This is a genomic window from Eubacterium barkeri (genome assembly GCF_900107125.1).
GTDB lineage: Bacteria > Bacillota > Clostridia > Eubacteriales > Eubacteriaceae > Eubacterium_O > Eubacterium_O barkeri.
In genome coordinates this window covers 1-53864 of record NZ_FNOU01000021.1, presented here as the reverse complement: position 1 = coordinate 53864, position 53864 = coordinate 1, and the positions used below count along the sequence as shown (strand labels likewise).

Here is a 53864-nt window from a genome sequence, read left to right as displayed (position 1 = left end):
AGCAAGCTCTTCACCACGGTCATTTTGGCCGTTTAAAACATAGGGCGCAGCCCGAAATGAGCGTAGCCAAAGGCGGAGCGAATGTGCACTGCGACTTATGTTAAGTTATTATTTTGGAGGAAAAATGAGCGAATACATCTTAAATAAACAGTACTTTGTGGACGTGATCAAGGATTTGATTCCCTGGTCCGAAGAACGAAAGGATTATTTTACTGATTTGGACTCTGCCATTGGTGATGGTGACCATGGCATGAACCTGTCCATTGGCTTCCGGGAAGTCGCCAGCCATATCGATGAATGGCAATCGGAAAGTGTTTTCAATCTTTATAAAAAAGTAGGAACCGCCCTTTTAGATAAGGTTGGCGGATCGGCTGGCCCCCTGTACGGCAGCTTTTTCATGAAATTTGGCCTGCCGGTCAAGACTAAGGGCGAGGATGAAGGGGTCACCTTCGACGAATTCATCGACTGCATGGATAAGGGCATTGCCATCATCCAGAAACGTGGGAAATCCACCATCGGTGAAAAAACCATGAATGATACCCTCATGCCAGCCTTAGACGCCCTTAAAGCGGCTAATGCAGCGGGGGATACCCCCAAAGCCGCCATGGCTAAGGCTGTGGAAGCCGGAAAGGTCGGCTTGGAATCCACCCGAAATATTGTAGCTACCAAGGGCCGGGCCATGCGCCTGGGCGAACGGGCCATCGGTCACTTGGACCCCGGTGCTGCTTCTACGGCTGAAATGCTGGAGATTTTTTATAAGAATATGCCCGAATAAGAGAATTATTAAAAAGATACAGTCGAACAGGACAGCCCCTCGATAGAGATGCTGTCCTGTTTTACAATGTCCTGTTATTCATAAAAAGGAGTAGAAATTGAAGCCAATCATTGTAATTCCCATGGGGGATGCAGCGGGGATCGGTCCGGAGATTACGGTAAAAGCTCTGGCTGATCCAATGATTCAGAAAATTGCCCGCTGTGTCGTTGTCGGTGACCGGGAGGTGCTAGAAGATGCCCTTCGTTTCAGCAATGTGGATTTAAGAATCAAATGTATCGAGACCCCTGATACCGGTGATTATAAACCCGGTATCCTCAATTTAATGGACCTTAAAAATATTGATATGAGTACATTAAAAATCGGTGAGATACAGGCGATGACCGGTGGAGCCGCTTATGAATATATCATAAGGGCTACGGCGTTATGTCTTCAGGGTAAAGCAGATGTGCTGACCACCACCGCAATCAATAAAGAGTCTTTGAAACTGGCAAAGGTGCCCTATATTGGGCATACCGAAATTGTTGGAGCATTGACAGGAACCCATAATCCCCTTACGATGTTCCAGGTGAGAAACCTCCGGGTGTTCTTCCTCACCCGACACGTTTCCCTTCGCCGGGCCTGTGATTTGGTCACAAAAGATGCCCTGGCAACCTTCATTGATGCTTGTGTGGAGGCTCTGGGTGTCCTGGGGGTAGATGCCCCGAAACTAGCGGTGGCTGGACTGAATCCCCATAGTGGGGAGCATGGACTCTTTGGAACTGAAGAGGTGGATCAGGTTATACCCGCGGTGGAAGCGGCCCGGGCCAAGGGCATCGATATCGTCGGCCCCATCGGAGCCGATTCTGTATTTTACCAGGGATTAAAGGGGCAGTACGATGCCGTTCTGTCCTTATACCATGATCAGGGCCATATTGCCACGAAGATGGTGGATTTCGAACGGACCATTTCCATTACCTGCGGGATGCCCATCCTGAGGACCTCGGTGGATCATGGCACGGCCCTGGATATTGCCGGAAAGGGGATTGCCAGCCCGGTTAGTTTGATTGAAGCCATTCGTTTAGCGGTGGTATATGCGCCGAAGTTTAAGGGTGGAGGCAATGTTAACAATACAACCATTTAAGTTTTAAATCAGAGGCCTTTACTACACGAGCGCATTCGAGACTGCCACAATCGACTGTGGTAAGAAATTTGTTTACCATTTTGATCTGCGCCATACTCACGTTCCAGTTATGGATACGAATATCTACCGAAATCAACAAGTTGCTGTTTAAAAGTGTATAAAGTTATTGGTTCTTACCCACGCTAAACATCTCTTTTTCTTTTTCCTATGTTATTATAGGCTATTCAACTTTTCGTGTCTACACGTATGTACTAACACTAGCTTAGTCTTTCACTGAAGGATTTACCGAATGAAATTAGTGGAAACAGCGGGCTCTTGCTCCGGATAGGTCAGGCCGACAGCTTTTCCTATTTCAATGCACAGCAGCAGCCAGGCCATGTTGTTACCCAGTGTGCGCATGGTTTGCATGCCTTCAGCATCTTGTACAACCTCTTTCGGCGTTGTGCCGTGGACTTGATTCCAATACTGAGAGCTGACAACCGGCATCCCAGTGATGGTGAAATATTTATTGATCTGATCGAAAGCGGACGAGGCACCGCCTCTCCGACAGCTGACCACTGCAGCTCCAGGTTTGCCGGCAAAGGGGGAATTATTTCCAAATGGGATGAAGAATGCCCGATCCATGAAAGCGGAGAGGGCGCTGGAGGCACCGGCAAAATGAACGGGAGAACCAAAGATGAAACCATCGTATTGGGCGGCTTCTTTAACGAAAACATTGACCGGATCGTCGATGAAGCATTTACCGGTCTTCCGGCACGCACCACAGCCCAGGCAGCCACTGATAGGCTCCTTGCCCAACCAGAAAGAATGGCTCTCAATCCCACGGGATTTCAGAGATTTGGCCACCTCGGTCAATGCGGTGGCAGTACAGCCCTGAGGATGGGGGCTTCCATTAACAAGTAAGACTTTCATGTGAATTCTCCTTCAATTAATTTTTTGCCCATGGAAGGGGATTTTTTCTTAACGGCTGGTTTGCTGTTTACGGTAGTTGATGGGGGATAGGTGATGATACCCTTTAAAGGCCCGGGAGAAAGAGCTGCTTTCCCGGTACCCGCAGTGCAGGGCGATTTCCTCCACCGTCTGGTTGGTATTGGACAACAGTTGGCAGGCCTTTTCCAGTCGGAGTTGGAGGATATAGTCTTTATAATTGACCTTTTCAATTTTATTGAACATCCGGCTCAGGTATGAAGTGGAGATATGCATCTCCTGAGCGATGGATTCCAGAGAGAAGTCGATTTCGGCATCCACATAGTGGCTTATTTTTGTTTTTAGATCAGAAATACGCTCCTCATCAAGGGAAACATAACTGGGATGGAAGGCGTTATAACAACAATGTAGAAACCGCTCCATCAATCGAATTAAAGCTTTGGTTCGGCAGATTGATTTTATACTATGGAGAAAATCATTATAGTTTTGGGATAAGCGGATGACCAGGTCGGCATCTAAATCCCGGGTGAGGGTATAGATGAAATAAGATACGAATTTTTTACAATTCGATAAAGCATCGTCACAATCTATTTCTCCATCTGGAAGAATCATTTCAAGGGTGGTGTCGATCCAGAGATCAATTTCTTTATTGGTACAGCTGATGAAGGTATTAATAAGAGAAAGGTATTGGCTGCTGTTTTTTTTTGTGCCTAAACCCAGACTGGGAACTGGGGTTTGGACCTCGGTGATACTGCTGAGAAGGCAGTCCCAACGCAGAGGCTTCATCATGATTTGTGCATTGGCATTGGTTTGGACCAGTTGTGTTAGTTGGTCGAAATAGGTGTTGGCTGTGAAAAAAATCTGACAATCACTCGTTCTGGGATAGTGGCGTAGGAAAGAAACACAATTGCGATAATTATCCGAACTGATATTGATTAGCACGATGTCATGGGGATAAGTGGTATTCCAAAGGCCCGAGGCGATCCGATAATTGCCAAGATAATTAAGGTCTCCCTCTGAATGGAAGTAACGAGAAAAAACCTGGGATTCAATGTGGTTGAATTCCAATGCGATGATGTTTTTAAGTGTGGCCATACCATCCTCCTTATGATTTTAGAACCGATGGGAATTCAAAATAAAAACAATTTGATTCTGTGTACATCTTAAAACCTGTGGGGTAAAAATCACTGAGATGATCCGCCACAAGTTTTAAAGTGAAAAAGCTGGCTTTGGAAAAGAAAAGCTCTTGTTGGAATAAAGCCTCCTCAGATTTAAAATTGATATCTGGAAATTGAACATAAGAGCAGAAAATCCGTGCCTTTAGTAAGTCTTGTTCCTTGATTATACCCATATTCAGTTGAATTGGGGTATTTGATTGGGATAAACAAGATAAAAAAACATTTGAAACGATAGGCTGGAAACCAGTAATAGGGACCAACTCATGGTCCAGTTTTCTAGGGATATCTAAAAGCAGTTCTACCTGCTGGTCAAAGGTAGTATTAAATAAATCCACCAGTCCAAGGATATCCTCTATCTCTTGGGCCATGGAGATATAATGGGTATCCATGGAGATATTGCGCTTAAACATGGTTGAGAAGGAAAACAAAAGCTCTGCTGTGTTGACCGCATTTTCCAGGATAGCCTGATTATAGATGGTATTAAAGGCTTCGGTGAGGAAGAGTGCGTTATATTGATTCACCATGAGTTTCGACTTCAGCTTGACGTTTTTGCTTTCCAATAATTTTTTTTCCTGCTCCTGCAGCCGCTTCTGTAGAATTTTTTCATAGCTGATTTTAGCAATGTAGTTGGCGATTTCGATGATGAAGGTGGAATAGGATCGAATTTGTTCATAAGACATTCGGGGCGCTGTTTCCAAATGGCGGGTATAAATAGGACCCAGGATGGGATCGGCCAGAATATCGGTCCGTTCTTCACAGAGATAGTCAATTTTTGCGGAATCCTCTGCCTGAAGAAGCATTTGTCCGGTAAAGAGATTGGCGACAGGTTGATCATCAATAATGATGGGGGCGCAAACCTCCACCAAACCAGCGTGGCATTTATAAATACAGGGTTCACCCTTGATGGAGGCTTCCAACCCCCCAAGGGCATCACATTTTATGCAGCGCTGCCGTCGCTTTGGATCTTCTCGAATAGCCAGGCAGATGGGATGGAAGTATCGCTCGGTACTGATAGGGTTTCCACGATAATCAGTAATTAAAGAGCTCATTTTCGTAGCTTTGGTATAGGCGTTCAATATTTTTTCTAATTCATCAATATTGACGATCTCTGCTAAGTTCATGATAAAGTGCGGCATCCCTTTTTCTCCTTTGCCCATATCGTATCAGTCTTGACGACTAATTGTTATCGGTTGGTAGCAAAATAATTCTACTACCTTCTTAAATTAAATGCAAGAAGGTTTACAGTTCCTTAAGTGGATTCAAAATGACAAGAAAACATCATTTCGAGGACAAAAGAGTATCAAGTTTAAACTATTTCAAAACAAAAAAATATCTATCTTAAATTTATTTTAAGCTAAATTGATTTTTCTTGTCATATTGATAATTTTTAACTCACAGTACGGAATAACTCCTGTATTCGATGTCAAAAAATGCAAAGTTTCCCACAATTGTTGCAATGGTTAAAAAAACATGAAGCCAGTACAATTAAATCAATCACTTCTTGCGAGGAGGGGAGTTATGGATGATAAGTTTCAACTCGGGCTGGTCCTGAATATCCAACGGTTTACTGTACACGATGGACCAGGGATCCGCACGGAGATCTTTTTAAAGGGATGTCCCATGCGGTGTACCTGGTGCAGCAATCCAGAATCACAGATTATTCATCCGGAGGTCGGGGTACATGCGGATAAATGTATCGGATGTGGTGCGTGTCTGGCGGCATGCCAGCGGGGGGCCCATATCGTAAAGGATGGTCTGGTGACCGGTATTGATTACAGCCTGTGTGCCTATTGCATGGACTGTGTGAAGGAATGCCCGACGGGGACCCTGAAGGGCTATGGTGAATGGAAATCGGTCAAATCGTTGATGAAGGTCATCGAAGCGGACCGTTCCTATTATAAGAATTCCGGCGGCGGCGTGACCATCTCCGGGGGCGACCCGCTGGTCCAGTGGGAATTTGTCCGGGAGCTGCTTCGCCAATGCAAAAAGAAACGCATCAACACCTGTGTGGAAAGCGAGCTGTATTGTCGCCAACACGTCTTAGATGAAATCCTGCCCTATGCGGATCTCATCATCTCGGATATCAAGCACATCGACCCGGAGGTCCATAAGGGCTTTGCAGGTGTGAGTAATGCGCTGGTCCTCGAAAACATCAAGCATGTGGTGGATTGCAAGGTACCGCTCATCCTGCGGATTCCCATCGTTCCGGGCTACAATGACGATGAGGCCAATATCCGGGGGACGGCGGCATTCATCCAGAAGGAGCTGGGCAATCGCATTGTGCAGCTGCAGCTCCTGCCCTTCCGGCCCATGGGCGAGGATAAATACCTTTCCCTGGGACGGGAATACCCCATGGAGGGCCAGAAGCAGATTGATGCCAAGGTGTACATGCCGGCCAACCGGCACATCGCTGAGATTTTCAGGGAATACGGCGTACCGGTGGAAAATGGTGCCGATAATCTGAATGCAGAGATGGTTGCCGGCGGTAAGCGCTAAAGACAGAGTGGCACCTGGTGCCAAAAGAAAGGGGATGAGGGAATTGGCAGGAGAAGGTCGGCGGATTTTTACATCGGAATCCGTCACAGAAGGCCATCCCGATAAGGTGTGTGATATCCTGTCGGACTCCGTATTGGATGCCCTGCTCCGGGAGGATCCGGAAGCCCGGGTGGCCTGTGAAGTGACTGCGTCCACTGGACTTATCCACGTCATGGGCGAAATTACCACCACGGCGCACATTGATTACGACGCCGTTGTCCGGGAGGCCCTGGTGGGCATCGGATACGATGGTGAGGAAAGCGGCCTTGATGGCCGGCATTGTGGCGTGATGGTCAGCCTCCACGCGCAGTCACCGGATATCGCCCGGGGCGTGGATTTGGCCCAGGATTCCAAAAGCCTGGGGGCCGGGGACCAGGGCATGATGTTCGGCTATGCCTGTGATGAGACCGAGGCCTTCATGCCTCTGCCCATCCACTATGCCAATGCTTTGACCAAGCGGTTGGCGGCGGTGCGCAAGCAGGGAATCTTAGATTATCTGAAGCCGGATGGGAAGGCCCAGGTTTCGGTGCGCTATGGCGACCATGGTCCCATAGCCGTGGAGACCATCGTGGTGGCGGCCCAACATCGGCCGGAAATCAGCCCCTCCCGCATCCGTCGTGAGATGATCGCGGCGGTGATTGAGCCGGTGGTGCCGGATATCCTGCTGGGCGAGGATGTCCGCATCCTGGTCAATGCCACGGGGCGCTTCGTCCTGGGGGGACCGGGTGCGGATACGGGATTGACCGGCCGGAAGATCATCGTGGATACCTACGGCGGCTATGCCCGCCACGGCGGCGGCGCCTTCTCCGGGAAGGATCCCACCAAGGTGGACCGCACCGGCAGCTATGTCGCCCGGTACCTGGCCAAGAATATCGTTGCGGCGGGCCTGGCTCGAAAATGTGAAATCCAGCTGGCCTATGCCATCGGCGTGGCCAAGCCCGTATCCCTTTATGTGGATACCTTCGGGACGGCACAGGGACACAGTGATGCCGCCATCGCCGGACGCATTGCCCAGGGCTTTGATTTAAGGCCCCAGGCCATCATTGAACGCTTAGGACTGCGGCGCCCCATTTATGCCCAGACCGCCAGCTATGGCCACTTCGGCCGGCTGGATCTGGACTTGCCCTGGGAAGCCGTGGATTTAGGGGATTTATTTTAAACGGGTCGTAAGACCCTGGTTGAAACGTTAAAAAACTGCAGTTGCAGATAATTTTTAAAAACTAATGGAGGTTTTATTATGAGTTGGAACATGAATGATCAGGATGTCAGCAAAATCGTGTCTCGTATCTTGGGGGAGATGCAGGGATCAAAACCAGCGGCTGTCAAGGATGAAAGCCGTCCCGATTTCTACAAGAATTTCGTTCCCAATGAAGTCTTAGGCGAAGGTGGGTGTGAACCCTTCGATACCGACTACGGCCTGATGGACTCCTCAGTCTTATCGACCTTGGGACCCAGCCCCTATCCGAGAGTGAATCGGATTCTCAAACGGGTACACGAAATCGAAGAAACCGTAGATGAAGAACGGGCCATGCTTTTCACCGAAGCCCATAAAAAACTGGGTGCCGGCGGCTCTGTGATTCTGAAGAATGCTAAGATCTTAAACCACATCCTCCAGAACATGACCATCAACATCTATCCGGACGAACTCATCGTTGGTGAAATGGGCGCACCGGCGCGTTTCTCACCCATCTACCCGGAATTCTCCTATGACTGGATCGTGGATGAGCTCCAGAACTCACCCTGGGCAGACCGTCAGTCTGACCGTTTCGCCTGCTCCGAAGAAACCAAGAAGAACCTGCTCTCCATCGCCGACTATTGGGAAGGCCAGAACTTAAAGGATCAGCTGGAACAGTTCTTAAGCGAAGAAGTTTTAATCGGTTCTTCCTTAGGCAATACCGCTCCCGTCCACTTCCCGAATCTGTACATGTACGGCGGCATCGGCCACTATACCATGGACTTTGACGGCGTGCTCAAATGCGGCCTCAAGGGCGTGAAATGCCACGTTGCCCGCTGCCTGACCAGCTTAGGTGAAGACAGCATCGATACCCAGGAAGGTCTGGAAAAACGGGAATTCTATACCGCCACCTTAATCGCACTGGAAGCCGGCTCCATGTGGATCCGCCGCTACGCCGCTCTGGCCAAGGAAATGGCCGATCAGGAAGCCGATGTCGAACGGAAGAAAGAACTCCTGAACATCGCCGAAAACTGTGAATGGATCTCCGAAAACCCGGCCCGCAACCTGTGGGAAGCTATGCAGCTCATGAACTTCATGGTGGAACTGGTCCTCATCGAATCCAATGGCCACTCCATCTCCTACGGCCGTTTCGACATGATCTTAAATTCCTACTACGAAGCCGATATGAAGGCTGGTCTCATCAAAAAGTCCTTCGCATCTCAGCTCATCGAGTGCTTCTATGTGAAGATCTTCGAACTGCGTAAATTAAGGGACGAACAGACCGCGACCCTCAACTCCGAAGTAGGCATCGGCGGCTCCTGCCTCCTCTGCGGCGGCGTCAATGAAAAGGGTGAAGATGCCACCAATGATATGACCTATCTGTGTATCGAAGCCTATAACCATACCCGTCTCACTGACCCCTGGTTCGCAGCCCGTTGGTTCGAGGATGCACCCTGGGAATACAAGGTGAAATTAGTGGAATCCATTAAGATCGGGACGGGCCAGCCGAAGCTCTTCAACGATGGCGGCGTTATCCCCACATTGATTGCCAATGGCCTCACCGTTGAAGAAGCCCGTGACTACACCGTCGTCGGCTGCGTCGAAGTGGAAGTCGCCGGGAAGACCTACGGTGCCCACGATGCCGATTACTTCAACATGGCCCGTGTTCTGGAATTCGCCATCAATAATGGGAAGACCGTCGAAGGCGAGCAGGTATCCATCGACACCGGCAGTATCGCCACCTTCAAGAATATGGACGAAGTCATGGCTTCCTTCGAAACTCAGATGAAATATTGGGTCAACCGCATGGCCGCCTTCATGAATGCCACCGAAATCATGCATGCCCGGATTAAACCTCTGCCCTTCGCATCCTGCATGATCGACGATTGTATCGATAAGGCGAAAGACCTGACCCAGGGCGGGGCCAAGTACAACTTCGCTGGTCCTCAGGGTGTTGGGATCGCATCCGTCGCCGATGGTCTGTCCACCATTGAACAGATTATTTTCGATGAAAAACGCGCCACCGGTGCCGAACTCCTGGATGCCCTGAGCAAGAACTGGGCAGGCTATGAAGAATTATACCGCTATATCAACAGCGAACAGGTCCATCACTATGGTAACGATGATGACTACGCGGATAAATATGCGACCTATGCAGCAGACGTATACTGTGATGAAGTCAGCAGCCACAATTGTACCCGTGGTGGCAAAATGATCCCCGGGATCTATTCCGTCTCCGGTAATGTCGGCATCGGCCTGACCCAGGGAGCCTCCATTGATGGCCGTATGGCCCAGGAAGCCCTGTCCAACAGCTTAGGGCCAGTGCATACCAAGATTGGATGCCATGATGTCACCGGACCCACCGCCATGGGGAATTCCGCCAATAAGATCGACCATCAGAAGGCCGGAAATGGCACCCTGATGAACGTCCGCTTCAGCCCTGCCTGCGTGGCCGGTGCCAACGGAACCGAAAACTTTATCAATTACATCGATGGCTATTTCCATAAGGGTGCCCAGCACTGCCAGTTCAACATCGCCAACACGGAAATGCTGAAGGATGCTCAGAAGCATCCGGAAAACTACCCGGGCCTCTTAGTTCGTGTTGCCGGATATTCCGCTTACTTCGTACGGATGACCAAGGCCCTCCAGGACGACCTCATCGGCCGGAACTCCTACGATAATTTCAACTAGGATACCGTTTATCGATCAATACACACACCTCGTGATGGGGCATTCCGCTATCCGGAATGCTCCATCCTGAATAAAGAGATAGGAGATTATAATGCAGAATGAAGCTTTAGGCATGATTGAAACCAAAGGGATGGTGGGCTGTATCGAAGCCGCCGATGCCATGGTGAAATCCGCCAATGTCGAGCTGACGGGCTATGAGATGATCGGCTCCGGTCTGATTACTGTTATGGTCCGAGGTGATGTCGGTGCGGTAAAAGCCGCCGTCGATGCTGGTGCCGCCGCTGCGGACAAGGTTGGACAGGTGGTTTCGGTCCACGTCATCCCCCGTCCCCATCCCGATGTAGAAAAAATGCTACCGAAGTTTGAATCGGTTTAATGTGAGAGGAAGAAGCCATGAAAGAAGAATTAATGAGCCAATTAATGGAAGAAGTGATGAAGAAGATTGATACGGCAGAAGCAGCCGACTGCTGTCCGAAGCCCGTTGCCAATTGCGGCCTGACTGAATTTGTTGGAACTGCCATGGGCGATACCATCGGATTCGTCATCGCCAATGTAGATGCCAGCCTCCACGAAGCCATGAAGCTGGATGCCAAATACCGTTCCATCGGGATTTTATCCGCCCGGACCGGTGCCGGCCCCCATATCTTTGCGGCGGACGAAGCCGTTAAAGCCACCAATACCGAAATGGTCATCTGTGAAATGGCCCGTGATACCAAGGGCGGTGCCGGACACGGCTCCCTCATCATCTTTGGGGCAGAGGATGTATCCGATGCCAAGCGCGCCGTCGAGGTGGCCCTGGCCGACTTAAACCGCACCTTCGGAGATGTCTACGGCAACGATGCCGGTCATCTGGAATTCCAATACACCGCCCGTGCCTCCTTCGCCTGCAACATGGCCCTGGGCGCACCCATCGGCAAGGCCTTCGCCATCATCGTCGGCGCACCCGCCGGGATTGGTGTTCTTATGGCAGATGCCGCTTTAAAGGCAGCCAATGTGGAGCTCATCGGCTTTGCATCACCGGATAACGGTGGGACCAAGTACTCCAACGAAGGCATGATCTTCATTTCCGGGGATGCCGGCGCTGTCCGTCAAGCCGTCTACGCCGCCCGTGAAATCGGACTGCCTTGCCTGAACGCCCTGGCCGGTCCCGCAGCCAGTATGACGACCCCTTATATCTAAGCACCGCAAAATGGAGGCGTGAAATGGAATTAAATATTAAAGACATCGAGAAACTGGTGAAACAGGTGGTTGATCAACTCGGGGATACAGAAGCGCCCCAAGGGGAAGCAGCGGAACCAAAATGGGGCATCTTCGAAACTATGGAAGAAGCCATCGAAGCGGCATGGGCGGCCCAGCGCGAATATATGCGGTGCAGCCTGGCCACCCGCCGCAAGGTCATCCAGGCCATCCGGGATACCATGATGCAAAAGGATCACATGGAAACCATCTGCGGCATGGCCGTAGAGGAAACCGGCATGGGCAATTATCAGGATAAGCTGGTCAAGCATGAACTGGCATCTCTTTATACGCCGGGTGTCGAGGACCTGAAAGCAGAATGCATGACCGGCGATGACGGCCTCACCCTGCTGGAACTCTCTCCCTTCGGGGTCATCGGAGCCATCACGCCGACGACCAACCCCAGCGAAAGCCTGATCAATAACGGGATTTCAATGCTGGCGGGGGGGAACACTGTCGTGTTCTCACCCCATCCCAAAGCCGTGCAGACCTGCCACTATACCCTGAAGCTCATCAATCAGGCCATTTATGAAGCCAGTGGCCTGTGCAACCTGATGGTGACTACCGCCAAACCCACCATCGAAAGCGCAGATGCCATGATGGTCCATCCCAAGATCAACATGCTCTGCGCCACCGGCGGCCCTGGAGTGGTCAAGGCCGTGCTCCAATCCGGTAAGAAGGCCATCGGTGCCGGTGCGGGGAATCCCCCGGCCCTGGTGGATGAAACCGCCGATATTGAAAAAGCCGCCAAGGACATCGTCGATGGCTGCTGCTTTGATAATAATATGCCCTGTATTGCAGAAAAAGAAGTCGTCGTGGTGGATGAGGTGGCGGATTACCTCATCTTCAACATGAAGAAGCATGGCGCCTTCGAGCTGAAGGACCGGAAGGTCATTGATGCCCTGGCTGAAATGGTATTCCCCGGCGGCCGTTTAAGCCGGGAATTCGTGGGCAAGGATGTCCACTATATCGGTGCTGCCGCGGGGATCGAGGTTCCCAGGGAAGCCCGCTGCCTCATCATGGAGGTCCCCAGGGATCACCTGCTGGCCGTGGAAGAGCTGATGATGCCCATCCTGCCCGTCATCCGGGTCAAGGATGTGGATGACGGCATTGATGTGGCCTGCGACTTAGAACATGGCAACCGCCACACGGCCACCATGCACTCTAAAAATATCGATAAGCTTTCTGAAATGTCCAAGCGGATCCAGACCACGATTTTCGTGAAGAACGGTCCCTCCTTTGCTGGCCTGGGTGTCGGCGGGGAAGGCTTTCCGACCTTCACCATCGCCGGACCTACCGGCGAAGGCCTGACATCAGCTAAATCCTTTGTCCGTCGCCGGCGCTGCATTTTAAGCGGCGGATTCGAAATCAAATAATATTTTTCAATTACTTTCCCAACAAAAGAAAGCCAAAACCAACACTTTGGCTTTCTTTTTAGCCAGTAGGGAATGGAGGAAACGATGCGATACATTCGAGAATATGCAAACAAGCTTTCCACTGCGGAAGATGCGGTCAAGGTCGTGAAATCCGGGGATTGGGTGGATTATGGATGGACCACCGGAACGGCCCGGTTCACGGATGCCGCTCTGGCCAAACGAATCGAGTCAGAGAACCTCACGGATCTTAAATTCCATGGGGGGATTTTGATGTGGGAGCCAGAGATCTTCAAGCTGGAGGATCCCGGAGCCCACCTGGTCTGGAATTCCTGGCATTTAAGCGGCATCGAACGCCGGGCGGTGCAGAAGGGCTTTGCCTATTACTGCCCCCTGCGTTATTCGGAGCTGCCCCGGTATTACCGGGAGAATATCGACCCCGTGGATGTGGCCTTCTTCCAGGTAGCGCCCATGGATGCCCACGGGTATTTCAATTTTGGACCCAACGCGTCCCATATGATGGCCCTTTGCGAAACCGCCAAGGTCATCGTTGTCGAAGTCAATAAGAATATGCCCCGCTGCCTGGGCGGGGTGGAAGAAGCCATCCATATCTCCCAGGTGGACTACATCGTTGAGGGGGACAACCCGCCCATGGCCGAAATGGGGGCGGGCAAGGCCGGCGAGGTGGACCGAAGGGTCGCCGAGCTCATTGTGCCGGAAATCCCCAATGGGGCCTGCCTCCAGCTGGGTATCGGGGGGATGCCCAACGCCGTGGGAGCCCTCATCGCCGAGTCGGACCTCAAGGACCTGGGTGTCCATACGGAGATGTTCGTGGATGCCTTTGTGGATATCACCGAGGCGGGGAAGATCAATGGCTCAAAAAAAGCCATCGACCGCTTCCGCCAGACCTATGCCTTTGGGGCGGGCACCCAAAAGCTCTATGACTTTTTGGATGAAAATCCCCAGTGTATGGGGATGCCCGTGGACTATACCAACGATGTTCGGGTCATCTCGCAAATCGACAACTTCATGTCCATCAACAATGCGGTGGACATCGACCTCTTCGGCCAGGTGAACGCAGAATCTTCGGGCTATCATCAGATTTCAGGGGCCGGCGGCCAGCTGGACTTTGTCCTGGGGGCCTATCTGTCTAAGGGGGGTAAAAGCTTCATCTGCTGCTCCTCCACCTTTAAAACCCGGTCCGGCGAACTGAAATCACGGATCCTGCCCATCTTAAAGCCTGGGTCCACGGTGACGGATACCCGACCCAACACCCACTATGTGGTCACAGAATATGGGAAGGTGTGCCTTAAAGGCATGTCCACCTGGCAGCGGGCGGAAGCCCTGATCTCCATCGCCCATCCCCAATTCCAGGAGGAACTCATCCGGGAGGCCGGGAAGATGAAGATTTGGCGGCGAAGCAACAAATAAGTCCCAACCTGAAGGATTCAGGGGATATTCGATTGTAAGGAGAGAAGGATATGGGAGTAACACAGTGTGAAATGTGTCGGAATGCGGATGGCTGCCTGGAGCAGTTTTTAGGGGAATCCGGCCGCCGGGTCTCCCACCATCGCATGGTGGACCAGGAGGTGAAGTGCGGCTTCGGCCTGGCAGGGGTTTGCTGTAAGCTCTGCTCCAACGGTCCCTGCCGCATCTCTAAAAACCGTCCCTATGGAGTCTGTGGCGCGGATGCGGATACCATCGTCATGCGCAATTTCCTGCGCTCGGTGGCGGCGGGATCCGGCTGCTACATCCACGTGGTGGAAAATGCCGCAAAGCGGCTGAAGGAAGCAGTCCAGGCTGGTCGGACGCTAAAGGGACCGGAAACCCTCCACCGCCTTTGCGGGCAACTGGGAATTTCTGCCGCCGAAGATGGGGATGCCGCTTTGATTCTGGCTGAAACTATTCTGACGGATTTGCGCCGGCCCTACGATGAGCAGATGGTGGTCCTGGAGAAGCTGGCCACGCCCCTGCGCCTGACAAAATGGCGGGAGCTGGGCATCCTGCCCGGTGGCGGAAAGGATGAAATCTTCAACGCCCTGGTTAAAACCTCCACCAACCTGAATTCTGATCCTGTGGACATGGCCATGCAATGCCTGCGCCTGGGTATTTCCACGGGCCTTTACGGCCTGGTCCTCACCAATCTGCTCAATGATATCATCCTGGGTGAACCAGAGCTGGGCTTCGAGGCCACCGGCCTGGGGATCATAGATCCCGATTGCGTCAATATCATGATCACCGGCCATCAGCAGGCCATGTTCGGCGATTTAATCCAGCAGCTGGAACAGCCAGAGATCCAGGCCAAGGCCGCCATGGTGGGGGCCAAAGCCATTAAGATCGTGGGCTGTACCTGCGTGGGGCAGGACCTGCAGCTGCGGCACAACCACTGTGGAACGGCCTTTTCCGGCCATGCGGGCAACAACTACACCAGCGAAGCCGTCCTGTTGACGGGCTGCGTGGATGTGGTGGTATCAGAATTCAATTGTACCCTGCCGGGGATCGAGCCCATCTGTACCGATTTGGACATCCCCATGCTCTGCCTGGATGATGTGGCCAAGAAGGCCGGTGCACGGGGCCTACATTATAGCGAGGCCAGCCGGGAAGCCATCACCATGGAAATCCTGTCCACCGCCATCGTGGCCTATGCCAAGCGGGTGGGGGATCAGAAGCGCATCAATCCCATGGCCGGCCATGGGGCTCAGGACGTCATCACCGGCGTTACGGACCTTACCCTGAAGAAAGCCCTGGGGGGAAGCTGGCAGCCAGTCCTGGATGCCATCGTTGCCGGGCAGATCAAGGGGGTAGCCGCTGTGGTGGGCTGCTCCAACCTGCGGGCTGGTGGCCATGATGTCTTTACCATCGAATTAACCAAGCGCCTCATCGCTTCAGATATCCTGGTGCTGTCGGCGGGCTGTACCTCCGGCGGCCTGGCCAATAGTGGGCTGATGAGCCCGGCGGCCAGCACCCAGGCTGGCCCCGGCCTTAAAGCCGTCTGCGAAGCCCTGGGCGTCCCACCAGTGCTGAACTTCGGTCCCTGTCTGGCCATCGGCCGCATCGAAATGGTGGCAGGGGAGCTGGCAGCGGCCCTTGGGGTGGATCTGCCCCAGCTGCCTGTTGTCGTCTCCGCACCCCAATGGCTGGAGGAACAGGCCCTGGCCGATGGTGCCTTCGCCCTGACCCTGGGCTTCCCGCTGCACCTAGGGCTGGCCCCCTTCGTTACCGGGAGTGACACGGCGGTCACCCTGTTCACCGAAACCATGAAGGACCTCACAGGAGGCTACCTCTTCATCGATGAGGATGTGGATTCCACCGCGGCGGCCTTTGAAGCCATCATCGCGGAAAAACGGAAGGGGTTGGGATTGGATGGCTGAAAGAACCTTGAGGTGTATCCCGGTCGATCCTGGACATCCTACCATCGTCAAGGATGAGGATAAATGCGTGGGCTGTGGCAATTGTCTGGATATGTGCATGGAAAATGTGGGCGTGGTCACCCGCTACCTCCGGGAGGGGGCCGTCGGGCCCTATCCCTGCGTGGGGTGCGGGCAATGCACCACCGTGTGTCCGGAAGGGGCGCTGACCGTACGGTCCCATGTGGATGCCGTGAAGCAGGCCATTGCCGATCCCGATGCCATCGTGGTATTCTCCACCTCTCCCGCCGTTCGGGTGGGGCTGGGGGATGCCTTCGGACAGAAGCCCGGGGCCTTCGTGGAAGGCCAGCTGGTCGATGCCTTAAGGCAGCTGGGTGGGGATTATGTCCTGGATGTAACCTTTGCGGCGGACCTCACCGTCATGGAGGAGGGGACCGAGTTCCTCAAGCGGGTGGTGGAAGGGGAGAACCTTCCCCAATTCACCAGCTGCTGTCCGGCCTGGGTCCGCCATGCAGAGAACCACTACCCTGGGATCCTGCCCCTGATTTCTACGGCAAAAAGTCCCATCAGTATGCAGGGTGCGACCATTAAAACCTATTTTGCCGAGCAGATGGATATAAGCGCCGAACGTATCGTCAGTGTGGCCGTCGCCCCCTGCGCCGCGAAAAAGGCGGAAATCAACCGTCCAGAGCTTCGGGATGCGGGCGAATACCTGGGGGACGGCATCCTCCGGGACAATGACTATGTCATCACCACCCAGGAACTGGCCCAATGGATGAAGGCGGAAGAAATCACCTTTGCCGCCCTGAATCCCTACGTCACCTACGACCGACTTCTGGGACGGGGCAGCGGCGGTGCCGTGATCTTTGGCAATACCGGGGGGGTCATGGAAGCTGCCCTGCGCATGGCCTACACCGCCCTTACTGGGGAGCGGGCCCCCGAGGAGCTGTTGGACTACGCCCCGGTGCGGGGCCTCAGCCAGGTCAAAGGGGCTGAGGTAGCGATTGCCGGGACCGTCATTCGCGTCGCCGTTGTCCATGGTTTGGACGCTGCAGACCGTATGATTGAGGGCGGCTATTACAAGGCCTTCCATTTCATTGAAGTCATGACCTGTCCAGGGGGCTGTATCAGCGGCGCCGGACAGCCCAATGCTATGGTCATCCCCGTACCGGAGTCCCTGAGGAAAGCCCGAATCGCATCCTTGTATCAAAACGATGGGGATGTGGCCATGCGTTATGCCATGGATAATCCGGAAATCACCAAGATCTACAATGCCTTTTACGGCAAGCCCCTCAGTGCGATGGCGAAACAGCTGCTGCACACCCGCTACGGTGGATGTGTGTATGGAGAAAGCCCGGGAGGAGTAGAGGAATAAATGAAAGCACTATTAGAATATGCCCTGGCCCTGGATGGCCAGGATGCCCAGGCCATCGCCGATCTGTTCGCCGATCCCTGCTATTTCAGCGACGGTGCCCTGCGCCGTACCGGCGCACCGGATATGGAAGCCCGGACACCGGGCGAGGTCGCCCGGGTGTTCACCGGTATCTTCAATCAGTATGATGCCAGCGTCACTATCAAGCAGATGCTGCCGCACGCCATGACCTACACCGTCACCCTGAGCGGGGAGGATTATCCCTGTGTCGGGTGCGCGACGTTGGATCCCATGGGTCTGATTGAGGAATATATCATACGCCCCCTTTGAAATGATGGTGTTTTATTAAATCATTATTTTATACCCCCTCTGGATGCCGCATTATTGCTGATGGGCATTCAGGGGGGATTTCTGTTTGGCGTTTTGTCACCAGGACGCTTTTTCACAAAAAGGTGGTTTACAGCCTTGCATTGGAGGCAATATCCTTCTTTGTTAAAAGGTGCCAGTAAAGTACGCCAAAACAAGGCACCATGCAGCGGTACTAGGCTCTTGTAAGCTTGCGATGAATGACCCGAGGCTTAGCCAGTTCTTTTCCTAAACGGGCGATGCGGTCTTTTTGGTAAGACTCAAAGTTTCCTTCGAACCAGTGCCAGTTCCCAGGATTTTCGTCGGTGCCTTCCCAGGCAAGGATATGGGTGGCGATACGGTCTAAGAAGAAACGGTCATGGCTGATGACCACAGAACAGCCCGGAAAGCTGAGTAAAGCGGATTCTAAGCTGGATAAGGTGGCCACATCCAGGTCATTGGTGGGCTCATCCAGGAGGATGAGGTTGCCGCCTTCCTTTAGAGTTAGCGCCAGATTCAGACGATTTTTTTCACCGCCGGATAAAACTCCGGCTTTTTTTTGTTGGTCTGAACCCTTGAAGCCAAAGCTTGAAAGATAGGCCCGGCTGGGTACCTCGGTATTGCCAACCTTCAAATAATCATTCCCATCGGACACGACCTCCCAGATGCTTTTGTCGGGGTCGATACCCCCACGATTTTGATCCACATAGGAAATTTTGACGGTTTCGCCGATATCCAGGGTGCCGTCGCTTAAGGGTTCTAAACCAACGATGGCTTTAAAGAGGGTGGTCTTTCCCACGCCATTGGGACCAATCACCCCCACGATGCCCCCCTGGGGCAGTTGGAAGGAAAGGTGATTGATGAGCACCCGGTCACCAAAGGATTTTGAAATATCATCGGCAATGATGACCTTGGTGCCCAGCCTTTGACCGAGGGGGATTTTAATATCGCTGAAGTCGGTAGTGCTGGTTGATGCGGCAGCCGCTTCCATTTCTGCAAAACGATTCAGGCGGGCCTTGCTTTTAGCCTGCTTGGCCTTGGGAGAACTGCGCACCCACGCCAGTTCGGCTTCGATACGCTTAACCAGCTTGGCGTGCTGCTGTCCCTGAGCGGCAAGACGCGCAGCCTTGGTTTCCAGATAGGTGGAGTAGTTTCCTTCGTAGGGATACAGCTGCCCACGATCCACCTCGCAAATCCATTCGGCAACATTATCCAGGAAATACCGGTCATGGGTGACCGCAAGCACCGCACCGGGGTAGGTGCTTAAAAATTGCTCCAGCCATAAAACCGATTCGGCGTCCAAATGGTTCGTGGGCTCGTCCAGCAATAGAAGATCGGGACCTTCGAGCAGGAGCTTGCATAAAGCGACCCGGCGGCGTTCCCCGCCAGAGAGGATATGGACCGGGGTATCCGGGTCTGGGCATTGCAGCGCATCCATGGCCTGGGATAATTTACTGTCGATATCCCAGCCATCTGCTGCGTCGATTTCGGCTTGAAGGTCGCCCATTTCTGTCATTAAACGATCAAAGTCGGCATCGGCTTCGGCCATGGCTTCACCGATCTGATTAAAACGTTCTACCTTTTTGAGTAGGGGCCCGAAGGCCTTTCGAATATTTTCAATAACGGTTTTATCTTCATCCAGGGGCGGTTCTTGCTGGAGCATCCCCACTGTGTATCCAGGGGAAAGCGTGGCTTCCCCGGCGGATACGGTCTCCATGCCGGCCATAACCTTGAGCAGGGTAGATTTCCCCATGCCATTGGGTCCAACGACTCCGATCTTTGCGCCGAAATAAAAGGATAGGGAAACATTGTCAAGGATGACCTTATCCCCGTGGGCTTTTCTTGCTTGATACATGTGATATATAAATTCTGACATACGATTCTCCTCATAAGTTTATTGCACTCAAATCATAACATACTTTATGTGTGAAAAAGCAAAATAGCTTTAAAATTTATACGATTATAGTGGAAAGTCCCCCATAATCCGTTTTCTAGCCTGAATGGTCGTCCTTTGATGGGATTAAGAGCGGTGGGATTCCTTTAAAATCCGCAGGGACAATTCCAAATACAGCCGCTCATCTAAATCCTCTAAATCCAGAGAAATCAACTCTCGAATGCGGTCCATGCGTCCGATAAAGGAGTTACGATGGATATACAAAGCCTTAGCGGCGGCCGAGGCATTGTAGCGGTGGCGGATAAAGTGGGCCAGGGTGGTGAAAAAGGCTGTGCCTTGCTTTTCATCGTGCTGAATGAGGGCCAGAAGGCCAGGATGACACACCAGCTCTGGGGGAAAGGTGTGGATGCCAAGATCTAACAGACAGTTCAGGGCATCTTCATCAAAGGTGTGAACCCAGCGGGAGGGGGCCGCTTCCTGACCCCGGGTGAGGATGTAGTGGGCCTGTTTCCAGGCCGAGAGAAATTGCAGGGGCTGGACAAAAGGGCGGCTGAGACCTGCCCGGAGGAGGTTTTCCCGCAGAAAATAGGAGAGTTCACTTCGAAAATCCCGCTTGGGACAGCAGCGTTTAAAATCGGAATCATTGAGGAGTAAAAGAAGGGAATCCTCAAAGCTCAGGCAACAGGCGCCGGGCCACTGGCGTTCCATTTGTCCCTGAAGATAGGCGAGGTTATAGGCTACCCGGTCGGTGGCATTTAGGGTAAAGACGATGCCCTGGAGGGTATCCCCTGGGGCATAGCCATTGTCTCCAAGGGCATTCAGCAGGCCGGCGGGGTCCACGGATTTTCCACCATGGTAGTCCTCCAGAAGTTGCCGAAGGTGAAGCCGGCTGGGTGGGGTGATATCGAATCCCCGGGATTGGGTGTAAATTTCCTCGACAAAGGGGCCAAGGATATTGAAAATTGCTTTTTTATAGGCCACCTCCACAGCATCATCATCCAGGATGATGACGTTCAGGCGGCCCACGCACTGGTCATCGCAGAAAATATTTCGGGTGACGACGGTATTATCGGCGGAAAAAATATAGGATTCCCTTCGGTTTTGGCTTTCGCCAAAGCCCGGTGCTGTGGTTAGGGAGGTGATGTTTTCCATGGGGAGGTAATTGGCCTCATCGATGTAGCTGGTGAGGATCAGAACGGAGTCGGCGGTGTAGGCCACGTATTTAAATTCCTGATCGCTTAGGCTGAGTGGGGCCGGCAGAACCTGTTGGGTCGTTTCAAGAAGGGCGTGAAAGTCCATGGAGCTGTGTAGGATTTGAAAAAGACTTTGATGCCATTTTTCAAAAAGCTGGAAAATGGTCGCCAAAATATTAAAGATGATCTGATGGGAGATGGGATCACTTAATACAATGAGGTCATTATCACCGATTTCCAGGGAATCCCCAGGCGGATCCAGGCAGATGATGACACAGTGGTGGATGATGGGAATGGCTTCTGAGAGGTTTCCCCCGGAAAAAATGATGGCACAGCCCTTCATGGGGAAAAAGGCGTTGTAGTACAGGGCATGGCTAACGGGGTAATGGTTTGAGCATCGGGCCTCGGCCACATCAAAATACTGGGACAGCTGGTATAAAAGAATATCACCATTGATCTGCATAGTATCCTCCACTGTGCATGTTGCACATTATTTCTATAAAGATTCTAACAGATTCACGGATTTACAGCAAGATGAAAAGGGTTTATGATGGGGGCATAAGAGAGTGACAGGGCAAAATGCCGGCATGCTGCTGTTCGGATACCGTCTTTTGTAATGCGGTAGTGTTGTTTTGTTGAGGAGGGTATGTATGAGTAGGACAAAAAAACGCAATGCGGCGATGGTCGTCATCACCTTAGTGTTCCTGGGGATTTTCTTCGGAAGTTATTCCCAGTATCAAGTGGCGGCGGTGCCATCCATGGTTTATTCGGCTTATGGGCTAACGGATGCCCAGTTTTCCAGTATCATGACGGCACCCCTGATTCCCGCGTTGTTTTTAAGCATCGTCCTTGGGGTCTTGGTGGATAAGTATGGGGTGAAGCAAATTGTTTCGGTGTGTATGGTGATTTCAGCCATTGGATTATTCATCCGGGTTTTCGCCACGAATTACACCATGGTCTTTTTGGGAATGGCCCTGGCGGGCTTTTCCATTGCAGTGCTCAATGCGAATCTTGCTAAGATTACGGCGACGCTGTTTCCCATGGAGAAGGTTGGGAGCGTGATCGGCATTATCATGGGTGGATCCACAGGCGCCATGGCCGTTGCCTACGGGACGACGGCTCTTTTCCCAAGCCTGGAGCTGCTGTTTTGGGTAACGGCCATTATTTGCACGGTTATTACCGTATTGTGGCTGGTACTGGTCCGAAAGTCGGATTTTCAAGGCGAATCCAGCGGGGTGGTGGAAAGTGTTCCCATTAAAGAGGCCCTGGGGGTTTCTTTGAAAAGTAAAAATGTGTGGCTCTTAGGACTGACGATGCTCACCATGCTGGGGGGAGCTATGGTTATTGCTAATTTTCAGGTGGCCTATCTAACTGCCTACAAGGGCTATACCGAAATTTCCGCAGGGTCCTTTGGAACCGTATTGATGATTGGCTCCATCATCGGGTCGGTCACCTTTCCGATGATTATTGCTAAATCCAGGCGTCCCGCCCTCATCCTGCTTATTGCCGGACTCATTGCCGGTGGTGCGGCGGTGGCCATGGTGGAAGGGGCGGCCTGGAGCATTTATCTGGCATCCTTTTTAAACGGCGCCCTGCGCAGCGGGATGATTTCCATTATGGTATCCCTGACAGTGATGTTCCCGGAAATCGGGCCGAAGTATGCTGGGACAGCCAGCGGCATTGCATCCACCATGATGAATCTGGGATCCATCATCATCCCCACCTATATCGTCATTCCCCTGGCAGGCGGCAATATGATGATGTATTTTTACCTGGCGGGGGTGTCCATCGCCATTTCAGCAGTACTGCTCTTTGTCCTTACCCGGAAGATGAATCTGGGTACCAATGTGTGATTGTAGTTTAAATTATGGAGGAAAAATCATGTTAACAAAACGTCAAAATCTGCTTGAAACCATTCGCGGCGGCCATCCTGACCGTCTGGTCAATCAGTACGAAGCCTTTGAATGCACAGATGCCGTGTATAAGATGCTCATGGGAGACCCCATCTCCGCCCAGGGGGAAATGGTCTTTCCCGGCAGCGGGCCGAAAAAGAATGCCTGGGGCATTACCTTTGATTGGCCAGAGGGTGTGCCCGGGATGTTTCCTGTCCATGACGATGCCCATAAGGTTTTAAAGGACATTTTAGATTGGCGGGAGGTGGTTGTGGCACCTAAAACCGATTTTACCGCAGAGGATTGGGCACCTTTTATGCCCGCCGTCTCCGCCATCGACCGAAATGAAGTCTTTGCCACCTGCTTTGTGGCACCCGGTGTCTTTGAGCAGTGCCATCACCTCATGGGGATGGAGGACTGCATGATCAATCTCTACGAGGAGCCCGAAGAAATGGCGGCCCTCATTGAGTATATTACTGACTACGAGCTGCGCTACGCCGAGCAACTCTGCACCTATTATAAGCCAGACTGTATCTTCCATCACGATGACTGGGGCAGTGCCAAATCCTCCTTTATGTCACCGGCCATGTTCGAAGAATTCATCGTTCCGGCCTATAAGAAGATTTATGGCTATTACAAATCCCACGGGGTCGAGCTCATCGTCCACCACAGTGACTCCTACGCCGCCAACCTGGTCCCGGCCATGATTGAAGTGGGGATCGATATCTGGCAGGGCTGTATTGACGCCAATGATATCCCCACCCTGATCAAGGAATACGGGGGACAGATTTCCTTTATGGGGGGCATCGATAATTCCAAAATCGATAAAGAGGATTGGACCCCGGAAGGTGTGGCCAAGGAAGTGGACGCCGTGGTGGAAGCCTGTGGCAGCCAGTACTTTATTCCCTGTATCACCCAGGGTGGCCCGGGCAGCGTGTACCCCGGAGTGTACGAGGCCATTACGGAGGAGATTGAGAGGCTGAACGGAAAATAAGAAGGGAAGAATGGATTAAAGGGAATGCACAGTGTTATGGCTGTGCGTTCCCTTTTGATATCATTTCAACGCCACATAAATGGCAATTTCTCCATTCACCGGATCCGGGCTTAAATACTCTTCAAAATCCCCGGTGAAGCTGCGGTCTAAATCCATTTCCCAGATGGCACCCCAGGCGGCCGTTACGGCCTGAACCATATCACCCCGGATTAAGAAACGGGCATAGCGCCCGGCGGGGATTATTTTGCGGGCAAGCTCCGGGTTATCAGCTGTGGATACGGCGGTGCCCACGGTGACGCAGTAGGTTTCACCGGTGTAGTCAGAGTACAGACCGATGGCGTGGTCATCCACCTTGTTGTTAATCTGGGGATACACCCCGCCTTCGTACAACTTCTTCCAAAGATTTCCGATAATTTCCCCCATTTGGGGATCATTATTTCCTGTGGTGGCAGAGAGCCCCACGACAATCTTTTCCTCAAGGGATACCATTTCATAATTCATAAAAAAACCTCCTGTTTTTTCGTTGATGGTCCCAGTGTACCAAATGAAATATGACAACAGGATGTCTTATTTAGAATAAACTTTTAAATTTTCTTCCAGGCGGCGGCGCATTTCCTCCCGGAGGGAGGGTGGGGAAAGGATTTCGCAGTGGGCACCAAAGGTGGCCAGATACTGATAGAGCCAATCCCCAGGTGGCACTTCCAGGGTAACTTCAAAGCGGCCATCCGGGAGCGTGGTATAGGTGCTAAATTCATCCCGGACCCGATATGCCACACTGGGGGAAAGCCGCAGTTTCGCGCAAAGAGTGGGTGTATCGATGGCAGGATCATCGGTAAAAACCCGGGCGGGTGCCACTCGGCCAAAGATTTCTGGAAGGGGTGTGAGGTCTTGAATTCGGCGCAGCTTAAAAAATCGGGGTTCATCCCGAAGGGTGCAATGGGCGTAGAGGTACCAGCTTTGTCCTTTAAAGCAGAGCTTTAAAGGCTCCACCACCCGCTGGGCAGAGTGGGTGGCGCCATGGTAATAGAAGGAGACGCGATGCTTCCTAAGGATGGCTTCCTTTAAGGCGATAAAAATCATTGCCTCCTCCTGGCCATTTCCCCAATCCGAAAAATCCACTTCCAGCCAATCATCCTGGGGTGTGCCAAAAAGGGCGGCGAGCTTGGTCAGGGCGGTATCGGAAGGCTCAGGGCTCAGGACATCCACCGCCTGTATAGCTGCGAGGATGCTGAGCTGCTCTCCTTCGCTTAGGATGGTCCGGTCCAGGACGTATCCAGGCAGCAAGGCGATGCCGCCGCCCTTGCCCTGGGATGTATAAATGGGAATGCCCGCCTGGGAGAGCTGGTCTACATCCCGATAGATGGTCCGGGTGGAAACCTCAAAATGCTCGGCCAGTTGCTTGGCCGTTAGGGTTCCCCGGGCCAGGAGCAGGTTAAGGATTTCGAAGAGTCGGCTACTGGCCATGGGTGATTGCCTCAATTCGTTGGATTAATTCAGCCAGTAGGTTTTTAAACCGTCCGTTGGTCTGCAGCATGGCAAAGGCGGGATGGTCCCGAAGGGCGGCCACTAAACTTTTGGCGATGCTCCCATCGCTTCGGGGCGCAACGGGTCCTAAATCAAAATCTGAAAGCCAGGGATTGATTTGGTTAAAAAAGTCATCGCCGTGGAGGGTGAAGGGAAAGAGGCTGGGGGTGACCATGGCCACGTAATGCCCCAGCATGTCCAGGGCCGCTTCTTCCCTGCCCTGGGCTAAATAGCCAGAGGCTGCTGTCAGATAGAATTGGAACATGGTATTGGGGTGGAGGGCTTCCAGAGAAAAGGCATCCCTTAGGGCAAGAAACCGGGTAATGATGGTATCAAAACGCTTGGGTTGGTCAGGGATTAAATTTAAATCCGTAATCAGCAGGGATGAAAAATTCAAAAGAGCATTGTAGGTTCCTACCTGGATGGTTTCCTGGGCGGCTCCGGCATCTCCCTTGGCCTGGTGGGCCATGGCCAGGAGTGCGTGGTCATCGCCACAGTCCGTGGTGCTGGTACAATCCTCCAGGAGGAAGATCGTGGTGTCATAATTTCCCAGGTTATATTGGCAGAGGGCTTCCATGGCATTGGCCTGTTTGAAGATCCCCAGCTCCGGGGCACCTTTTTTGCAGCGTGTCATCAGAACGAGGATTTCCTGGAGCAAGGCGGGATGGCGTGCCGCCGGAAACCGGTCCAGATGGTTCATTAGGAGGAGGCCCATTTGGAAGAGCAGAGGCATGCAGGCATAATAATCGTGGATTAAAGCCCGACATTGGCTAAGGACAGATTCTGCAGGCTCTGTAGTAAAGGCCCGGGCCAGGCGATGGTAGGTTTCCCGGATCTCCTCCCGGGTAAGTTGGGGTTCGTAACCCATGAGGGTATCAATGGTCACCCCAAAATAATCGGCCAGCTGGGGCAGTAGGGTGATATCGGGAAAGCTTTGGCCCGTTTCCCATTTAGATACCGCAGCCTTGGAGACTCCCAGGAATTTGGCCAGGGCCTCCTGGGTGATTTTTCGGTCCTTGCGCAGGGACGTTATTTTTTGAGAGAGATGGATGTTTTTCATGGTGGAACCTACCTTTTGGAGATAATTCCATTATAGCGGATTTCCTGTAAAAAAACACGCCTAACGAAAAATTAAAGGGGGCAAAAAGGAAAAACGTTTGGCGATGAAACGGGCGATAAAGCCAACTAAAAGAGCGGCAATCAGGGTACCTTCCCGGACGCCGGCAAGGGTACCTGAAAAAAAGAAGGAAGCAGCCACGGCCATTACGCTCATAGAGACATCGAAGGCGATTTTTGTTAGACCAAATTCAGTATTCCAGCGGGAAACAATGGCTCGGACAAAGGATTCCCCAGGAAGCATGACCACATCTGCCAGGACCTCAACATATACGCCAAGGCCTAAAATAAGACAGCCGAGGAGAAGATATAGACATTGAAGAAAATAGGTCGATGGCTGCAGAGCCGCTAAAATGACCATGCAAAAGTCAATGAAATAGCCAAAGAGAATGGAAACAGGGATTTGGAGCAGATACTCTGAGGTAAAATTTTTTCCGAGAATTAACCATTGGAGACCGATTAGGACAAGGCTGAAGAAAATGGTAAACATCCCAAGGGATGCAGGGAAGTTTAGGCTTAGAACATAGGGAATGGAAGAAATAGGGGAGGTTCCCAAGTCTGCTTTGGTGATTAGGCTGACCCCAAAGGAATTCACAAAAAGGCCGAGGGCGAAAATAGCATAACGTTGTAATTTTTCCACTAAAATATAAGTCCTTTCATGGCAGAATAGATCAATCTACCAGACATATATACAACAGGTTGTATATATGTCGAAAAATTTATTGTACATTGGCAATCATCTTTTTTAGGAGACTTAGAATCTGCTGCCGCTCCTTGGCATTAATCTGTTTTAGAAGACGCTGCCCATCGCTCAGACCAAGCTGCTTCAGCTCATCACAGGCAGCTTGGCCGGATGGAGTTAAATAAATTTGTTTTGCGCGGGCATCCTCTGAAGAGGTTTTTCGGTGGAGGTATTCTTTTTTGCACAGGCGGTCAACGATGCTGCGGGCGGCCTGATGGGAAATATTCAGATGCTCTTTAAGGTCTATCGCCCGGGCACCCTTGATTTTATCGAAAAAAAACAAGGCCTCCGCCTGGACAAAGGTCAGGGAAAATTTATCAAATTCATCCTGTTGGCTGTTGATGAGCAGGTTGCCAAGGTGCAGGACCCGGCGGGTAATGATAAATTCGTCATCTCGGGTTGTCATGGCGGCTCCTTTACACTCCCAAAAGGAGAGGGTTAATGTACAACATACTGTATAGTTTAGTGGAAACTGAATTGAATGTCAAGGGATTATCGAACGTCCCAATACCGTGCCGCTTCGCTTTTGAAGGGAATTTGCCCTTCAAGGGCGGCATCCAGCGTGGCGAGCAGCTTGGGAATATCGGCATTCAAGGTTCCGGCAAGATTGACATAATTGGAGATATGGTTGGCCCGGAGGACGCTGCCGGGGCTATCCATATGGGATAGGAGCAGACGGGTTTCAGCGGCGACCTGGATGGGAGTGAGCATGGTGAAATCTCCCTTGGAGACCTCCTCCACCATGGGGGCTTGTCCCTCTAAGCGCAGGGTGAGCAGGCCGATATAATCGGGATTCATGGCGGAGAGGGCTCCAGCGGTATGGATAGCGTGGTCCTGCCAGTGGGCCGTGCCCCCCAAACCGGAAATCGCTGTGACCGACAGGGCGATACCAGCCTTTCGGATACGCTGGCCCCCGGTAATCATCTCCCCGGCACTCGCGCCCTTATTCACGTGGGTCAGTACACCATCGTCCCCGGATTCCAGGCCCATATAAGCCATGGTCAGGCCCAGGGAATGGAGCTCAGCCAGCTGGTTGTCGTCCTTGGTGCCAAGGCTTTTAGGAGAGGCATAGCAGGCCACCCGCTCACATTCTGGAAAAAGCTGGGAAATGGTTTTTAAGATGGCGATTAAATGGGCCTGGCGCATCACCAGGGCATCACCATCGGCTAAAAAGATGCGATGGATACGGGGATAGAATGAACGGGCTTCCCGCAGGTCCTCCAGAATAGCCTCTAAGGGCCGGATGTGGAATCGCTTTTCCTTATACATATCGCAGAATCGGCAAGCATTGTGGCTGCAGCCGACAGTGGCCTGTATAATGAGACTGTAGGCTTCACTTGGGGGGCGAAATACCCGTCCTTCATAGTTCATTGATGTCCTTCCTCCTGTTCATTTATGCTGGCATTATAACATAGGTTTAATGTAAAAAGCCATTGGGATGGACAACATTATCCGTGAGGGGATCCAGCACCCGCATGGCACTATCTCCGAGGGTGATGGCCCGCCGTACGGCCTGGTTACCGTAGCGTGTGCGCAGATCGTCGATGGTTCGGTCCAGCCGGGCGGTGCGCTCTCTGTCCGCCTGATCGGTAAAAAAATCAATTTGGGTCCCCCACACGGGGTCCACCAGATCACAGGCCTGAATAGACATGGATCGAATGGGGGAGTGGAAGAAGTAATTGGCATCAAAAATGGCCATGGCCGTGGCGATGAACTCCTCGGTAATATCCGAGGGGGCCGCAAACTTTTTCTGTCTCGTGATGGAGTGGAGCTGTTTGTCCCTTAAGTGAAGGGATAGTGTTTGGGCGAGGAGGCCTGCCGTTCGAAGCCGGGCCGCCACACTTTCGGAAAGGATGGTGGTCATCATTTTGACATCCTCCCGGGTTTCCAGGTCCCGGGGGGCGGTGTAGCCATTCCCAATGGATTTTACCAGACGCCTTGTATCTCCCAGTGCTTCATCGAAGGGGCGAACCGGGGAGATATCCTGCCCCAGGGCAAAGGCCTTGAGCATCAGGCCGATTTTCCCCATGCGTCCTTTCAGGAAGCCATCATCCAAACGGGCCAGCTGTCCAATGGATTTTACCCCTACGGCATTTAACTTCCGGGTGGTGGCCCGGCCGCAATACAGCAGATTTTCAATGGGGCTATTCCATACGAGGTCCTTGTAATTTCTGCGGTTGATTTCAGTGATGGCATCCGGCTTTTTATAATCGCTTCCGAATTTGGCAAAGACCTTATTCCAGCTGACGCCGATGGATACGGTCAGGCCAAGCTCTTCCTTAATGGTACGGCTAATGGACCGGGCGATATCCATCCCATTACCAAACAAACGTTGGGAGCCAGTGACATCCATCCAGGCCTCATCCAGCCCAAAGCCCTCCAGCTGATCGGTGTATCGGTTATAAATTTTTCGGGCCAATTGGCTATAGTGGATATATTTAGAATAATGTGGGGGAAGGAGAATCAGATCTGGACATTTTTCCCGGGCCTGCCAAATGGCCTCTGCAGTTTTCACCCCCCTTTCTTTGGCTGCCTGGGATTTGGCGAGGATAATACCGTGGCGGTTTTGGGGGTCACCGGCTACGGCTACGGGTCGACCTTTAAGCTCTGGTCGGGAAAGGAGCTCCACGGAAGCGTAAAAACAATTCATATCAGAATGTAATATAATGCGATCCACTGAATACGAACCTCCATAAAAGGAATTTTTCTTTTATACTACACCTGTTGATGGCATATGTAAAGACTAAAATGCATTATAAGAAATAAAATAAAGGAGAGGATTTTATTATGGGAAAATGTGTGCTATAATAAAAAAATGGAGGATGAAAAAATGAAAATGAATACCCTAATCGCTGATAACTTGAAGAAGTTAAAAAAAGCACGGAATTTAACCAATAAGCAGTTGGCTGAGACATCCGGAGTTCCCATCAACACCCTTTCAAAAATTATCTGTGGTATTACCACCAACCCAACGGTGAATACCTTGGCGGCTTTGGCCCAGGCTCTGCATTGCCAGATGTGGGAGCTCTTTGATGATGATAGGGGTTCCCGGAAGCACCTGAGTAAAAATGAATCCATTATCCTGGAGCATTATCGGAATCTATCCAAAGAGGGGCGGCAAATGGTGCGCAGCCAGATTCAGGAATTTTGGGAGTATGAACAGGCCATGATTCGTGAAGAGGAATCGCTTCCCTATGTGGAAATTCCATTGTATTGTCTGCCGACATCGGCCGGAACCGGCCAATTTTTGGACGCTGATGATTATGAAATAACTGCATTTCCTGCTGAAGAGGTTCCGGGCCGGGCGAATTTTGCCGTCCGTATTTCTGGAGACTCCATGGAGCCTAAATTTCACGACAGTGATATTGCCTTCGTTCAGCAGACCCAGGATCTGAAGCCTGGAGAAGTGGGTATCTTTATTTTAAATGGAGAGGGCTATATTAAGGAGCTGCGTCAGCAGGAGGAAGGGGAAGGCATCTATCTGCATTCCCTCAATGAACGCTACGCCCCCATCATCATAAGGGCATCGGACGACCTGCGGGTGGTCGGCCGGGTACAAACTCTTTAAGAAACAGACCGAAAAGCCGGATTTTTACCGGCTTTCAGAGTGAAGATAAAGTGGAATATTACGGTCAGGGGGAGGATAAAAAAGATTCCCTTCGGACTCCAGGCGCTGACGAATAAAGGGACAGCCCTCAACCGTCAAGGCACAAAACCTTTGGTTTTGATCAGGTTTATAGCGGGTTGACTCACTTGATTTGCAGGTCATTTAGAGCTCTTGCCCGCAGAGGTTCCTCTGTCCACGTATTTTTACCCTCCCCCTAACCTTCGTTTGTCGACATCCTGAAAGCCGGATTTTTACCGGCTTTTTTTATTGCACTGGGGAGGGAAATAGCGTATAATGAAATCAATTAATTGGTCAGACCACAGACCAAAATAAAATTCAATTTGGAGGAAGAATATGCATTTTTCAATTCCCTATGGCAGCACACGGCTGAGTTTGGACTTAGCCGATGAACATATTGCCGGAGTACTGGAATCCAATATTACCGATTTGAAAGCAGAAGGCTCAGAGGACGATATTGTCGTTGCCGCCATGACTGCTCCCTTTGGTGGGAAGACCCTGAAGGAGATGGCCCAGGGTAAGAAGGATGCTACCATCATCATCAGCGATCACACCCGGCCCGTGCCCAGCAAGCATATCATCCCCTTTATGCTAAAGGAACTGCGGGAAGGAAACCCTGATATTGACATCACCCTTCTGGTGGCCACTGGCTTTCATCGACTGACCGTCAAGGAAGAATTGGTGGATAAGCTGGGTGAAAAAATTGTGGCAGAAGAAAAAATCATCGTCCATGATTCCGCCAATGCCGATGCCAATGTTAAAATCGGGGTACTCCCTTCGGGGGCAGACCTTATCATCAACAAGGTGGCTGCTGAAGCCGATCTGCTGGTGTCCGAAGGCTTTATCGAGCCCCATTTCTTTGCCGGATTCTCCGGTGGGAGAAAGAGTGTCCTCCCCGGCGTATCTGATCGGGTGACGGTGCTGGGCAACCATTGTGGGGCCTTTATTGCCAGTGACCATGCCCGGACGGGGATTTTAGAGGGAAACCCCATTCACAAGGATATGAAATCTGCGGCCGAGCAGGCCAACCTGGCTTATATCGTCAACACCGTTATCGATGAGGATAAAAAGGTGGTGGCCGCCTTTGCCGGGGATCCCTTCACCGCCCATGAGGCAGGCTGCGAATTCCTCCGGGGCTACTGCAAGGTGGATGCCGTACCGGCGGATATCGTCATCACCAGCAACGGCGGTGCCCCCCTGGACCAGAATATGTACCAATGTGTGAAGAGCATGACCGCTGCTGAAGCCAGCGCCGGGGAGGATGGGGTTATCATTCTGTGTGCTGAATGTGCTGACGGGACGGGTGGAGAAGGTTTCTACCGTGCCTTAAAAGATTGCGAAAGTCCGGAAGCTCTGATGGAAGAAATCCTCCAGGTTCCCCAGGATCAAACGAAGCCTGATCAATGGGAATACCAAATCCAGGCCCGGATTCTGATGAAGCATCCCGTTATCTACGTCAGCCGCCCGGAAATGCAGCAGACCATCGAGGAAATGAAGATGATCTACGCCCCGGATCTTCCAACCGCCATGGACAAAGCCAGGGAAATCAAAGGGAATGACGCTAAATTCACAGTGATTCCCAATGGGATTGCGGTTATGGTGGAGAAAAAATGAAAAAAGCATCGCCATCAAATGGTGGCGATATCAGAGCGTCGACAAACCGGCTAACTGAAGCAAAGAAATCGGTTAGCTGGCTTTCTTTTTGTCCAGAAATTGAAAAACGAAAAAAATATTGAGGGTGGTACAAATTATGCTTCAGGATAGGCAGGTTTTTAAATTCAGGTAGGTCAATGTTAGCCTCTGGCCTGTATGGTAACCCGGGCTTTCCCGACGCTTTGAGTATAACGCATTCCATGATGTTCTTTGACGATGGCAAAGATCCGTTCGATGGTTTCATTCCGATTTTGGCGTTACGCTCTCAAGGGGATAGCGGAGCTGCCTTTTCTTTAATGGCGGCTAAAGTCGTGTTGCTTTGGGAGTTTGATGATCTCGACAAGATCGATTTGATTATCCCGCATTTTTTTCACACGGAGGATTACGCTTTCAAAAACGACAATCGCACCGGTTACGATTTTCTGATTCCTTTGGTCAAGGTTATTCGTCATTACGGCGGCCAGGTCTTCACCATTGCTCCCGGGGATATTCGTCCGCAGGAGACGATTAATCAGAGATGTGTTCCGTATACCTTTGAAGACGACAGGTTCTGGGGTATCGGTACGGCACAAAAGATATTTACGTACGGAAAAAAGAGCGAAGATGCATGCAATCCCCACCAGCGTTTCGTAAATCGAGTTGTGGGATATAATGATTTGCCGCGCCGTCGAAAATAAGATGACATCAACGATGGTGGCAGCGGTTGGGTGCATAAGCATTCGCAAAAATTCAAACCCAATCAGAATAAAAAGCGTCGTATTTAAAAAGATATTCAATGCGCCTTCCTGAGTCAGGAATTCAATGGTCATCATATTTTTCAACATGAGAAATGACAAAATGATCAATATGATGATACAAATTACGGAAAAAACTATTTCCAACAGTGTTGCTATGACGTTTATACGGTGTTGAACTATTTTTTTCACAAATAATTCTCCTGTTTACTGGCTATGCACAACCCATTGATTTTGCATTAAAGTTTTAGTGGATGGAGGTTGCTAATGCGTAGATAATAAGAAGGAAGGGGCCGCTGTCAGGACAGCCCGCTTCCTTTTGGAAGGTAGTAAGCGTCTATTGTTTAGTCGTTGATGAGCGCGACACGGATACAGCTGGGATCCGTGCGGCTAATAAAGAATTCGATGGCTTTGTCGGCTTTGCTCATGGGAAATTCATTGGTAATCATTTTTTCCAATGGATAAATTTGTTTATTTATGGTCTTTACTGCGTAGGAAACGTCATCCGGTTGTCCAATGGACCCTTTAATCTGTAACTCCTGGGTAACAATCTGATCGATTGAAAGGGGGATTTCTTTACCGCCGGTCATCCCCAACAGAACGATGGTTCCGAGTTTCTTTATGCAGGAAAAAGCGGTTTTATAGGCGGGGGCGGCACCGGAGCATTCAAATACAACATCGGCCATCTTACCCTCAGTTATTGCGCTAACTCGTTTGACAATGTCTTCCTTATCCAGTCGAATGGTATAATCGGCACCTAATTCCTTGCCAAGGGCCAGGCGTTTTTCATCGTTGTCTCCAACTCCTGCAATAATGATGGGGTTGGCACCAGCTTCTTTTGCTGCAACGACGGTACACAGGCCAAGGGCACCCGGTCCAAGGATAAGCGCAGCTTCATTAGGCTTCATTTGGGCTTTATCCATAACCAGGTGGTAGCCATTGCCGATGACAGAGGATAAGGCACCTGCTTTAAAGGAGACATCATCCTTTAGCTTAAAGACTCTGGAGTTGGGGCGGACTACGACGTATTCGCCGTAGGCACCGTTGAGGTGCTTCCCATCGGTTGCCGGAATGGACCAGCCGTAGCATTGGCCTTCCACACATAATTGATAGGAGCCTTCACGGCAATAGTCGCAATGACCACATGCGATATAGGGTTCTACGGTTACGCGGTCGCCGACGGTCACACCATAGATCTTTTCGGCATCGGGGCCGATTTTTTCCACAACACCAGCAAATTCGTGACCGAGAATCAAAGGATAAAAATTCGTAGCCTTTCCATCATCATTGAGGTAACGGTGGGGATCGCTTCCGCAGATGCAGGTGCATTTCACTTTAAGCAATAATTCGTCATCTGCGATAACTTCAGGAACATCGAATTCCTGCAGGCTCATTTTTTTGGCATCAGTAACCACCCAGGATTTTGTTTTTTTCATGAAGGAACTCCCTTTCTAATGCATTGAATAGCCGCCATCACAGCAAATGATGTCGCCGGTCATAAACTTAGCCGAATCAGAGGACAAGAAGAGGAATAGCTGTGCTAAATCCGCCGGATCTCCACCAGTATGGAGGGGAAGGTTATCCACAATCCGTTTGATGGTATCCCGTGCGCCTTCATCGCTATTTAACTCTTGAACTAGGGGGGTGAAATGCATGCCGGGAGCAATACAATTGACATTCACGCCGAATTCGCCAACTTCCCGAGCCAATACCTTGGTCAGCCCAATCACGCCGGCCTTTGCAGCGGCATAAGCGCCCTTACCCATGAGTCCGCCACCCATGACACCTGCGACGGAGGAAATATTGACAACTTTGCCGTAGCCGCGTTGGGTCATGCCAGGGACGAATGACCGGATGCAATTGAAGGCAATATTGAGGTTGAGATTAATGACGGTATCCCAACCCTTTTTATCCTGTTCGATGATTTTCTTATTAACAGCGGCAGGATTGGCACCAGCGATATTACATAAAACATCAATCTGGCCGATTTCTTCTTCGACCTTCTCATTTAAAAGCTGGACGGCATCAAAGTTTGTCAGATCACAGGCTATACCGACAATCTTTCCTTTGCTGCTGCTGGCGAGTTCAGCTTGTTTTTTCTTAACACCATCTTCATTCAAATCAAGAAGTGCGACATTCGCGCCCGCTTCAGCAAAGGCATTGGCTACTTCCGCACCCAAGCCACTGGCGGCACCAGTTACCACTGTTGTTTTTCCATAAAAATCCATAAATACTCCTTTTCGAATTAAATAATCGGGGCAAGTAAATAATTTAACCCAGGACGAATCCGGGCTATTGCCACCAATACAACTGGAATACAAATAAAATCTGGATTGAATCTCGAACACGCTCTATTTATATCAAGTGTAAAAGGATATCTTCCCTTTGTCAAGGGAAAAATAAAAAAACTCCAATGTGAGGGAAAAGTCACATTGGAGTTTTGGTTATAATGGGCGGCAACAACCCGGATGATAATGAAATGAAGCGGGCTTAGTCTTTTTTGGGAAAAATCTTGAAATAGGAATCCGTAAAAATAGTTTCTAAGTACCCACGGAGGGTCCGCTCCAGATCCACCTTTAAATTTGAAATCCCATCGACGACGCACCATTCAAATATATTACCGATGACGATGATTTGGATATCGTGGACAATGGTGTCGATGGTGAGGCGGGGATTAATGTAGCCCTCCTGCTGGGCTTCAATCAATTTCTGATAATATAAATCACGCATGTAGTTGCCGGGACTCCGTGTATGGATATTAAAGGCTTTGTTTTTAGCCGTATAATAGCCGCTCGTAAATTCAGTGCCGATTTCCATATAGTTGTCTGCCAAATTGAGATATCCGGTGAGAATGTACTCCAATAAGCCAAGTTCTCCAATATCGGCTTTAAAATCCTTTTGGGTTTGTTTCAGGTATTCACCCATAAGGTCGTCTTTGGAATTGAAAAAATGGTAGAAGGTTCCATTGGATATTTCTGCCAAACTGCAAATATTGCGAACGGTCACCTGATCATAGCCATCCTTTTGCAGTAAATGCATCGTGACATCAATAATCTTGTTACGGGTTTGCAGGCTTTTTTGCTTGCGTGTCATAGGTAACTGTTTAAATTTTACTTTCATCCTTTATTTATTCTGGCCTTTCTATACATGATTCGCCTATTTCTAGGGAATAGGTTAGATTTGTATGAGCTTGATATTAATAATATAGCATAAAAAGCTATAAAATCAAATGGTTCTATGGTGGTTCTACTTAAGTTTTGCTTTTCCTCGGGAATTTAATTCGTGGGAAAGGAATCGACCAACCTCCGCAGGAAATGGGCGTTTCGATTACACTCAGGAAGTAATAGGTTTACATTAAGGGTGTACTTTGACAAAAAAAGTATCAATGCAGTCTTGACAACGAAAACAAAAGGTGCTAAGCTAATCGATATCTAGAACACGCTCTATATTTATAGCGGTCAGTCGGAAAGATTGGGAGGCAGGTCTCATGTATACTTTAGGAATCGATATAGGTTCAACAGCGACAAAGGGTATTATCCTAAAAAATGGAACAGATATTGTCAGTTTAGCAAAAGTGGATGTGGGAACAGGAACAAGCGGTTCAAAACGCGTCATGGATGCACTATTTGAGAAGAGCAATCTGAAGCCGGAAGAGATTGCCTATACCATTGCAACGGGATATGGCAGAAAGAAATTTGAATTTGGGGATAAGCAGATCAGTGAACTGAGCTGCCACACCAGAGGGGCTTATTTTAAGCTGAAGGATGTCCGGACCATTATTGATATCGGGGGTCAGGATGTCAAAACGATTAAGGTTAACAAGCTTGGCAAGATGGAAAGCTTTGCTATGAATGAGAAGTGCGCCGCTGGTACTGGTCGCTTCCTAGATGTTATGGCGGGCGTATTGGAAACGAGGGTCGACCAGATGGGTGATTTATCAGCCCAGGCAGATGAAGATTTAAATATCAGTACAACTTGTACAGTGTTTGCAGAATCCGAGGTCATCTCCCTGATGAGCAATGGTGCTAAGTTGGCTAATGTTGCAGCAGCCATCCATAAATCGGTGGCAAAACGCGTGTGTGGATTGGCCCATCGCGCCGGTGTCGAAGCCTCAGTTGTCATGACCGGGGGCGTCGCCCAAAACAGGGGGGTCATTCGAGCAATCGAAAGAGAACTTAAACTGCCGGTAACGGTCCCGGAGAATCCCCAAATGATGGGGGCTTTGGGTGCCGCAATTCTGGCTTTTGAAGCAATGCAGGAAGGGAGGGGGTTGGAAAAGTAGAATAATCCTCGTAAACGCTCTATGAAATAAAGGAGGAATATATTATGAATGAGAAAAAAAACAGTAAGCAATTATGCAGAGAAGCGCTGTCAACCCACTATTCTGATATTCGGGAGGCCAAGGATCGTGGGGAGCCCATTGGTTACTGTACGGCACAATTCGTAAAAGAATTGTTTGAATCCATGGATTTAAAGGTCGTGTATCCGGAAAATCACTCCGCGGCCATTGCCGCGAAAGATCACGCTGCCGCTAATGAATATCTGGAATATGCAGAAAACCACGGATATTCCATGGATTTATGCTCATATTCCCGTATCAATATGGGGTACTGCCTCTCTGGGAAGCCCTTCGGACGCGATTTGGATGTTCCCATGCCCGACTATGTTATCGTGGGGAGCAATATCTGTAATATGTCCGTCCATTGGTATGAAAATCTCGCATGGGAGTTCGATATTCCCTATATCTTAATTGACATGCCCTTCAATAACCAGGTGCCTGTACCGGAGTATAAGCAGGAATATATGGTTCGCCAGCTGGAAACGGCTGTCCATCAGCTTGAAGAAATCACCGGCCGAAAATTTGATTATGATAAATTCCGGGAAACGATGGCTATTGCAGATCGCAATGGTGAATTATATCATGAAGCCCAGGATTTAATTGGGCACGACCCCTCACCCGCTAATGGTCATGATTTATTAAACTATCTGTCATTGATGGTGACAATGAAAGGAAGCCCGAAAACGACGGAAGTGTTTGAATTGTGGGTCCAGGAGTTGAAGGACCGCATTGCCAACAATGAAACGACCTTCAGGGGCGAACAAAAATATAGAATCCTTTCTGACGGAATTGCCTGCTGGCCTCATCTTCGTTACTGTAACGAATGCATGGCCAATATGGGGTGTAATTTTACGGGGAGCTCTTACACCGACTTGTTCTTCCAAACATATAAGGATGTCCGGGAAATGGTTAATTGCTATACCTCTCTGGTGTGTAATTCGGGGATGGATATGTGGGAAGGCCGCCGGGATTACATCATCGATACGTATAAGATAGATGGAATTCTGAGTAATGTGACCCGGAGCTGCAAACCAATGATTGGAAAAATGCGGGAATGCAACCGTCGACTTGAGAAAAAACATGGGATTCCTTCTGCGTTATTTGATGGAGACCAATCGGATCCGCGTTCATTCTCTAAAGCACAGTATGAAACGCGATTGCAGGGCCTGGTAGAAATCATGGAAGAAAATAAGAAGGAGGGGAAGTAAGATGTCTTTAGATAAATTGCTTGAAAAATTTGCAGCGGTTGCGAATAACCCAAACGCCTATTTGGTCGATTGGAAGGAACGGACCGGGAAAGTGGCCATCGGTGGTATTGCGCCATTCCCGCCTGAAGAAATTATTTATGCTGCGGGGGCGCTACCGGTGACCATGTGGGGAGCGGATATCGAACCCAACGATGCGTATAAATTCTATCCGGCATTCTATTGCTCAGTGGTTACGACAGTCACTCAGTTGGCTTTACAGGGATCGTACCGTGAGCTGGCCGCCGTGGTGTGCAATTGCTGTTGTGACAGCCTCAACGATTTGATGGAAAACTGGAAATCAGCCATCGATATCCCCATTATTGAGTGTGTCTATCCCCAGAATCGGAAGATTGAGCCGGCTAAGTACTATATGGTCAAGGATTTGCGTCTTTGTGCGGAGAAGGTGGAAAAAATAACCGAGCACAAGATTACCGATTTGGACCTCCAGCATACCATTCATCTTTTCAATGCTCACCGGCAGGCGATGCGTGAATTCTCGCTGGTTGCTGGAGATCACCTGGATGTCATTACCCCCCTGGTCCGTCGGAATGTCTTCAAAAGTGCACATTTCATGGATAAGGCGGAGCATCTGGAATGGGTAAGGGCGCTAATTGAAGCCTTGAAAAAACGTCCAGTCTATCTTTTTGACGGTGTCCGGGTCGTATCGACCGGAATCATGATTGACAGTACCGAATTGATGAATCTACTGGAAAAGAATAAGATTGGGATAGTCGGTGACGATGTTGTGGCAGAGTCGAAACGGTACGAGGTCGACGTGAATAACGGAATCGACCTTTATTACCAGTTGGCTGACCGCTGGTCCCGGATGGAAGGCTGTAGCCTTCTCTATGACCCCAGTAAGAAACGTGGTACTATGCTGGCCGAAATGGCAAAGCAGCGTAGTGCAGACGGTGTGTTGGTTTGCCTACTTAAATTCTGTGAAATGGAAGAGTATGATTATCCGATTCTCAGGAAGGTATTTAAAAAAGCGGAGCTGCCTGAGTTGTTCTTGGAAGTTGAGGCGACCACCGGTAACGATGAACAGGCTGGGACCAGAATCCAGGCATTTTGCGAAATGCTGGGCAAATAAACCACGAAAGGTAACGAAGTAAATGGAGAATAAAGGTAAAAAAAGCGCTTTAATAAAGGGGCTGCTCGGACCGATATCGATTGGTTGTGTGTGGTATGGTGCCCAAATGGGAAGCGGAACAGCTTCCGGGGCCAATCAGATGACTTATTTCGTTCGTTTTGGTTGGATTGGACTTTTTACCACTGTATTGGCCATTGCCGTACAGGTGTGGTTTTTCTATTGGGGGATTGAGCTATCCCGAGTCAGCGGACAGCACCATTATCAGGGGTGGATCAGGGAATTGGTTTATCCCTTGGATAAGTTTTGTGTGCCGCTGTTCGATGTCCTGTGTCTTTTGATTTTTCCGATTTTCACTGGATCGTGTATGGCGGGGAGTGCCCAGGTTTTAACGGATTACCTGGGGATGAACTATACCATTGCCTTGGTAGCCATTATGGTGGTGTTTGTGTTGATGGCGGCTTATGGGACAAAGATTATCAGTACGATTTCCAGCGGGCTTACCCTGACCATGGTGGTGGTTTTAATTGTGACTTTGGTTTTAGGGATTCCGAGCAATTGGGACAATATTGTTCTGAATTTTAACAATCGTGTGACGGGAGAGGGGATGTACTCCAGTATTCCCATGGCCTTTTGGTATGCTGTGTTATTCATATCAACGCAGACCGTTAACCTGAGCGGTCTTCCAGCGGTTACTAAAGGGGTCCTGAAGAGCAAGCAGGATACTAAAATCGTTTGTATTGTCGCCACCGTTTGCGTCATGATTACCATGTTCGGCCTCAGCCTCCTACTTTTTGGTCGCTTTCCCGGGAATCTCGATGCAGTGATTTATACCCTGGAGGCCGTCAACGATTTAAATTCTCCCTTTATTTACTACGCATATCCCATCTTGTTGTTCTGTGCCTTTATTTCAACGGGACCGATTTTCGTGTATGGCCAGGCGGACCGCTGGTCCAATGCCAAGTTCTGGGATAAGCTGAAAGAGACGAATCTCCTCAAGCAGAAACAGGGTCTGCGGATGGCCCTGGTCGGCGCATTATTCGTTATAATGAGCTTCCTGTATTCTACCCTGGGATTCGGATTTGTTACGACGACACTTTTTGCATGGCAGTCTTATGTCTGGATTCCCATTGCTTTGATTCCATTGATTTTTATCGCACCCTTCCGGGTTCGACGGATGCGTCGGCAGCTGGAAACCACCGGCAAGGTGACAACAGCAGCCAGTATTCGTGCGGCGGAACAGGAAATAGCAGCAAAATCACATTCAGAAGAATAGAGAAAGGTACATAAAATGATATCTAGTACGAATAAAAAGCCCCTGGAAGGGGTTACGATTATCGAGCTTGCACAATTCGTTGCCGGGCCCTCTGCCACACGGATTCTAGCCGAATGGGGCGCGAAGGTCATTAAACTTGAAGGCTTTAACGGGGACCACAACCGGATTATGGGGTTGTTGAATGACATGCCCATTGAGGATGACGAAAACCCGTCTTTTGATACAACCAGCTTTAACAAGAAGTTTGTGGGCCTGAACCCACGGAAGCCGGAAGGGATGGACATTCTCCACAAGATGTTGAAAACTGCCAATGTCTTTATGACCAACTACCGGACCCCTGTGCTGGAAAAGATGGGCCTAACTTATGAAATCCTCCACGAAAAATACCCCCATTTGATTTTTGCACAATTAACCGGTTATGGTAATAAGGGACCGGATAAGGATGTTCCAGGTTACGACACGATTTCGTATGGGGCCCGGGGCGGCATCATCGGGACCATGTACCAAAAGGGCCAGGAACCCATCAACCTGATTCCGGCAGCTGGTGACTTTACAACCGGGATGGTCTTTGCTGGTGGGATTGCCGGCGCACTGGTGGGTCAGGCCCTCCACGGCACAGGCGATAAGATTACCGTTAGCCTGTATCATGTTGGAATGTGGTTTAATATCTGGCCAATTATGGCAACTGAATACCACGATACACCCCAGTACCCCCGCTCAAGATTGGAAGTCAATACTCCGGGTATCAATATTTACCCAACATCCGACCGTTGGATTCAGCTGTCCTGCCCGACGTACAATGACTATTATGACCGACTGATGCAATGTATCGGACGGAATGACTTGGTAGGTGATACAAAATACAACGACCTGGCGACCATTCAAAAGGAGGGTCGCGTGCGGGAAGTCATCAATCTGCTGGATGATGCCTTGAGCAAAAAACCTGTTGCATACTGGAAACCTATTTTCGATGCGGCTGAGGTCCCCATCGAGCCCTGCTGCACATTTGAAGATATCGCCGAAGACCAGCAAGCCTGGGAAGCAGAATTCTTGTATAAGGCGAAATCGCCCAATGGTGAGGAACACCTCCATGTGGCCAGTCCGGTTCAGTTCGGGAGTGTCGGCCAGCCTGAAGCTAATCCGTCCAGACGGGTCGGTTATCATACCCGCGAGATTCTCGCACAGTACGGTTATTCAGAAGTGGAAATCGACAATCTGGTGGAAACAGGAGCAGTTAAGGATTGACGATGATGGCGATTCAGCAGCAAGTCCCTTAAGGGGCTCTGCTGGATGGGCAGAAAGGAACAGTAGATAATATGTACGATTTGTTGTTTTCGTCTAAAAATATCAACAACTTAAAACTTAAAAACCGGTTGCTCATGCTGCCGATGCATCTATGCTTTACCGAAGATCATGAGGTTTCTGAACGGGATATCGAGTTCTATCGGCAGCGGGCGGCCGGCGGGGTAGCCGCTATTACCCTGTCCACTGCAATCTCGCCCCGGGGGACCCTGCATAATATGCATTTCATCGATACCGACGCGCGTATCGCGGGGTTACGCCGCCTGGCTGATGTAATCCATGAAGCGGACTGTCGCTTCTTCGTGCAGCTGTTTCACTGTGGCAGATGCGGAAACCAGGACACCCTCTCTGGTCTGACCCCCATCGCACCCTCTCCGGTTGCCTCCAGAATCTATAAGGAGACCCCGAAGGAGATGACAATTGATGATATCCGTGAGGTGGAGGAAGCCTTTGCCGCTGCGGCCGTACGTGCGGTAAAGGCGGGGATTGATGGTGTTGAACTCAGCGTTTCTGTCGGATATATCATCAGTGAGTTCCTCTCTGAAGTCACCAATCAGCGTACCGATGAATATGGCGGTACAGAAGAAAACCGCTTTCGTTTTCCTCTTGAGGTATTCCGCAAGGTCCGGGCAGCTGTGGGTCCGGATTATCCGGTGATGATGCGTTTATCGGCTGCACAGATGGAACCGGGCGGATATGGTATTGAAACGGCAATCCGTCTCTGCCAGCGGTTGGAAGCAGAAGGGCTTTTAGATATGGTCAGCGTCACCGGGGGATGGCATGAAGCACCCCTTCCACTGATTACATATCATGTCCCGCCGGCAGGCTACGCCTATATGGCCGACACCATTCGACGCAATATCCAATCCCCTGTACTGGTGTCCACACGGATTAACGATGGGGAAACATCCGAAAAAATGCTCCAGGACGGAATCGCCGATTTCGTGGGGATGGGCCGACCATTCTTAACGGATCCAGCGTTACCCAACAAAATAAAGGATGGAAAGCCCTTCAATAAATGCCTGGGCTGTAGCCGGGGATGTAATGAACGGATTTATATCCCGTTGGATGCGACGTGTGTGTTAAACCCTGAGGTTGGGCAGGAATATGTCGACATAAAGCATGTGAAGAATCCCGAAAATGCGAATAAGAAGATGCTGGTGGTTGGCGGTGGTCCTGCAGGCCTTTACGCTGCGGTTAAGGCAGCTAAACGGGGCTACCTGGTTACTCTGGCCACAGCGGAAAACCGTTTGGGGGGGACTTTGAATATTGCTGCTATCCCACCGCGGAAGCAGGATTTGACCGCTTTTATTGAAAACAAAGCTTATGAGCTGAAAGAGCTGGGGGTAACAGTCCTGCTCAACACGGAGGTCGATACCGAATTCATCGAAGCTTTCAAGCCCGATTATGTGGCGGTAGCCGTCGGTGGAAAGCCCTTCATTCCACCAATCCCGGGTATCGAACGGGATCAGGTTTATCTGCCGAGCGAGGTACTGGAAGCAGGGCCAGAGTTATTGACCCATCTTAAAAAGGGAAAGACGGTAGTAATCGGCGGGGGATCTGTCGGTTTGGAGACAGCCATTTTTCTCTCTGAAAAGAGCATGGGTGGCAGCCAGGCCGTGGATTTTTACTTTAATGAGGTGGCTCCCCTAGGACTGGCACCGGTACTGGACTTTCAGGATATTACTATCGTTGAAATGCTGAAGAAAGTCGGCAGCGATTTGGGAAGCCTCAGACGATTTGCTGTTCCGGACGCTAAACGTCTTGAAATCAAAATGCTGACCCAAACAAAAGTCGTTGAAATTCAAGACGCGGTCATCATTGTTGAGGATGAAGCGGGCCAGAAAGCATTACCTTATGATAATATCATTTTGGCCGCAGGATTAAAGAGCAATGTTCCGGATTTTATTAATACTCTGGATGCGATGGATATTCCCTATGCCAAACTTGGCGATGCCGAAAAACCAGGCTCAGCTATGAACGCAACCCATTCTGCCTTTGAGTGGAGCCTGACCATTTAGCAGGTCCCATAGAATCAGGTTGAAATATTAAATATCGATGATGAGGAGGACGATTATGTCAAATTTTCTGACAGAGGATCAAATTGAATTACAACGGTTAGCGCGTGACTTCATGCGCAACGAGGTCAAGCCTTATATTAAGGAGTATGACCAAAGTGGCGAGTTTCCCCTGGAGCTATATAAAAAGGGGTTTGAACTTGGCCTGCATCTCCTAGGTATCCCCGAAGCTTATGGGGGAATGGGGCTGGATCATTTAACCGAATGCATCATGCTGGAAGAATTAGGGAAGGTCGAACCCGCTTTCGCCATCACATATCTGTGTACGGCACTGGCACTGGAATGCGTGTTGGTTGGTGGGAATGATGAACAAAAACAGAAAGCCAGCGATATCCTTGTGCCAGGGGCCTTTGGAGCCTTCTGTCTGACTGAGCCGGATTCCGGCTCAGATGCTGCATCCCTTAAGACAACGGCCGTACGTGATGGTTCTGATTATATAATTAATGGACACAAATGCTTTGCGACAAATGCAGAATTCGCCGATCTCTTTGTCGTGTTTGCCACCGTCGATAAGGGGCTGGGCGCCAGGGGAATCACGGCCTTCATGGTTGAAAAAGGCACACCGGGCTTAGTTATCGGAAAGCACGAAGACAAAATGGGCCTGCGCCTGTCCAATACGGCGGATGTTTTCTTCGATAATGTGCGGGTTTCTCAAACCAGCCGTTTAAGCGAAGAAGGGAAGGGATTTAATATCGCCATGGCTGGCCTGGATGCTGGACGAATCTTCAATGCTGCTATTTCCACAGGCTTGAGCCAATCCGCCATCGAAGCCGCCATCGAATATTCTCAGCAGAGAATCCAGTTTGGGAAACGCCTGGCGGATATGCAGGCAATCCAGCTGATGATGGCTGATATGGATAAGGATACGGAAGCAGGCCGCCAGCTGTATATGCACGCCGCACGCATGCTGGATGCCGGGCTGAAGGCTAACCGTGAAGCTTCTATTGCTAAATGCTTCTGCGGGGATACCGCCGTCCGCGTTTCAGCCGATGCCGTCCAGGTATTCGGGGGCTATGGATTCTCCAGGGAATATCCGGTTGAAAAGATGATGCGTGATTCAAAAATATTCCAGATTTTCGAAGGAACCAACCAGATTCAGCGCATTGTCATTGCGCGTAACCTTTTGAAATAATGAAATCAGAAAAGACGCCAAGGATTCACGAAACTGCCTATATTGCCCCTGGTGCTGTGGTGGAAGGCGATGTCACCTTGGAGGAGAATGTCTCGATTCTGCATAATGCTGTACTCCACGGCGATGTGACCAAAATAACTATTGGACCGAGGTGCAATATACAGGAGTGCAGCGTGGTACACGGAGATTGGGACAGCGTGACGGTTTTGGGACGGGATGTGAGCGTCGGACATGGTGCTATTCTCCATAGTTGTATCATCGAGGATGAGTGTATGGTTGGGATGGGGGCAATCGTCATGGATTATGCGCATATCGGCACGGGCAGTATTGTCGCCGCCGGGGCGCTTGTCCCAGCCCATATGGCGGTTCCACCTCATAGCCTGGTGGTTGGTTCGCCGGCGAAAGTTCGTCGTGAAGTGACCTCGGAAGAGTACCAACGAATTATTCTGGATAGTGCTGAGCACTACGTCAATGAATCAAAAAAAATCAAAGAAAAAAATTATTAATAAATTATTGGAGGATATTATGAAAATTAGAATGAATGATGAAGAAAGAGCGATTGTTGAAGCTTGTGATACCTTTGGGAAGCAAGTTCTGGCCCCACTGGTAGAGGACATGGAAGCTGGGAAGAGTGCCCGGGATGCAGTCCGTAAAATGGGGGAAATGGGATTGCTTGGTATGGTCGCACCGGAAGAATATGGAGGAATGAACGCGACTTGGAGAATGCTGATTCTGGCTATGGAAACCCTGGGTAAGTACAACGAAGCTCTGGCAGAACACATCAATATTTCCAACTGTAACTTCATCATGCCTTTATTGCGCTACGCCAATGACGAACAGAAGGCCGAATGGATTCCGAAGATTATCACCGGTGATATGCTGTGTGCCTTCAACCTGACCGAACCCAATGCAGGCAGCGACAACGGGATGATGGCCACCACCGCCGTGCTGGATGGTGATGATTATGTTCTCAATGGCTCCAAGTGTTTTATTACGGATGCAGAAGAAGCCGATGCGCTGCTGACCTTCGCAGTGACCAGTCCCTCTGGTGCAGAACAGAAGGAAATCTCCTGCTTTATGGTGGAAAAGAGTGTCAGCAACGAGGGCATGACTATCAGCAATGCGGAAAGCACACTGGGTATGCACGGTGCGCCGGTCTTCTCGGTATTCTTCGATAACTGCCGTGTACCGAAGAAAAATCTGGTCGGCAAGCTTGGAGATGGCTTCAAAGCAGCCATGTGGGGACTGAACCCCGGCCGCGTATGCTTATCTGCTCTGGCAGTTTCCATCGCTCAGCATGCCATTGATGTTACTATTGATTATGTTAAATCCCGGAAGATGTTCGGCAAGACTCTTGCCGATTTTCAGAATACCCAATTCGTTCTGGCCGAATGCCAGGCTAAGCTGGATGCAGCCAACTTGCTTGTCCTCGAAGCTGCAGCCTCCCTGGATACCGGCACACAGGATTTTCAGCTGTGCAGCGAAACCAAGATGTTTGCACCGGAAGTTTCCAACGAAGTTGTCTATAAATGTATGCAACTCTTAGGTGGATACAGCTACACCACGGATTACCCACTGGAACGTCTGTACAGAAATGTGCGAATCACCACAATCTTTGAAGGTGCGACCGAAGTTCACAAACATACCGTTGCCCGTCTCATGGGTATTCGGAGTGAGTCCATCACAAATATCAAATAATTTTACCCCTTTAGTTCACGCAGTATCCAGGAAACCGGCTGACGCCGGTGCCTTGGATATTGCACTCCACTTTAAAACTATTTTAAATATATCGCAATTATCTGAAAGGAAATACCATGGATTTTAAATTCAATGCAGAAGAACAAGAAATATTAGAGATGCTCCGCGAGTTTTCGGAAAAGGAAGTGGCACCCATCGCCGCTGAAATCGACGAAGAGGAAAGATTCCCAGAAGAAACGTGGCATAAGCTAGCGGAAATGGGCATGATGGGGGTTCCCTTCGACGAAGCCTATGGGGGATCTGGATTATCTTACGTAACCTATATCGGTGTTTGTGAAGAGTTGGCTAAGCACTGTGCCACCACATCTGTGCTGGTTTCCGCCCATTCCTCGCTATGCTGCTGGCCAATCAGCGAGTATGGCACGGAAGAACAGAAGAAAAAGTATCTGACCCCCTTGGCCTCTGGAGAAAAACTTGGCGCTTTCGGCCTGACGGAACCCAGTGCCGGTACCGATGCGGCGATGCAAAAGACCGTGGCAGAAGACAAGGGTGACCATTGGCTCCTCAATGGTTCCAAAATTTTCATAACCAATGCGGGCTTTGCCTCGACCTTTGTTGTTTTCGCGATGACGGATAAGACCCAAGGTAACCGTGGAATTTCGGCCTTTATCGTCGAAAAAGACTTCCCAGGATTTAAGGTGGGTGCCCATGAAAAGAAAATGGGGATTCGCGGTTCTTCTACCTGCGAGCTAATCTTTGAAGATTGCGTCGTTCCCAAGGAAAACCTGCTGGGGGAATTAAATAAGGGTTTCAAAATCGCCATGAATACCCTGGACGGTGGTCGTATCGGAATTGGGGCCCAAGCTCTGGGAATTGCCCAGGCTGCCATTGACGCATGCATCGACTATACCAAGACTCGGGTGCAGTTTGGCAAACGCATCAGCCAGTTCCAGAATACCCAGTTCCAGCTGGCTGATATGCAGACCCGTGTGGATGCTGCCCGCCTTTTAGTCTACCGTGCCGCCCAGGCTAAGCAGAATCATGAACCTTACAGCCATCTGGCCGCAATGGGCAAATTATATGCGTCGGAAGCTGCTGCCAGTATTACCCGCCGAGCCCTCCAGCTTGTCGGAGGGTATGGCTTCACCCGTGAATACCCCTTCGAACGTCTGATGCGGGATTCCAAAATTACAGAAATCTATGAAGGCACCAGTGAAGTGCAGCGTATGGTCATTGCCAGTTGGATGGGCGTTAAATAAGCAAGGACGATACAAAAAATCTAATACAAGTGAGGAAGCACTATGAATATTTTAGTTTGCGTTAAACAGGTACCGGATACCACGGAAATAAAGATTAACCCCGAGACCAATACGTTAATTCGTGCGGGCGTTCCGAGCATTGTCAATCCTTTTGATGGGTATGCCCTGGAAGCGGCTGCCAGAATTAAGGACAGCAACCCCGATACGAAAATCGTCGTCTTATCCATGGGGCCAGAACAAGCCAAAACTGCATTAAAGGAATGTATCGCCATCGCTGCAGATCAGGCATACCTCGTCTCTGACCGAGCATTCGGCGGCTCCGATACCCTGGCGACGAGTTATATTATTTCCGAAACTATCAAACGGATTGAAGAAACCGAGGGCAAATTTGACGCAATCTTCTGTGGCAAGCAAGCCATCGATGGGGATACTGCTCAGGTCGGTCCTGAAATTGCAGAGCATTTGGATTATCCACAGGTGACCTATGGTCTGGAAGTGGAAGTGGAGGGCAATCAGCTGAAGGTCCACAAGGAAATAGAAGACGGCATTGCGGTCATTGGCATCAAGATGCCCTGCGTCGTCACCTTCACCAAACCGTCCTTTGATCCCAGATACCCCACCATCAAAAGAAAAATGGCGGCAAATAAGGTCCAGATCCCTACATTGACGGCCGCAGATATTCCAGCTATCGATCTGATAAAGGCAGGCCTGAAGGGATCGCCTACCAAGGTTAAGAAAAGCTTTGTCCCGCAGCAAAAGAATAACGGCATGAAAATCGAAGGGGAATCCAATGAGGATGCTGCAAAAAAACTGTTCCAGCTGTTAAGTGATGCTGGCACGATTTAGGAGGGAAGATAATGGAAGCGAAAACAAAGGATCTTTGGGTATTTATAGAGACGAATGAAGACGGCAGTGCTAAGAAAGTCGGTTTGGAGTTATTGACACCAGGCCGGATGATGGCTGATAAGCAAGGCGGAGCCCTGGTTGCCGTCATCATCGGCGAACGGGTGGATGCGGTATCTTCAGTCGTCAGCGTGTTAGGAGCAAACCAGATTATCATCGTTGAAGGACCGGAATATGCATCATATTCTACAGATGCTTATACCAATGCCATGTGTCAACTGATTGAAAAATATGGACCGACCAGCATCCTTATCGGAGCGACCAATAATGGCCGCGACCTGGCACCTCGGGTTTCCTGTCGATTAAAGACCGGCCTGACGGCAGACTGTACCGCCCTGGATGTGGATGCTGAAACCGGCAACGTGTTGTGGACCCGTCCCGCCTTTGGGGGGAACCTGATGGCCACAATCCAATGCCCAGACAACCGTCCGCAAATCGGGACGGTACGTCCAGGTGTATTTAAAAAGGGTGACAGTGGAAAGGATATCGCCACCACTATCCGGGAGAATATCCATATGGATCCTAAGGATATCCGGACCCAGATCCTGGAAGTCATCAAGGAGATGGGTGAGGAAAACGTGGACCTCGAAGGGGCGGAAATCATCGTGTCTGGCGGCCGTGGTGTCGGTGGGCCGGAGGGCTTCGCACCGGTGCGCGAGTTAGCAGAGGTTCTGGGAGCTACCGTCGGTGCATCCCGTGCCGCTGTGGATGCAGGCTGGATTGCCCACAGTCATCAGGTCGGCCAAACCGGCAAAACCGTGGGACCAAAGCTGTACATTGCCTGTGGGATTTCTGGCGCTATCCAACATCTGGCAGGGATGAGCGGATCGGACTGCATTGTGGCCATCAATAAGGATGCCGATGCTCCCATCTTCGATATTGCAGATTACGGAATCGTCGGGAACCTCTTCGAGGTATTGCCGGTGTTGGCGGAGGAAATCCGAAGCGCTAGGGCATAGGAAGAATGGGGAGATAAACAGGTGAGAGAGGTTTATGTTGTCAATTGTTGTCGGACGGCCATTGGAGCTTTCGGCGGCTTATTGAAAAATACTCCTGCGACTAAAATGGGCGGTATAGTCATCAAGGAGGCGTTGGACCGTGCTGGTGTCGATGCGGCGGATGTGGATGAGGTGATGTTTGGCTGTATCCTGAGTGCTGGTCTTGGACAGAATCCGGCACGCCAGGCGTCATTGGCCGCAGGGATTCCAGTGGATGTTCCCGCCTATACGGTGTCGATGGTGTGTGGTTCGGGGATGAAGTCAGTCATCGAGGGCGCTCGGACCATCGTTTGTGGGGATGCGGAAATCATTGTGGCTGGCGGAATGGAAAACATGTCAGCAGCACCCTATACGGTGCCTGCGGCCCGGTTTGGTGCACGGATGTCAGATAGCGTCATTGTGGATACCATGATTAAAGATGGCCTATGGGATGCCTTTAATGATTACCATATGGGAACCACAGCGGAAAACATATGCGAACAATATGGTATTACCCGGGAAGAGTTAGATGCTTTTGCAGCCGCATCTCAGCAAAAGACCGAAGCAGCATTGGCTTCGGGTCGGTTTAATGATGAGATTGTCGCAGTACCAGTCAGGATAAAGAAGGAAATGGTCGCATTTTCGGTTGACGAATTCCCGCGCGCCGGCGTTACGGCCGAGGGCATTGGCGGCCTGAAAGGAGCATTCCCCCTGGCTGACGGATCCAGGGGGAGCCGTGTGACGGCTGCTAATGCTTCTGGCATCAATGATGGGGCGGCCGCCATAGTGCTGGCTTCCAAAGCAGCTATTGAGCAGTATGGACTCAAACCCATGGCTAAGCTGCTCTCCTGGGGACAGGGAGGGGTAGATCCCAAAATCATGGGTATCGGTCCCGTTCCGGCAACCCGCCAGGCTATGGCGAAGGGGTCTCTTTCCATAGACGAGATCGACTTGGTTGAAGCGAATGAGGCGTTTGCCGCCCAGTCTGTAGCCGTCGCCCGTGACCTCAAGTTTGATATGGCGAAGGTCAACGTCAATGGCGGTGCCATAGCCATTGGCCATCCGGTGGGGGCTTCGGGCGCACGAATCATCGTGACGCTGCTCCATGAGATGCTTAAGCGGGAGGATGCCCATAAAGGGCTTGCGACTCTGTGTATTGGTGGTGGCATGGGTGTCGCCACTATCTTTGAGAAGGTGTGATATGGGTTTTGTGATTTTTGAAGTGACAAATGGTATCGGCGTACTGACCATCAACAGGGAAGACGCGTTGAATGCCTTGAACAGCCAGGTCTTTGATGATCTGGAGACCGTTTTAGACGGTGTGGATTCTGAGATGGTTCGCTGCCTGGTCATCACCGGGGCTGGGACGAAATCATTCGTAGCCGGGGCGGATATTGCTGAAATGCTTCATTGTACCGTTGAGGAAGGCCGTGCCTTTGGAGAACGAGGCAACACCATCTTCCGGCGAATTGAACGACTATCCATCCCCGTCATCGCTGCTGTCAACGGCTTTGCGCTCGGCGGGGGCTGTGAGCTTGCAATGAGCTGCGATATTCGTATCGCAGCGGAGAACGCATTGTTCGGCCAACCGGAAACTGGGCTGGGCATTACACCCGGCTTTGGGGGGACTCAGCGGCTCATGCGCCGCATCCCGGTGGGTAAGGCTAAGGAAATGATTTTCGCCGGAGTGTCCATCAAGGCAGAAGAAGCGTTGAAATGGGGACTGGTGAATGCCGTGTATCCTCAGGAGGATTTAATGCCTGCTGTCATGAAGCTGGCTGGTAAAATCGCTAACAATGCACCGATAGCTGTCCGCTATGCCAAGCAGGCCATGACGGAAGGCATCGAGGTCAATCTCGATTTGGGAATCGACCTCGAATGCAGGCTTTTCGGGCAATGCTTCGCCACAGAGGATCAAAAAGAGGGGATGTCCGCTTTTTTAAGCAAAAGAAAACACGCCCTCTTTGAAAATCGGTGATATCATTAGTAAGCGGCAGGGTCCGTTGCAGGGGCTTGCCCACGGCATGGTTTTTCAAATGGAGGTACATATGATGAAGATAGGCGTAATTGGTGCAGGTACCATGGGATCAGGCATTGCCCAGGCCTTTGCATGTACAGATGGATATGAGGTCGTGTTGTGCGATATAACCCAGGACTTCGCAGATGGCGGCAAGGAGAAAATCAGAAAAAATTTGGAACGCCAGGTTGCAAAGGGACGTATGGAAAAGGATCAGATGACGGCAATCTTAAATAAGATCGCCACCGGGCTCCGGGATGCGGTTGCTACGTGTGATTTAGTGCTGGAAGCCGTGCTGGAAAAGATGGAGATAAAGAAGGAGCTGTTTGGTGCGCTGCAGGAAATCTGCCGACCAGACTGTATCTTTGCCTCCAACACCTCGTCATTATCCCTTACAGAAATGAGCAATGGTCTAGACCGGACCGTCATCGGCATGCATTTCTTTAATCCGGCCCCAATGATGAAGCTGGTGGAAGTGATTGCCGGTTTAAATACACCTCAGGCGGTTATCGATAAAATTACGGATATTGCAACTGAAATCGGGAAGACTCCGGTGGAAGTAAAAGAGGGGGCTGGATTTGTTGTTAATCGTGTGCTAATTCCAATGATCAATGAAGCCATCGGGATTTATGCCGACGGAATCGCATCGGCAGAAGGCATTGATGATGCCATGAGGCTTGGGGCCAACCATGCTATGGGGCCATTGGCTCTAGGCGACCTTATTGGTCTAGATGTCTGCCTGGCCATCATGGAAGTTCTCCATGAAGAAATGGGAGACCCCAAGTATCGGCCACATCCGTTTTTAAGAAAGATGGTCCGTGGCGGTAAGCTTGGTCGGAAAACGGGTTTAGGCTTTTACCCATATCCGTCTTAAATTAAAGTAAAACCTATCATATAAGGAAAAGAAAATAACTACGTTTTCCCGAAAAGTGTGTTTGCTCAGTACCGCTTTTCTGGAGATATATTCTTCCAACCCGCCATTCTGGCGGGTTTCAAAGCGTAGACAAAGTGATGTAGCGCGGTCAGGGTGAGGATAAAAAAGATTCACCCCGGACCCCAGGCGCTGACGAACAAAGGGTTAGCCCTCA

General features: G+C 50.5%; 48 protein-coding genes. 33 read left to right on the top strand and 15 right to left on the bottom strand.

Annotation, left to right across the window (positions count from 1 at the left end; all coding sequences use genetic code 11):
• Positions 1-124: 124 nt before the first annotated feature.
• On the top strand, positions 125-775 hold the full coding sequence (gene dhaL / locus BLU30_RS11465) for a dihydroxyacetone kinase subunit DhaL (protein ID WP_090246523.1): 651 nt from the start codon (positions 125-127) through the stop codon (positions 773-775).
• A 97-nt stretch (positions 776-872) separates the two neighbouring features.
• Positions 873-1895 (top strand): 4-hydroxythreonine-4-phosphate dehydrogenase PdxA, encoded by a 1023-nt coding sequence (pdxA, locus tag BLU30_RS11460; RefSeq protein ID WP_090246521.1) that lies wholly within the window; start codon positions 873-875, stop codon positions 1893-1895.
• 282 nt (positions 1896-2177) lie between these two features.
• Here the strand turns inward: pdxA and BLU30_RS11455 are convergent, their stop codons facing one another.
• Genes BLU30_RS11455 through BLU30_RS11445 form a run of 3 tightly spaced genes read right to left on the bottom strand, consistent with a single transcriptional unit; the run spans position 2178 to position 5136 of the window.
• Positions 2178-2807 (bottom strand): flavodoxin family protein, encoded by a 630-nt coding sequence (locus BLU30_RS11455; RefSeq protein ID WP_090246520.1) that lies wholly within the window; start codon positions 2805-2807, stop codon positions 2178-2180.
• Between the two features lie 48 nt (positions 2808-2855).
• Entirely contained in the window at positions 2856-3917 is a 1062-nt protein-coding gene (locus BLU30_RS11450; RefSeq protein WP_090246518.1) for a helix-turn-helix domain-containing protein, read from the bottom strand.
• Between the two features lie 10 nt (positions 3918-3927).
• Positions 3928-5136, bottom strand: a complete 1209-nt coding sequence (locus tag BLU30_RS11445; RefSeq protein WP_176770922.1) for a PocR ligand-binding domain-containing protein — start codon at positions 5134-5136, stop codon at positions 3928-3930.
• A gap of 382 nt (positions 5137-5518) precedes the next feature.
• Between BLU30_RS11445 and BLU30_RS11440 the strand changes: the two genes are divergently transcribed.
• The 10 genes from BLU30_RS11440 (at position 5519) to BLU30_RS11395 (ending at position 18079) form a co-directional block, all read left to right on the top strand.
• The gene (locus BLU30_RS11440; RefSeq protein ID WP_176770921.1) at positions 5519-6496 is read left to right on the top strand and encodes a glycyl-radical enzyme activating protein; all 978 of its coding nucleotides are present in this window, start codon (positions 5519-5521) and stop codon (positions 6494-6496) included.
• Between the two features lie 43 nt (positions 6497-6539).
• Positions 6540-7694 (top strand): methionine adenosyltransferase, encoded by a 1155-nt coding sequence (metK, locus tag BLU30_RS11435; protein WP_242873576.1) that lies wholly within the window; start codon positions 6540-6542, stop codon positions 7692-7694.
• A 78-nt stretch (positions 7695-7772) separates the two neighbouring features.
• Positions 7773-10400 (top strand): glycyl radical protein, encoded by a 2628-nt coding sequence (locus BLU30_RS11430; RefSeq protein WP_090246512.1) that lies wholly within the window; start codon positions 7773-7775, stop codon positions 10398-10400.
• A gap of 91 nt (positions 10401-10491) precedes the next feature.
• Positions 10492-10776 (top strand): BMC domain-containing protein, encoded by a 285-nt coding sequence (locus tag BLU30_RS11425; protein WP_090246510.1) that lies wholly within the window; start codon positions 10492-10494, stop codon positions 10774-10776.
• A 17-nt stretch (positions 10777-10793) separates the two neighbouring features.
• The gene (gene pduB, locus BLU30_RS11420; protein WP_090246508.1) at positions 10794-11579 is read left to right on the top strand and encodes a propanediol utilization microcompartment protein PduB; all 786 of its coding nucleotides are present in this window, start codon (positions 10794-10796) and stop codon (positions 11577-11579) included.
• A gap of 23 nt (positions 11580-11602) precedes the next feature.
• Positions 11603-13012, top strand: coding sequence for an aldehyde dehydrogenase family protein (locus tag BLU30_RS11415; protein WP_090246506.1), 1410 nt, complete (start codon positions 11603-11605; stop codon positions 13010-13012).
• Between the two features lie 84 nt (positions 13013-13096).
• Positions 13097-14440, top strand: a complete 1344-nt coding sequence (locus tag BLU30_RS11410; protein ID WP_090246505.1) for a butyryl-CoA:acetate CoA-transferase — start codon at positions 13097-13099, stop codon at positions 14438-14440.
• A 50-nt stretch (positions 14441-14490) separates the two neighbouring features.
• Positions 14491-16380, top strand: a complete 1890-nt coding sequence (gene cooS, locus BLU30_RS11405; protein WP_176770920.1) for an anaerobic carbon-monoxide dehydrogenase catalytic subunit — start codon at positions 14491-14493, stop codon at positions 16378-16380.
• Positions 16373-17752 (top strand): [FeFe] hydrogenase, group A, encoded by a 1380-nt coding sequence (locus tag BLU30_RS11400; protein ID WP_090246504.1) that lies wholly within the window; start codon positions 16373-16375, stop codon positions 17750-17752. Before cooS ends, BLU30_RS11400 begins: the two co-directional genes overlap by 8 nt.
• A complete protein-coding gene (locus BLU30_RS11395; RefSeq protein ID WP_090246502.1) occupies positions 17753-18079 on the top strand; it encodes a hypothetical protein in 327 nt (108 codons plus the stop codon).
• Between the two features lie 211 nt (positions 18080-18290).
• On the opposite strand, the gene ettA is transcribed toward BLU30_RS11395, so the two are convergent.
• Positions 18291-19970 (bottom strand): energy-dependent translational throttle protein EttA, encoded by a 1680-nt coding sequence (gene ettA / locus BLU30_RS11390; protein ID WP_090246501.1) that lies wholly within the window; start codon positions 19968-19970, stop codon positions 18291-18293.
• 144 nt (positions 19971-20114) lie between these two features.
• The gene (locus tag BLU30_RS11385; protein WP_090246499.1) at positions 20115-21644 is read right to left on the bottom strand and encodes a helix-turn-helix domain-containing protein; all 1530 of its coding nucleotides are present in this window, start codon (positions 21642-21644) and stop codon (positions 20115-20117) included.
• Between the two features lie 187 nt (positions 21645-21831).
• Between BLU30_RS11385 and BLU30_RS11380 the strand changes: the two genes are divergently transcribed.
• Positions 21832-23034, top strand: a complete 1203-nt coding sequence (locus BLU30_RS11380; protein ID WP_090246497.1) for an MFS transporter — start codon at positions 21832-21834, stop codon at positions 23032-23034.
• A gap of 28 nt (positions 23035-23062) precedes the next feature.
• The gene (locus BLU30_RS11375) at positions 23063-24067 is read left to right on the top strand and encodes a uroporphyrinogen decarboxylase family protein (protein WP_090246495.1); all 1005 of its coding nucleotides are present in this window, start codon (positions 23063-23065) and stop codon (positions 24065-24067) included.
• A 60-nt stretch (positions 24068-24127) separates the two neighbouring features.
• Here the strand turns inward: BLU30_RS11375 and BLU30_RS11370 are convergent, their stop codons facing one another.
• The 7 genes from BLU30_RS11370 to BLU30_RS11340 all read right to left on the bottom strand — a co-directional run bounded on the left by BLU30_RS11370 (position 24128) and on the right by BLU30_RS11340 (position 30126).
• Positions 24128-24568, bottom strand: coding sequence for a GyrI-like domain-containing protein (locus BLU30_RS11370; RefSeq protein ID WP_090246494.1), 441 nt, complete (start codon positions 24566-24568; stop codon positions 24128-24130).
• A 66-nt stretch (positions 24569-24634) separates the two neighbouring features.
• Positions 24635-25531, bottom strand: coding sequence for a helix-turn-helix transcriptional regulator (locus BLU30_RS11365; protein ID WP_090246492.1), 897 nt, complete (start codon positions 25529-25531; stop codon positions 24635-24637).
• Complete coding sequence (locus BLU30_RS11360; RefSeq protein ID WP_090246490.1) at positions 25521-26651, bottom strand: helix-turn-helix domain-containing protein; 1131 nt, start codon at positions 26649-26651, stop codon at positions 25521-25523. The genes BLU30_RS11365 and BLU30_RS11360 overlap by 11 nt, the downstream gene beginning before the upstream one ends.
• A 60-nt stretch (positions 26652-26711) precedes the next feature.
• Positions 26712-27347, bottom strand: coding sequence for a YczE/YyaS/YitT family protein (locus BLU30_RS11355; protein WP_090246489.1), 636 nt, complete (start codon positions 27345-27347; stop codon positions 26712-26714).
• A 79-nt stretch (positions 27348-27426) separates the two neighbouring features.
• Positions 27427-27855 (bottom strand): MarR family winged helix-turn-helix transcriptional regulator, encoded by a 429-nt coding sequence (locus tag BLU30_RS11350; RefSeq protein WP_090246487.1) that lies wholly within the window; start codon positions 27853-27855, stop codon positions 27427-27429.
• A gap of 86 nt (positions 27856-27941) precedes the next feature.
• Entirely contained in the window at positions 27942-28820 is an 879-nt protein-coding gene (locus tag BLU30_RS11345; RefSeq protein ID WP_090246485.1) for a radical SAM protein, read from the bottom strand.
• 46 nt (positions 28821-28866) lie between these two features.
• Entirely contained in the window at positions 28867-30126 is a 1260-nt protein-coding gene (locus tag BLU30_RS11340; RefSeq protein ID WP_207648008.1) for a Y-family DNA polymerase, read from the bottom strand.
• Between the two features lie 153 nt (positions 30127-30279).
• On the opposite strand from BLU30_RS11340, the gene BLU30_RS11335 reads away from it, so the two are divergent.
• The 4 genes from BLU30_RS11335 to BLU30_RS14725 all read left to right on the top strand — a co-directional run bounded on the left by BLU30_RS11335 (position 30280) and on the right by BLU30_RS14725 (position 33404).
• Positions 30280-31017, top strand: coding sequence for an XRE family transcriptional regulator (locus BLU30_RS11335; protein ID WP_176770919.1), 738 nt, complete (start codon positions 30280-30282; stop codon positions 31015-31017).
• A gap of 393 nt (positions 31018-31410) precedes the next feature.
• Entirely contained in the window at positions 31411-32688 is a 1278-nt protein-coding gene (gene larA, locus BLU30_RS11330; protein WP_090246482.1) for a nickel-dependent lactate racemase, read from the top strand.
• Positions 32685-32810: a hypothetical protein gene (locus tag BLU30_RS14650; protein ID WP_278286253.1), complete on the top strand. Its 126-nt coding sequence runs from the start codon at positions 32685-32687 to the stop codon at positions 32808-32810. The genes larA and BLU30_RS14650 overlap by 4 nt, the downstream gene beginning before the upstream one ends.
• Positions 32811-32864: 54 nt before the next feature.
• On the top strand, positions 32865-33404 hold the full coding sequence (locus BLU30_RS14725) for a hypothetical protein (protein ID WP_143024238.1): 540 nt from the start codon (positions 32865-32867) through the stop codon (positions 33402-33404).
• A 401-nt stretch (positions 33405-33805) separates the two neighbouring features.
• On the opposite strand, the gene BLU30_RS11320 is transcribed toward BLU30_RS14725, so the two are convergent.
• The 3 genes from BLU30_RS11320 to BLU30_RS11310 form a co-directional block, all read right to left on the bottom strand.
• Entirely contained in the window at positions 33806-34897 is a 1092-nt protein-coding gene (locus BLU30_RS11320; protein WP_090246479.1) for a zinc-dependent alcohol dehydrogenase, read from the bottom strand.
• Positions 34898-34912: 15 nt separating this feature from the next.
• Positions 34913-35689 (bottom strand): SDR family NAD(P)-dependent oxidoreductase, encoded by a 777-nt coding sequence (locus BLU30_RS11315; protein WP_090246477.1) that lies wholly within the window; start codon positions 35687-35689, stop codon positions 34913-34915.
• A 262-nt stretch (positions 35690-35951) separates the two neighbouring features.
• Positions 35952-36581 carry a TetR/AcrR family transcriptional regulator gene (locus BLU30_RS11310; protein WP_090246476.1) on the bottom strand — a complete coding sequence of 210 codons (630 nt, stop codon included), beginning with the start codon at positions 36579-36581 and terminating at the stop codon, positions 35952-35954.
• Positions 36582-36948: 367 nt separating this feature from the next.
• Between BLU30_RS11310 and BLU30_RS11305 the strand changes: the two genes are divergently transcribed.
• From BLU30_RS11305 to BLU30_RS11235, 15 genes are all read left to right on the top strand, one after another.
• A complete protein-coding gene (locus BLU30_RS11305; RefSeq protein WP_090246474.1) occupies positions 36949-37743 on the top strand; it encodes an acyl-CoA dehydratase activase in 795 nt (264 codons plus the stop codon).
• 44 nt (positions 37744-37787) lie between these two features.
• Positions 37788-39008, top strand: a complete 1221-nt coding sequence (locus BLU30_RS11300; RefSeq protein WP_090246472.1) for a 2-hydroxyacyl-CoA dehydratase subunit D — start codon at positions 37788-37790, stop codon at positions 39006-39008.
• Between the two features lies 1 nt (position 39009).
• On the top strand, positions 39010-40137 hold the full coding sequence (locus BLU30_RS11295) for a 2-hydroxyacyl-CoA dehydratase subunit D (protein ID WP_090246470.1): 1128 nt from the start codon (positions 39010-39012) through the stop codon (positions 40135-40137).
• Positions 40138-40159: 22 nt separating this feature from the next.
• Positions 40160-41410: a hypothetical protein gene (locus BLU30_RS11290; protein WP_090246469.1), complete on the top strand. Its 1251-nt coding sequence runs from the start codon at positions 40160-40162 to the stop codon at positions 41408-41410.
• Positions 41411-41425: 15 nt separating this feature from the next.
• Positions 41426-42655 carry a CaiB/BaiF CoA transferase family protein gene (locus BLU30_RS11285; RefSeq protein ID WP_090246467.1) on the top strand — a complete coding sequence of 410 codons (1230 nt, stop codon included), beginning with the start codon at positions 41426-41428 and terminating at the stop codon, positions 42653-42655.
• Positions 42656-42726: 71 nt separating this feature from the next.
• Positions 42727-44733 carry an NAD(P)/FAD-dependent oxidoreductase gene (locus BLU30_RS11280; RefSeq protein ID WP_090246465.1) on the top strand — a complete coding sequence of 669 codons (2007 nt, stop codon included), beginning with the start codon at positions 42727-42729 and terminating at the stop codon, positions 44731-44733.
• 55 nt (positions 44734-44788) lie between these two features.
• Positions 44789-45922 (top strand): acyl-CoA dehydrogenase family protein, encoded by a 1134-nt coding sequence (locus tag BLU30_RS11275; protein ID WP_090246463.1) that lies wholly within the window; start codon positions 44789-44791, stop codon positions 45920-45922.
• Positions 45922-46428: a gamma carbonic anhydrase family protein gene (locus tag BLU30_RS11270; RefSeq protein ID WP_090246461.1), complete on the top strand. Its 507-nt coding sequence runs from the start codon at positions 45922-45924 to the stop codon at positions 46426-46428. Before BLU30_RS11275 ends, BLU30_RS11270 begins: the two co-directional genes overlap by 1 nt.
• 19 nt (positions 46429-46447) lie before the next feature.
• Positions 46448-47620, top strand: a complete 1173-nt coding sequence (locus tag BLU30_RS11265; RefSeq protein ID WP_176770918.1) for an acyl-CoA dehydrogenase family protein — start codon at positions 46448-46450, stop codon at positions 47618-47620.
• A 116-nt stretch (positions 47621-47736) separates the two neighbouring features.
• On the top strand, positions 47737-48879 hold the full coding sequence (locus BLU30_RS11260; protein ID WP_090246458.1) for an acyl-CoA dehydrogenase: 1143 nt from the start codon (positions 47737-47739) through the stop codon (positions 48877-48879).
• 42 nt (positions 48880-48921) lie between these two features.
• The gene (locus BLU30_RS11255; protein ID WP_090246456.1) at positions 48922-49725 is read left to right on the top strand and encodes an electron transfer flavoprotein subunit beta/FixA family protein; all 804 of its coding nucleotides are present in this window, start codon (positions 48922-48924) and stop codon (positions 49723-49725) included.
• Between the two features lie 11 nt (positions 49726-49736).
• A complete protein-coding gene (locus BLU30_RS11250) occupies positions 49737-50741 on the top strand; it encodes an electron transfer flavoprotein subunit alpha/FixB family protein (protein ID WP_090246453.1) in 1005 nt (334 codons plus the stop codon).
• A 21-nt stretch (positions 50742-50762) separates the two neighbouring features.
• A complete protein-coding gene (locus BLU30_RS11245) occupies positions 50763-51959 on the top strand; it encodes an acetyl-CoA C-acetyltransferase (protein ID WP_090246451.1) in 1197 nt (398 codons plus the stop codon).
• Between the two features lies 1 nt (position 51960).
• Positions 51961-52737: an enoyl-CoA hydratase-related protein gene (locus tag BLU30_RS11240; protein WP_090246449.1), complete on the top strand. Its 777-nt coding sequence runs from the start codon at positions 51961-51963 to the stop codon at positions 52735-52737.
• Positions 52738-52810: 73 nt separating this feature from the next.
• Positions 52811-53650, top strand: a complete 840-nt coding sequence (locus BLU30_RS11235) for a 3-hydroxyacyl-CoA dehydrogenase NAD-binding domain-containing protein (protein WP_090246524.1) — start codon at positions 52811-52813, stop codon at positions 53648-53650.
• Positions 53651-53864 lie beyond the last annotated feature (214 nt).

Coding starts and splice junctions, on each gene's coding strand:
- BLU30_RS14725 (WP_143024238.1), top strand. CDS start 32,865: ATGTTAGCCTCTGGCCTGTATGGTAACCCGGGCTTTCCCGACGCTTTG.
- BLU30_RS11235 (WP_090246524.1), top strand. CDS start 52,811: ATGAAGATAGGCGTAATTGGTGCAGGTACCATGGGATCAGGCATTGCC.
- BLU30_RS11425 (WP_090246510.1), top strand. CDS start 10,492: ATGCAGAATGAAGCTTTAGGCATGATTGAAACCAAAGGGATGGTGGGC.
- BLU30_RS11415 (WP_090246506.1), top strand. CDS start 11,603: ATGGAATTAAATATTAAAGACATCGAGAAACTGGTGAAACAGGTGGTT.
- dhaL (WP_090246523.1), top strand. CDS start 125: ATGAGCGAATACATCTTAAATAAACAGTACTTTGTGGACGTGATCAAG.
- BLU30_RS11365 (WP_090246492.1), bottom strand. CDS start 25,531: ATGGCCAGTAGCCGACTCTTCGAAATCCTTAACCTGCTCCTGGCCCGG.
- BLU30_RS11370 (WP_090246494.1), bottom strand. CDS start 24,568: ATGAATTATGAAATGGTATCCCTTGAGGAAAAGATTGTCGTGGGGCTC.
- BLU30_RS11385 (WP_090246499.1), bottom strand. CDS start 21,644: ATGCAGATCAATGGTGATATTCTTTTATACCAGCTGTCCCAGTATTTT.
- BLU30_RS11290 (WP_090246469.1), top strand. CDS start 40,160: ATGGAGAATAAAGGTAAAAAAAGCGCTTTAATAAAGGGGCTGCTCGGA.
- BLU30_RS11240 (WP_090246449.1), top strand. CDS start 51,961: ATGGGTTTTGTGATTTTTGAAGTGACAAATGGTATCGGCGTACTGACC.
- BLU30_RS11265 (WP_176770918.1), top strand. CDS start 46,448: ATGAAAATTAGAATGAATGATGAAGAAAGAGCGATTGTTGAAGCTTGT.
- BLU30_RS11345 (WP_090246485.1), bottom strand. CDS start 28,820: ATGAACTATGAAGGACGGGTATTTCGCCCCCCAAGTGAAGCCTACAGT.
- BLU30_RS11410 (WP_090246505.1), top strand. CDS start 13,097: ATGCGATACATTCGAGAATATGCAAACAAGCTTTCCACTGCGGAAGAT.
- BLU30_RS11300 (WP_090246472.1), top strand. CDS start 37,788: ATGAATGAGAAAAAAAACAGTAAGCAATTATGCAGAGAAGCGCTGTCA.
- BLU30_RS11280 (WP_090246465.1), top strand. CDS start 42,727: ATGTACGATTTGTTGTTTTCGTCTAAAAATATCAACAACTTAAAACTT.
- cooS (WP_176770920.1), top strand. CDS start 14,491: ATGGGAGTAACACAGTGTGAAATGTGTCGGAATGCGGATGGCTGCCTG.
- BLU30_RS11445 (WP_176770922.1), bottom strand. CDS start 5,136: ATGCCGCACTTTATCATGAACTTAGCAGAGATCGTCAATATTGATGAA.
- BLU30_RS11380 (WP_090246497.1), top strand. CDS start 21,832: ATGAGTAGGACAAAAAAACGCAATGCGGCGATGGTCGTCATCACCTTA.
- BLU30_RS11335 (WP_176770919.1), top strand. CDS start 30,280: ATGAAAATGAATACCCTAATCGCTGATAACTTGAAGAAGTTAAAAAAA.
- BLU30_RS11295 (WP_090246470.1), top strand. CDS start 39,010: ATGTCTTTAGATAAATTGCTTGAAAAATTTGCAGCGGTTGCGAATAAC.
- BLU30_RS11400 (WP_090246504.1), top strand. CDS start 16,373: ATGGCTGAAAGAACCTTGAGGTGTATCCCGGTCGATCCTGGACATCCT.
- BLU30_RS11255 (WP_090246456.1), top strand. CDS start 48,922: ATGAATATTTTAGTTTGCGTTAAACAGGTACCGGATACCACGGAAATA.
- BLU30_RS11260 (WP_090246458.1), top strand. CDS start 47,737: ATGGATTTTAAATTCAATGCAGAAGAACAAGAAATATTAGAGATGCTC.
- BLU30_RS11310 (WP_090246476.1), bottom strand. CDS start 36,581: ATGAAAGTAAAATTTAAACAGTTACCTATGACACGCAAGCAAAAAAGC.
- ettA (WP_090246501.1), bottom strand. CDS start 19,970: ATGTCAGAATTTATATATCACATGTATCAAGCAAGAAAAGCCCACGGG.
- BLU30_RS11285 (WP_090246467.1), top strand. CDS start 41,426: ATGATATCTAGTACGAATAAAAAGCCCCTGGAAGGGGTTACGATTATC.
- BLU30_RS11320 (WP_090246479.1), bottom strand. CDS start 34,897: ATGAAAAAAACAAAATCCTGGGTGGTTACTGATGCCAAAAAAATGAGC.
- pduB (WP_090246508.1), top strand. CDS start 10,794: ATGAAAGAAGAATTAATGAGCCAATTAATGGAAGAAGTGATGAAGAAG.
- BLU30_RS11375 (WP_090246495.1), top strand. CDS start 23,063: ATGTTAACAAAACGTCAAAATCTGCTTGAAACCATTCGCGGCGGCCAT.
- BLU30_RS11250 (WP_090246453.1), top strand. CDS start 49,737: ATGGAAGCGAAAACAAAGGATCTTTGGGTATTTATAGAGACGAATGAA.
- BLU30_RS11455 (WP_090246520.1), bottom strand. CDS start 2,807: ATGAAAGTCTTACTTGTTAATGGAAGCCCCCATCCTCAGGGCTGTACT.
- BLU30_RS11275 (WP_090246463.1), top strand. CDS start 44,789: ATGTCAAATTTTCTGACAGAGGATCAAATTGAATTACAACGGTTAGCG.
- BLU30_RS14650 (WP_278286253.1), top strand. CDS start 32,685: ATGAAAAAAGCATCGCCATCAAATGGTGGCGATATCAGAGCGTCGACA.
- BLU30_RS11395 (WP_090246502.1), top strand. CDS start 17,753: ATGAAAGCACTATTAGAATATGCCCTGGCCCTGGATGGCCAGGATGCC.
- BLU30_RS11305 (WP_090246474.1), top strand. CDS start 36,949: ATGTATACTTTAGGAATCGATATAGGTTCAACAGCGACAAAGGGTATT.
- BLU30_RS11440 (WP_176770921.1), top strand. CDS start 5,519: ATGGATGATAAGTTTCAACTCGGGCTGGTCCTGAATATCCAACGGTTT.
- BLU30_RS11270 (WP_090246461.1), top strand. CDS start 45,922: ATGAAATCAGAAAAGACGCCAAGGATTCACGAAACTGCCTATATTGCC.
- BLU30_RS11350 (WP_090246487.1), bottom strand. CDS start 27,855: ATGACAACCCGAGATGACGAATTTATCATTACCCGCCGGGTCCTGCAC.
- BLU30_RS11315 (WP_090246477.1), bottom strand. CDS start 35,689: ATGGATTTTTATGGAAAAACAACAGTGGTAACTGGTGCCGCCAGTGGC.
- BLU30_RS11360 (WP_090246490.1), bottom strand. CDS start 26,651: ATGAAAAACATCCATCTCTCTCAAAAAATAACGTCCCTGCGCAAGGAC.
- BLU30_RS11430 (WP_090246512.1), top strand. CDS start 7,773: ATGAGTTGGAACATGAATGATCAGGATGTCAGCAAAATCGTGTCTCGT.
- larA (WP_090246482.1), top strand. CDS start 31,411: ATGCATTTTTCAATTCCCTATGGCAGCACACGGCTGAGTTTGGACTTA.
- BLU30_RS11450 (WP_090246518.1), bottom strand. CDS start 3,917: ATGGCCACACTTAAAAACATCATCGCATTGGAATTCAACCACATTGAA.